This window comes from Streptomyces sp. NPDC026301 (assembly GCF_055567935.1).
Map to the genome: position 1 here is coordinate 113,728 of NZ_JBVHPN010000006.1, position 56,263 is coordinate 169,990.

Genomic DNA, 56,263 nt, shown 5'->3' on the forward strand with positions numbered 1-56,263 from the left:
GAGGGCAAGGCGATCGGTGTCACGGGCACGCCGACGTACGTCATCGGCGGCGAGCGGCTGGACGGCGGCAAGAGCCAGGAGGGGCTGCGCGCCCGCGTCGAGGAGATCGCCGACCGGCTGCTGGCCGCCGAGTGACTTCGGCTGCGGCTCACGGCCGAGCGGCCCGGCGGCCGCTCACAGCAGCGGCTTCGAGAGCCGGTGGTCAATGACGCGGTACCCGAGGGACTCGTACAGCCCGCGGGCTGTCGGGTTGTCGGCGTAGACGTTGAGGCCGAGGTGGCGGCTGCCCGCCGCCAGACACTCCCGCTCGGCGATGCCCATCAGGGTGCGCCCGTGGCCGCGGCCGCGGTGCTCGGGCGCGACCCGCACGTCGTACACGTAACCGCCCGGCTGCCCCGGTGCGTGCAGCACGGTCCAGACCGTGCCCACGTCCGTGCCCTCATGGCGCAGCACGCGCAGGCTCTGCCCCGGGGTGTGCGGGCCGTCGGGCAGCAGCAGCCGGTGGTCGGCGTCCGCCAGCTCCGCGGCGCGTTCGGCCGAAGCGCCCTGCCGGGTCATGGCCTGTACGTACTCGTCCTGGGCTGCCGCGAGCCAGGCCGGGTACTCCGCGTCGTCCAGCGGCCGGTCGACGCTGCCGGGAGGCAGTGCGGGCGGTGTCGTGAGCTCCTTGCGCATCCGGCGGGCGCGTTCGGTGTAGCCGAGCGCCGCGCTGAGCCGCAGCGCGGGCGTGGCGTCGGCGGGCACGACGAACTCGATGCGCCGGCAGCCCCAGCCTCGCAGCACTTCCTCCGCGGCCAGGGCGGCGACGGTGGCGCGGCCGCGCCGCCGGTCGGGCTCGTCGATCCACAGGTCGGCGAGGCGGCCGGTGGGCAGCGCGGCGCGCGGGTCGGTGGCGAGCCGGAGCCGCCCCACGGGGCGGCTGTTGACGCAGACGTCGTACGTACGGGCCCGGACGCCGCCCTCCTGGCGCTCTTCCGGTCCGGTGGGGCGCAGCGTTGTGGTCACGCTGTTGTTCTATCCCGCGGGCGGCCGCTCAGTCATCGGCCTGGTCAGCCGCCCTCGGCGCCCCGCTTGGTGACCTTACGCGGCGCGGGCCGGCCTTCCTCGGCTCCTTCCTCAGTGCGGGTCGACGTCCGCCGCGGACCGTTCGGCGAAGATCCGCATGGCCTTGGCGGTGACCGGCCCCGGGTCGGTGCCGAGCTGCCGGGCGTCGTTGCGGGTGACCGCCTGGACGTCGCGCAGCGTGGAGGTCAGGAAGATCTCCTCGGCCTGCTCCAGCGCGGCGAGCGGCAGGTCGGTCTCCTTGGCGCCGGTCCATTCGATGGTCAGCGCGCGGGTGATGCCGGCCAGGCAGCCGGACTCCAGCGGCGGGGTGTGCAGTTCGCCGTCGAGCACGACGAAGACGTTCGAGCCGGTGCCCTCGCAGAGCTGTCCCACGGTGTTGGCGAACAGCGCCTCGGAGGCGCCGTGCTGCCGGGCGCGGGCGAGCGCGACGACGTTCTCGGCGTACGAGGTGGTCTTCAGGCCGGTGAGCGCGCCGCGTTCGTTGCGGGTCCAGGGGACGGTGACCGTCGCCGTGGTGTCGGGCCTGCGGGCGGTCTCGCCGAGCGCGACGACGAGGGTGGGGCCCGCCTCGCCGCGGTCGGAGCCGAGCGGCGAGTGGCCGCCGGTGTAGGTGATCCGCAGCCGGCCGAGCGGCATGGGGTTGGCGGCGAGCACGGCGTCGCAGGCGCGGCGTACTTCGTCCAGGTCGGGGTCGGGCAGGCCGAGGCCCCGCGCCGACGAGGTCAGCCGGTGGAGGTGCCGGGTGAGCGCGAAGGCGCGGCCGTGCTCCGCCTTCAGGGTCTCGAAGACCCCGTCGCCGACCGTCAGTCCGTGGTCGAAGACGGAGACCCGGGCGCTGTCGGCATCCCGCAGCTCCCCGTCGAGCCAGATCTTCATCGCGTCGCTCCTCCAGTTGTCTCGTACGTCTCCGACGCTACCGCCAGCAGCCGTGCCGCCTTGAGTTCGGTCTCGTCCCATTCGCGGTCGGGGTCGGAGCCCCAGGTGATGCCGGCGCCGGTACCGAAGCGCAGGACGGGCCCGGCGGCGGCCTGCCGGTCGATCCAGAAGGTGCGGATGCCGACGGCCAGCTCGCCGGTGCCGCGGTCGGCGTCGACCCAGCCGACGCCGCCGCAATACGGGCCGCGCGGCGCGGTCTCCAGGGTCTCGATGATGTCCAGGGCGCTGCGCTTGGGCGCGCCGGTGACGGACCCGGGCGGGAAGGTGCCGATCAGCAGCTCGGGCCAGCCGGCGCCGGCGCGCAGTTCGCCGCGGACGGTGGAGACCAGGTGGACCAGGCCGGGATGGGCCTCGACGGCGCAGAGCGCGGGGACGGTCACCGAGCCGGTGGCGCAGACCCGTCCCATGTCGTTGCGGACCAGGTCGACGATCATCACGTTCTCGGCGTGATCCTTCTCCAGCAGGTCCGCCGCGGTGCGGCCGGTGCCCTTGATGGGCCCCGACTCGACGGTGCGGCCGGTGCGGCGCAGGTAGAGCTCGGGCGAGGCGGTGGCGACCTCGACGCCGTGCGCGGGGAGGCGGACCGTTCCCGCGTACGGCGCGGGGTTGCCGCGGGCCAGCAGCGCGGTCAGCGCGTCCACGTCCGCGCGCTCGGGGTCCGGCAGCGGCGCCGAGAGAATGCGGCAGAGGTTCGCCTGGTAGACCTCCCCGGCCGCGATGTGCTCGCGTATCCGGCGTACGCCCGCGGTGTAGGCGGCGCGGTCCAGGGAGCTGGTCCATGCCGCGCGCGCGGGCCCGCGCCACGCGCCGCGCGCGTGCCCTGTGGTGCCGCCCGGGAAGCCGGGGTCCTTCCGTACGTCGCCGAAGCGCGCGCACACGAGGCGGCCCTCGAAGTCGGCGACCACGGCCCACCAGCCCGTGGAGTCCAGAGCGGCGGGGTCGCTGGTGACGTCGCGCAGGTCGGAGGCGATCAGGCCGCCGAAGCGGGCCAGAGGAGGGAGGTCGGGCACGCCGTCGAGTCTAGGACGGCGCCCCCGGTGCCGCCCCGGCCGAGCGAGCACCGCAGCACGCTGCACAAACGCGTTTTTGTACTGGCCCAGGAATCCGCTAGAGTTCAACACGTCGCCGGGACGCGGAAGCGAAAAGCGGAAGCCGACCGAAGACAGCAGCTCTCAGGCGGTAGTCTGAGGGAGGCACCTGCGGACATAGCTCAGTTGGTAGAGCGCAACCTTGCCAAGGTTGAGGTCGCGAGTTCGAGCCTCGTTGTCCGCTCTGAGTGGGGGATCTTCCCGACCCCTGCACTCCAGGTGGAGTGGCCGAGAGGCGAGGCAACGGCCTGCAAAGCCGTCTACACGGGTTCAAATCCCGTCTCCACCTCCAAGGACGATTAGCTCAGCGGGAGAGCGCTTCCCTGACACGGAAGAGGTCACTGGTTCAATCCCAGTATCGTCCACTGGTCCGCAAGGACCACGATCCCCGAGGATCACGGTCCGCGAAGACCATGATCTAATACGGATCACCCCGCGCGATTAGCTCAGCGGGAGAGCGCTTCCCTGACACGGAAGAGGTCACTGGTTCAATCCCAGTATCGCGCACGCAGTGCCCATGGTCCGCTCCTCGGAGTGACCGTGGTCCCGAGGACGATTAGCTCAGCGGGAGAGCGCTTCCCTGACACGGAAGAGGTCACTGGTTCAATCCCAGTATCGTCCACACGGCAAGCAGAAGGGCCGGAGCATCCGCTCCGGCCCTTCTGCGTTCCTCAGGAGGAGAAGAGCATCCGGCCGAAGCTGCGGTGACCGTGGTGGCCGTGGTGGCCGTGGTGGCCGTGCTGTCCGTGGTGCGGGGCGCCCCAGGCCGGCGCGGCCGGGTACGCCTGCGGGGCGGCGGGCGGGGGCGGCGGGGCCTGCTGCGTCCACTGGGACTCCAGTCGGGTCAGCGATTCCAGCTCGCCGTAGTCCAGGAAGATCCCCCGGCAGCCCGCGCACTGCTCGATCTGGACCCCGTTGCGGTTGTACGTGTGCATCGGCGCATGGCACTTGGGACACTGCATGTCGGCTCAACTCCTACTGATCGCACGGCGGCGGCGCCGGAACCTCCGTCCGCCGTTGGTGTGTTCACCCTACGACTCGCATCGCGCCTCAACTGCCCCGGTGCGTAACAGCTTGTCACCAGTCCATTCGCGCGCAGGAGTCGACGAGCGCGGCCTCCACCTCGTCCAGCGGACGTCCCTCCGGGGCGGCCTTGGCGATGGCCAGGGCGGCGGTCTGGACCGTCAGGGCGCGGGCGGGGACGTCCAGTTCCGGCCAGGGATCGCCGTCGGGGCGTACGGCACGGCCGCCGGCGGCCCGGTACGCGCCGAGGAACCGCGTCCACACCTCGGGGGCGAGCAGGCCGCTCGCGAACCAGGCGGCGGGCCGGGCGAGATCCCAGCAGGCCTCCCCCACGCCCAGGTCGTCGACGTCGATGAGCAGCCAGCGCCCGTCCGGCACGGGGTGCCGCACCAGTTGGCCCAGGTGCAGGTCGCCGTGGCAGAGCAGGCCGGGGCCCGGCGCGGGCGCCTCGTCGCGCGCCCAGGGCGGCAGCGCGGCCCAGCCGCCCTCGACGGCGCGTACCGCGGCCGCCAGGGACGGCACGGCGGTGGTGGGCGCGGCCCGCATCCGGGCCAGCGCGCGGGCGGCCTTGGCGGGGCCGCGCATCGGCGGGACCGGCCCTGGCAGCGTGCGCGGGTCCACGGCGTGCAGCCGGGCAAGGAGCCGGGCCGCGTCCTCCCAGGGCGCGGCGTCCGGGTCGTCCGGCGCGACCGGCCGGCCGTACGGCCAGCGGGTGAGCGGGCGCCCGTCGTCGTACCGCACGAGGTAGCCGTCCGGCCCTGTGACGGGCAGCGGGGGCAGCAGCGTGCCGTGCAGGCGGGGGTGGGCGGCGATGCGCAGCCGGACGGCGAGCGCGGCGGCGTCGCAGTCGGGCGCGTGCGCCTTGGCGACGGTTCGCCCGCCGCTCACCACCGTCCCGTCGGACCGGTCGGCGAGGACGACGGGCTCCCCGGGCCCGGAGGCTCCGGAGAGCGCCGCGAGGCGGCGTATCAGGGCGCGGGACATCGTTCCCCCTCGGCGCGTGGACCGGTTCGTGCGAAGCACGCCGGTCGGCCCCGCCGCAGGGATCGTACGCAGCGCCACCTGGGCGTACGCCAGGGCCCCGGCACCCGGCGGTCTCCCGGGCCTACGCGGAGGAACCCTGGCGTCCAGCGGCCGGCCCCGGACGCGCGAAGGCCGGGCATCTCCCCAGATGCCCGGCCGTTCGTGCCGTCCGCCGCACCCCCGTCCCCACGGGGTCAATCGGCCGGAGTCTTGTCCCCGGAGCGCCGTACGCCTCCGGTCCCGGACCGCTCTTCCGGGACCGGCGCGTCAGCGCCCCAGCATTCCGGCCACGGACGACGCCTGTGTGACGACGGCGTCCCAGCCGCCGAAGACGACGGCCAGTAGCGCCGCCAGCGGCAGCACCATGGCCACCGCCACCAGCGGATGGCGGGTGCCGGACGGCTGCCGGACACCGAACGCGGCGGCCGTCCTGCGCCCCTGCGCCCGGAGAACCGTCTGCGCACGGAAAGCCGTCTGCGTACGGAGAACCGTCTGCGTACGGAAAACCGTGCGTCCCGCCGTGTCCGCCATCGCCCCGTCTCCCGTCGTTCTGGCAGCGGTGGGCGTCCAACCTCGGGGGACGAGTGCTCGCGCCCACCGCCTGACCTCCACACTAGGCAGCCGGCGACCCCCGGACGTCAGCCCGACGTACCGATCGGCGGGCCTCCGGGAGGATGACGGCGCGGCCCCGTATCTACTCCCGTGGGTGGAGATCCGGCACCGGCTTTCGGGGAGATCCCGGAGGGGGTGTCCGACTGCGCCCGGAGACGGCCCTTTCGCGTGACTTCGGTCACGCACCCGGCTCCCCCGCCGGCCGCCGTCCCGGTCCCCCGCCGGGCCGCCGCGCCGCACCGGGCCGCGCCGTCCCCGTACCCCCGCAGCGGCACCGCTGGCGGACCGCCACCTGTCCGTGCCTCAAACTCCGTGCCGTAGCCGACGCTTGGGAGCGCGGCGCGGAACTCGGCGCGTACGGACGCCGATTCCGGGTCCCGCGCGCACGCCGCCCGCCCGCCGCCGGCAATCCATGGCCGACGCATGCGCGGCCTGACAGCGCAGCGCCCCGTCAATCCGTAAGCTGTGGCACGTCAGACGGATGCAGCGGAGTGGGGCCTCCCCACCGCAGGTAGGGGACGGACATGGCGATGATGCGGCTCCGGCGCGAGGATCCGCGGGTCGTCGGCTCGTTCCGGCTGCACCGCCGGCTGGGCGCCGGCGGGATGGGCGTGGTCTACCTCGGGTCCGACAAGCGCGGCCAGCGGGTGGCCCTGAAGGTGATCCGCCCGGACCTGGCCGAGGACCACGAGTTCCGCTCCCGGTTCGCGCGCGAGGTGCAGGCCGCGCGGCGCATCCGGGGCGGCTGCACGGCGCGGCTGGTGGCGGCCGACCTGGACGCGGACCGGCCGTGGTTCGCGACCCAGTACGTCCCGGGCCCCTCGCTGCACGACAAGGTCAACGACGAGGGCCCGCTGCCGCCGGCGCAGGTCGCCACGATCGGCGCCGCGCTCTCCGAAGGGCTGCTCGCCGTCCACGACGCGGGCGTGGTCCACCGTGACTTGAAGCCGTCGAACATCCTGCTGTCCCCCAAGGGCCCCCGGATCATCGACTTCGGCATCGCCTGGGCGACCGGCGCGAGCACGCTCACGCACGTCGGCACCGCCGTCGGCTCGCCCGGCTTCCTCGCGCCCGAGCAGGTGCGCGGCGCGGCGGTCACGCCCGCCACGGACATCTTCGCGCTCGGGGCCACGCTGGCGTACGCCTGTACCGCGGACTCGCCCTTCGGACACGGCAGTTCCGAGGTCATGCTCTACCGCGTGGTGCACGAGGAGGCGCAGCTGGCCGGGGTGCCGGAGGCGCTGGCGCCGCTGGTGGCGGGCTGCCTGGCCAAGGACCCGGCCGAGCGGCCGAGCACCCTGACGCTGTCGCTGCGGCTGAAGGAGATCGCCGCGCGGGAGGCGCACGGGCTGTCCGACGGGCCGGTGGACGGGCTGCCCGGCGAGACGCTGCTCCGTACGGAGCGGGGCGGGCCCGAGCGGCCCGGCGGGCGCCGCGCTGAGGACTTCGTACGCCAGCGCGCGGACGAGCGGCACACGCCGGGCCACGGCACGGGCACGCCGCGCCCGCAGTCCTCCTCGCGCCCCTCGGTCTCCCGTCCGGCCGGTTCCCGGTCGGCGGCGGGCACGCACGACAGCTGGCCCCCGGCGCCGAGCGCGAACGGCGGACGGCCGGCGGCGGGCTCCAACGGCCGCTCGGCACCCGCGGGCTCCAACGGACGGTCGGCCTCCCCCGGCTCCAACGGCCGGACGGCGCCGCCCGCCGGCTCCAACGGGCGGTCCGCTTCCCCCGGCTCGAACGGCCGGTCGGCCCCCGCGGGCTCCAACGGACGCTCGGCCTCCCCCGGCTCCAACGGCAGGTCAGCGGCCCCCGGATCGAACGGCCGGTCCTCGGGCCCGCACTCGGGTCCGAACTCGGGTCAGCACTCCAACGGACGGTCCGGCGGCCGGGCATCGGGCCGGGTGCCCGGCGCGCGGTCGGCGGGGCGAAACGGTTCACGTCCGGCCAGGACGACCTCGGGCGGCCGCCGCCCGGCGGGCCCGGACCGCAGGCTGCTGCGCCAGCGGCTCATCGTGTTCGTCACGGTGACGCTGCTCGTGGCGCTGGGCATCGCGGCGGCCCAGGGCTGCCAGGGCCCGACTCGCGGCCTGGGCGTACTGGGCTCGGGCTCGGGCTCGGGCTCGGGCTGGGGCTCGGCACACAGCCAGGGCGCGCACGCGTCGGGCACGCCCTCGCCGGGCGCTCACACACCGCGTACGCACCCATAGAGCGCTCACACACCGGGAACACACCCGTCGGGCACACACCCGTCGGGCGCTCACGCACCGGGTACGTCGGACGGGCCCTGAGGGCCGCCCCCACCCGTAGTAACCGGACCGACCGGGCTCAGGTGGTGTCCGGCCGCCCCGTCGCCACCGCGTAGAAGGCGACCGCCGCGGCCGCGCCGACGTTCAGCGAGTCGACGCCGTGCGCCATCGGGATGCGGACCCATTCGTCCGCCGCGACCAGGGCCTGCCGGGACAGCCCGTCGCCCTCGGCCCCGAGCATCAGCGCGGCCCGCTCCAGGCTGTGCGGCGCGGCCTCGTCGATCGCGGTGGCCTTCTCGTCGGGCGTGAGCGCGAGCAGCTTGAAGCCCGCCTCCCGTACGGTCTCCAGGCTCCGCGGCCACTGCTCCAGGCGCGCGTACGGCACGGAGAACACCGCCCCCATGGACACCTTCACCGACCGCCGGTAGAGCGGGTCGGCGCAGTCCGGTGACAGCAGTACGGCGTCCATGCCGAGTGCCGCCGCGCTGCGGAAGATCGCGCCGATGTTGGTGTGGTCGTTGACGGCTTCCATGACGACGACGCGGCGCGCGGAGGCGAGCAGGTCGCTCGCCTCGGGGAGCGGCTTGCGCTGCATGGAGGCGAGCGCGCCCCGGTGTACGTGGTAGCCGGTCACCTGTTCGGCCAGCTTGGGGTCCACCGCGTACACCGGCGCCGGCACCTCGTCGATCACGTCCCGCATGACGTCGACCCACTTGGCCGAGAGCAGCATGGACCGCATCTCGTACCCGGCGTGCTTGGCGCGCCGGATCACCTTCTCGCCCTCGGCGATGAACAGGCCCTCGGCCGGTTCGCGGCGCCGCCGCAGCTCGACGTCGGTGAGGCCGGTGTAGTCGCGCAACCGGGGGTCGTCGGGGTCGTCGACGGTGATGATGTCTGCCACGGGTCGATCGTGCCTTGTCGTCGTCGCGGTTCCCATGCCGGGGACCGCATTTGTTACCAGCGGTTACAGGCAGCCGCCGGAACGGCTGCCGCACTAAGGCGGGCTGCCTTGCGGGCAAGCGAGGGCGGGCTGCGAGGGCTGCCCTCTGGGCAACCGGCGGCGGGCTGCCCCTGTGGACAACCGCTGCCCGCGCCCGCACCTCATGTATAACCCCAGTTAAAGGGGGGCCAGGTGGAGAACCGTCACTTCGGCTTCACGGGGCGAAGGCCCTCGCGTCGCTTCGGCCTCGGCGTCCGCTTGGGCTTCGGCTTCGGCGTCCGCTTCGGCCTCGGCGTTCGCTTCGGCGGGCGTCAGGGAGCGAAGGTCTTCGCGGCGTTCACCACGTCGCCGATGACGATGACGGCGGGCGGCCGGACGTCCTCCTCCTTGACCCGCGCCCCGACGGTCTCCAGCGTGGCGTCGACGCGGCGCTGGGTGGCCATCGTGCCCTCCTGGATCACGGCGACCGGGGTGTCGGCGGCGCGCCCGTGCCGCGTCAGCGTCGCGGCGATGGAGGCGATCTTGTCCACGCCCATCAGGATCACCAGCGTGCCGCGCAGCTTGGCCAGCGCCGCCCAGTCGACCAGCGAGCGCGCGTCGTCGGGCGCGACATGGCCGCTGACCACGGTGAACTCATGGGCCACTCCGCGGTGCGTGACGGGCACGCCGACCGCGCCGGGCACGCTGATGGAGCTGGAGATGCCCGGCACGACCGTACAGGTGATGCCGGCCTCGGCCAGCGCCTCGGCCTCCTCCATGCCGCGCCCGAAGACGAACGGGTCGCCGCCCTTGAGGCGGACCACGGCCTTGCCGGCCTGGGCGTGGTCGATGAGCGCCTGGTTGATGGCCTCCTGGGCCATGTACCGGCCGTACGGGATCTTCGCCGCGTCGATGACCTCGACGTGCGGCGGCAGCTCGTCCAGCAGGTCGCGCGGGCCGAGCCGGTCGGCGATCACCACGTCGGCCTCGGCGAGCAGCCGGCGGCCGCGCACCGTGATCAGGTCGGGGTCGCCGGGGCCGCCGCCGACCAGCGCGACGCCGGGAGTACGGCGGCGATGGTGCGGCGCTGCGATCGTGCCGTCCCGCAGGCCCTCGACGATGGCGTCGCGGACGGCGGCGGCGCGGCGCGGGTCGCGGCCCGCGGCGTCGGTGTTGAGGACGGCCACGGTGACGCCCTCGCTGCGGCCGGTGGCCGGCGTCCAGGCGGTGGCCGCCTCGGCGTCGTCGGACCGTACGGCCCAGACGCGGTGCTCCTCGGCCTCCTGGGAGGCGGCGGCGTTGGCCGCGTCGTCGTCGGTGGAGATCAGCGCGTACCAGGCGTCCGCGAGGTCGCCCGGCCGGTACCCGCGCCGCTCCCAGGTCAGCTCGCCGGCGTCCGCCATGGCCTCGACGGAGGGGGTGGCGGACGGCGAGATGAGCAGGATGTCGGCGCCGGCGGCGATCAGCGCGGGCAGCCGGCGCTGGGCGACCTGGCCGCCGCCCAGCACCACGACCCGGCGGCCGGTCAGGCGCAGGCCGACGGGATAGGCGGCGTGCTCGGAGGGAACGGCCATGGCGGTACGGCTCCTTGTGCGGGTGATGCGGGGCCGCTTCGGCGCTGGAGCGGCGTGAGGATGGTGGTGCGGCCGGTGCGGCGGCCACGCGTCCCGGCCCACAGCCTATTTGGCCGCGGGCCTGGGGTCATGCGCGGGCGGCGCCGATGCGGCCGGACGCCGGGATGCTCCCGGTTCTCGGGGGCACGTCACGCCCACGGCGTCCGGAATGACCGAGACGTCGGGACGGTCGGGATGACCGGGACGGACGGGATGTCCGGTGCGCGTGGCGCCCAGGGCGACCGGGTTACTCGCGCCCCGAGCGCCCCGGGCGTGCCGGGCATGCCGGGAGTCGCGGGCACGTGGCGGCCAGGCCATGCCGAAGGGGTGGCACGGCGTCGCCGGTGCGGGGGCGGTCCGGCGCTGCGGAGCGTCCCCCATGGGCGGTCAGCCCTTCTCGGTGACTCCGGCGGCGTCGAACGTCGCCACCTCGTGCATCGCGCGCGCCGCGCTCTGCACGATCGGCAGCGCGAGCAGCGCGCCGGTGCCCTCGCCGAGGCGCAGGTCGAGGTCGACCAGCGGGCGCAGGCCCAGCTTGGTCAGCGCCGCGACATGGCCGGGCTCGGCGCTGCGGTGGCCCGCGATGCAGGCGGCCAGCGCCTCGGGCGCGACGGCCCGCGCCACCAGCGCCGCCGCGCCGGCGCTCACGCCGTCCAGGATCACCGGCGTACGCAGCGACGCGCCGCCGAGGATCAGGCCGACCAGCGCGGCGTGCTCCAGGCCGCCGACGGCCGCCAGCACGCCGATCGGGTCGGACGGGTCCGGCTGGTGCAGTTCCAGGGCGCGGCGGACGACGTCGACCTTGCGGGCGTGCGTCTCGTCGTTGATGCCCGTGCCGCGGCCGGTGACCTCGGCGGGGTCGGTACCGGTGTACACGGAGATCAGCGCCGCCGAAGCGGTGGTGTTCGCGATCCCCATCTCGCCCGTGAGCAGCGCCTTGTTCCCGGCCGACACCAGGTCGCGGGCGGTCTCGATGCCGACCTCGATCGCCTTGAGCACCTCGTCACGGGACATCGCGGGCCCGGCGGTCATGTCGTCCGTACCGGGGCGCACCTTGCGCGGCAGCAGCCCGGGCGTGGCCGGCAGCTCGGACTTCACGCCGACGTCCACGACGCAGACCTCGGCGCCGACCTGGTTCGCGAAGGCGTTGCAGACCGCGCCGCCGCCGAGGAAGTTCGCGACCATCTGGCCGGTGACCTCCTGGGGCCAGGGGGTGACGCCCTGGGCGTGCACGCCGTGGTCGCCCGCGAAGATCGCCACCGCGGCGGGCTCCGGGACGGGCGGCGGGCACTTCCGCGACAGGCCGCACAGCTGCGCCGAGATGATCTCCAGCATGCCGAGCGCGCCGGCCGGCTTGGTCATCCGCTTCTGCCGCTCCCACGCGTCGCCGAGCGCCTTGGCGTCCAGCGGGCGGATGCCCTGCAGGGTCTCCTGGAGCAGGTCGTGCGGCTCGGCACCGGGCAGCGCGCGCCGCCCGTACGTCTCCTCGTGCACGACCCAGGACAGCGGGCGGCGCTTGGACCACCCGGCCTGCATCAGCTCGGGCTCTTCGGGGAACTCGTCGACGTACCCCACGCAGAGGTACGCGACGACCTCCAGGTGCTCGGGCAGGCCCAGCTCGCGGACCATCTCGCGCTCGTCGAAGAAGCTGACCCAGCCGACGCCGAGGCCCTCGGCGCGGGCGGCGAGCCAGAGGTTCTCGACGGCCAGCGCGGAGCTGTACGGGGCCATCTGCGGCTGGGTGTACCGGCCGAGGGTGTGGCGGCCGCCCCGGGTGGGGTCGGCCGTGACGACGATGTTGACCGGGGTGTCGAGGATCGCCTCGATCTTCAGCTCGCGGAACTGCTTGGCGCGCGCCTTGGGCAGCGACTGCGCGTACGCGTCGCGCTGCTGCATCGCCAGCTCGTGCATCCGCTCGCGCGTCTCGGCGGAGCGGATGACGACGAAGTCCCAGGGCTGGGAGTGCCCGACGCTGGGCGCGGTGTGCGCCGCCTCCAGGACGCGCAGCAGCACGTCGTTCGGGATCGGGTCGCTCCGGAAGCCGTTACGGATGTCCCGCCGCTCCCGCATCACACGGTGCACGGCGGCCCGCTCCTCGTCCCCGTAACCGGCAGCGGGGTCGGCGGGACGGGGGGCGGCCTCGGGCTCGGCCTCGGGGTCGGCTGCGGCTTCCGCTTCGGCTTCGGGGGCGGGCTCTTCGGCCTCGGGCTGGGGCTGGGGCTCGGGCTCCGCTTCGAGGGCCGGGACGGGCTCCGCCTCGGGCTCGGCCTCGGGCTCGGCTTCGGTGGCGGGCGCTTCGGCCTCGGGGGCCGGGGCCTGCTCGGCTTCGGGGACGGTCTCCAGGACCGGAGTGGACTCGGCCTCAGGGACGGGCTCGGCCTCGGGGGCCGGGGCCGACTCGGTCTCCGGTACCGGGGCGGGCTCGGCCTCAGGAACGGCCTCGGCTTCGGGCTCCTCCGCCGGGGCGGCCTCGGTCGGCTCCGCGGGGGCGGTGTCGGCCTCGGCCTCGGGGACGTCGGGGACCGGCGTGGTCTCCTCCGTCTCGCCCGTGGGAGCGGCCTCCTCGACGACGGCCTCGGGCACCGCTTCCGCCTCGGGCTCAGCGGTCTCGGGCTCGGCGGTCTCGGGGGCCGCGTCCGCGACGGGCTCGGCCTCCGTGGGAGCCGCCTCCGCGACGGGCGCTTCCTCGGGCTGCGCCGCCACCTCGGCCTCCGGGGCGGCCACAACGGCTGCCTCCGGGGCAGTCTCGACCGCGGCCTCCGGAGTGACCTCCGGGACGGTGTCCTCCGCGAAGGCCGCGTTGATCGCGGCCTTGGCGGCCTTCGCCTTGGCCGCCGACCGCGACGCCCGAGCCCGCGGCACCGTCGCCTCAGAAGGCTCGGCGGATTCGACGGACGCGACGGACTCGGCAGCTACAGGAGCGTCCTCAACGGACTCGACAGGCTCGACGGGCTCGACCGACTCGTCAGCCGCAGAAGCACCATCGGCGCCCTCCGCGTCCTCGGCACCTTCCGTGCCCTCCGCGCTCGTCGCGCCCTCCGGAACCTCGTCACCCAGCTGCAGCAGCTCGGCGGCGTCCTGCGCCTCGGCGGGCGCGGCGGCCTGGACCGGCTGTGCCTCGGCGACGGGCGCCTGGGGCTCGGTCACGGCCTGCTCTTCGTTGTGCACGTGTTCCTCTGCTGCGGGCTCCGCGGCGAGCTGCTCCGCACCGGCAGGCGCGGCCTCGACGGGGCCCTGCTCGCCCTCGGTGGTGTTCTGCTGTACGTCGGCGTCGGCATCGGCGTCGGCGTCGGTGTCGGCATCGGTGTCGGCGTCCGCCTCGGCAGCGGCCTCCGCGGCCGGCACCGGCGCCGCGGGCGTCTCGTCCGGTACGGCCTCGGCCTGGCCCGGCGCGTCGTGCCCCGCGGCGTCCGTCTCGGCGAGCGGTGCCGCGACGCCGTGCTCGACGGGCTCCTGCTCGCCCGGCACCGCGGCATCCGCCGGTGCCTGCTCCGCCGCCTCCGCGAACTGCGGCCCGCTCTCGGGCTGCGCCACCGGGGCTTGCGCCACCGCCGCTTCGGACTGCTCCGCGCCGGTCGGCGCCTCGACCGCCTCAGCAGTCACAGACATGTCGGCCGCCGCAGCGACCTCAGCCGTACCGGCCTCCGTACCGGCCTGCGTACCGCCCACCGGCGCCGCCCCCCAAGCCGGCATCTGCGCCGGAATGGCCGCGCCACCCGGCTGCGCCGGCTCGGGCTGCGGTTCCGGCAGCGGCAGCGGGCCGGCCTGCTGAGCGCCTTCCTCGGGGAGCGGCCCCGGGGCCGCCTCCGGCAGCGCGCCCGGCTCCTCGCGCGGTACGTCCAAGTACTCGGGTCCCACGGTCGGCGGGCCCGCGTGCCGCGCGGGCGGCTGCGGGGTCCCGGCCGGGCCGCGGTCGGCGAGCGAGCGCACGACGCCACCGGTGTGCGCCTCCGGGACGGGCGGTCCCATGTGCAGCGGCCGGCGTGCGGGCGTGCTCTGCTTCGGGAGGGCGCCCTGCCCGGGCATGGCTCCGGGCGGCGTCGCGCCCGGCTGCGGCGCACTGGCCACCGGCTGGGGCGCGGCGGCCTGCGGCTGCGCCGCCTCCGGGCGGCCCGCGGCCTGCTCCTCGCCGTACGTCACCGTTTCGTACGGGGTCGGGTCGTACGCCGCCACCGGGTCGTACACCGCACCCCGTCCCGGGGTGTAGTCGGCGTGCTCCTCCGGCTGGTGCGCGGGCTGTCCGGGCGCGTAGTGGCCCTGCTGCTCGCCGTGCGCCTGCGGCTCGCTGCCCCAGGCGCCCTGGGCGCCCGGCATCAGCAGGTCGTCGTCCTCGGCCGGCTCGGCGGTGTCGAGGTACGCGTACGCGTCGTGCGGCTGCTGCGGGCCGGCGTCGGCAGGGGCGGGAGCGGCCGCCGGGAGCGGCCCTCCGGGATGTCCGCCTGCGTTCTCCGGCAGTCCCTCGCCCGGGACCTGGCCGGTGTCGGTCATGCGTACCCCTCGCCCATCGGTAGTGCTCCTTCCAACCGCTCGTCCGACGCGCTCGACCGCGGCACGCGCCGACCGCCCCCATAGCTAGAACGAGCGAGCGCGCCTCGCGGCACGTCCGCCCTCAAGAGCATCTTGTGCGGTCAAAACCTCGGACTTTTCCGGATATTGACCCACGACTCCGATCGCGGAACGGCGGCGCAACGATCCGCCAGCCTACCTCGCGCAGGTGACCGATCCGGTCAGGGGTGATGCACGCGGTAACCGCACACGAGGAAGACGACCGCCCGCTCCCGCTCCACCCATACGGAGGTGTCCAGCTCGACGGACTGCAGGAGCGCGCACTCGACTTCATAGCCGCCGTCGGCCAGCGCGCGGCCGAGCGCCTCCGCTTCGTCGCGGGTCGAGGCGTGGGTGACGATGCGTTCGGGGCGGCGGGCCGCGCAGGCGGTGACCACGGCCGTGCCGCCGGCCCCGATGCGGACGACGTCCGGCTCCGGGAGGTCTTCGAGTACCTGGGGCGCGCGGCCGTGCACGACCTGGAGCTGTACGCCGTACCGGCGGCTCACGGCTGTCGTGCGGGCGCAGGCGTCCTCGTCGGCGTCGACGGCGATGACGGCCGCGCCGAAGCGGGCGGCCTCGACGGCTGCCGCGCCGGAGCCCGCGCCGATGTCCCAGACCAGGTCGCCGACGGCGGGCCCGAGGCGGGCGAGCTGGGCGGTGCGCAGCTGGCCGGACTCACCCTCCGTCAGGCCGCCTCCGTACGCGCTGTCGGAGAGCCCCCAGCCGCGCGGCCCGGAGGGGTAGCCGACCTCGCGGCCGGCGAGCCAGCCGGTGCCCTGGGTGGCGGCGCTGCCGGCGGGACCGCCCACCACGATGACGACGTTGGGGTCGCGCCACACGTGGTCGGCGGCCTTGTCGGAGGTGAGGACCGTCACCTGTTCCTGGGTGGTGCCCAGCGCCTCGCAGATGACGAAGGTGCGGTGCACGCCGCGCAGCAGGAGGGCGAGTTCGGCGGGTCCGGCCCCGGGCGAGGTGAGGACGGCGACCTTGGTGTGGGCGCGGCAGACGTTGACGGCGCGGCGCAGGTCGCGGCTGTGCGCGACGACGATCTGGGCGTCGTCCCAGGGCATCCCGGCCCGGGCGAAGGCGGCGGCGACGGAGGAGACGGCCGGTACGACCTCGACTTCGAGGCCGTGTTCGGGTGCGCGCAGGGTGCGGACGACGCCGAAGAAGCCGGGGTCGCCGTCGGCGAGTACGACGGCGGTGCCGCGGTGCTGGGCGATCCGGCGCGCCGCGAGGCCAACGCTGCCGAGCCTGATCCGCTCGGCGGCGGGCGGTACTTCCTTGAGCGCCAGGTGGTGGGCGGCGCCGGCCACCAGGGTCGCCGCGCCCAGTGCGGAGCGCGCGGCGGCGGTCAGAGGCGAGCCGTCCCACCCGATCACGGTGACGCGGTCGGCCATCTGCGGATGTCTCCTGGTCTCGTCGTGCGGTCGGTCCGTTGTGCGGGCGTGGATCAGGTGAGGGTACCCCGGGTGCCCCGTCCCCCCGCGGCGCCCTTCTCCCCCACTGCTCCACCGTCCTTCAGCGCCAGTCCGGATACGCGAAGCCGTCCGCGTCCTCGGTCCGGTCCGGGAGGCCGTCGAAGTCCTCGGGCAGCAGGCTCCACACGATGAGGTCGGTACGCATGTCGGTCCAGCCGCTCTCGGTGCGGGAGCGGGCTATCCAGGCGTTGCGGAGCACGCCTTCGCTGATGCAGCCGAGCTTCTGGGCGACCTGCTGCGCTGCGGTGTTGTCGGCGGCCGTCCGCAGCTCCAGGCGTTCGAACTTCTGGTCGCGGAAGAGCCACTGGGCGACGGCGAGCGAGGACTCGCAGGCGTAGCCCTCGCCGCGGGCCCAGGGGGCGGTGATGTAGGAGAGCTCGGCGCCGCGTATCCGCCAGTCGGTGTGGTCGATGCGGACCGCGCCGACCAGGCGCTGGGTGAGGAATTCGGTGACGGCGAAGGCGAGTCCGCGGCCCGAGGTGCGCACGGCCGGGGCGCCGCTGGTGACCCACTCCCGGGCGTGTGCCGTGGTGTACGGGAAGGGGTGGGCGGTCCAGGCGGCGACCGCTTCGTCGTTCATCATGTCGCCGAGCGCGGGGATGTCCGTGTCGTCGAAGGGCCGCAGTACCAGACGCTCCGTGCTGATGGAGATGTCCGGAAAGGTGGATGTCATGCAGCTGCTCCCACGCCGTGGACCGTAAAGCTCCGTAAAGCTCCGCGAATACGTTCGGGCGCTCCCGCCCGTCTTGAGTGCACAAGCATGCAGCATCTGCCTGCGAATGTGCCAAGTATGACGGCCCGCACCTGCCGCGATAAGGCAGGTACGGGCCGTCGTACGGGCGCCTGGCGGAGTCAGCTCGCCTTGCCGGCGGGGGTCAGCTCGCCTTGCCGAAGGAGGGCAGCACGGAGCCGTCCTTGTAGTGCGTCTCGATGAACTTCTTGACCTGGTCGGAGTTGAGCAGCTTCGCGAGCTTCTGCACGCGCGCGTCGTTCTTCTTGCTCTTGTCGACGGCGAGGAAGTTCGCGTAGGGGCTGTTCTTGGCCGACTCGATGGCCAGGGAGTCCGTCTTGGGGCTGAGCTTGGCGGCGATGGCGTAGTTGCCGTTGATGACCGCGGCGTCGTAGTCGCTCAGCTGCGGGGCCAGGAGTTCCGCCTTGGACTCCTTGATGGTCAGGCCCTTCTTGTCCGCGATGTCGTTCAGGCCGGGGATCGCGGGGGCGTCGGCCTTGAGCTCGATGGCGCCGGCCTTGTCGAGCAGCTTCAGGGCACGGGCCTCGTTGCTGGCGTCGTTGGGCACGCCGACGGTGTCGCCGGACTTCAGCTCGGAGAGCTTGTCGTACTTCTTGGAGTAGACGCCCATCGGCTCGACGTGGACGTTGACGACGGGCTCGATGTCCCCGTCGTTCTTCTTGTTCCAGTCGTCCAGGAATTCCTTGGTCTCGAAGTAGTTGGCGTCCAGGCTGCCGTCCTTGGTCGCCGGGTTGATCAGCTGGTAGTCGTCGAAGGTCTTGACCTGGATCTTGAGGCCCTCCTTGGGCGCCAGGTCCTTCTTGACGTACTCCAGGATCTCGGCGTGCGGGACGGAGGTGGCGCCGACGACGAGCGGGGAGCTCGCGTCGTCCTTCTTCTCCGTGTCCGGGTCCGAGGGGGCGCTGCAGGCGCCGAGGGCGAGGGTGAGCGCGGCGGCGGCCGCGACGGCGCCGGTGAGCTTGACGGTGTTACGCACGAAGAGTGCCTTTCTGACAGGTGGTGTACCGCCCGGCAAAGGGTCCGGGCTCCGGGGTGGTGGCTCAGAGCCCGTGTCAGGCCGCCTCGTCCGCGGTCTCGCGGGCCTTGGGCAGCTTCAGCAGGCGTACGGGGGCGGTGGCGCGGGAGCCGCGGCGGGAGAGCCGCCGGATCACCAGGTCACCGATGAGCTGGATGACGGTCACGATCAGGATGATCAGTACCACGGTGACGAGCATGAAGCGCGTGTCGTACCGCTGCTGGCCGTAGGTGATGGCCACGCTGCCCAGACCGCCGGCGCCGAGCGCGCCGGCCATCGCGGAGTAGCCGATGATCGTGATGACGGTGTTGGTCAGGCTGGCGACCAGCGAGGGCAGGGCCTGCGGGAGCAGCACCTTGAAGACGATGGTCCAGGTGCCGCCGCCCATGGACTGGGCGGCCTCGACGAGCCCGCCGTCCACCTCGCGCAGGGAGGTCTCCACCAGGCGCGCGAAGAAGGGGACGGCGCCGACGGCGAGCGGCACGACCGCGGCCGAGGGGCCGATGGACGTACCGGCGACGAGCCGGGTGAACGGGATGATCGCGATCATCAGGATGATGAAGGGCAGCGACCGGCCGATGTTCACGACGACGCTGACGACCTTGTTCACCACGGTGTTCTGCAGCTGTCCGCCGCGGTCGGTGAGGACCAGCAGGACGCCGAGGATGAGGCCGCCGACGACGGTGTAGACGGTTGCCCACCACACCATGAAGAGGGTGTCGAGGATGCCGTCGTAGAGCACCGGCTGCATGTCGTTCCAGTTCACTTCGCGACCTCCTTGGTCAGCACGGCGGCGTCCGTCTGCGGCGCTGTGCGCCCCACGACGTCGACCTGGAGGCCCTGCTCGCGCAGGAAGCCGATGGGTACGACGTTGTCCTCGAAGCGTCCGGGCAGCTCGATGCGCATCCGGCCGACCTGCTTGCCGCCGACGGTGTCCATGGCGGCGCCGAGGATCGACACGTCGACGTTGTAGGTCCGCGAGAGGGTGGAGATGACCGGCTCGGTGGCCGCCTCGCCGTGGAAGGTGACGTCCACGACCGTGCGGTCCTCGGCCGTGGCCTCGCCGGTGACCGGGAACAGCTCCGTGGCCAGCTCCGCGCCGGGCGTGGCCAGCAGCTCGGAGACGGTGCCCTGCTCGACGATCCGGCCGCCCTTCATCAGGGCAGCGGAGTCGCAGATGGTCTTGACGACGTCCATCTCGTGGGTGATGAGCAGGACGGTCAGGCCCAGCTGGCGGTTGAGGTCGCGCAGCAGCTGGAGGATGGAGCGGGTGGTCTCCGGGTCCAGCGCGCTGGTGGCCTCGTCGGAGAGCAGCACCTTCGGGTCGCCGGCCAGCGCGCGGGCGATGCCGACGCGCTGCTTCTGGCCGCCGGAGAGCTGGGCGGGGTACGCCTTGGCCTTGTCGGCGAGGCCGACCAGGTCCAGCAGCTCCAGCGCCTTGCGGGCGCGGTCGCGGCGGCCGACCTTGAGGATCTCCAGCGGCAGCTCGATGTTGTCCTGGACGGTGCGCGAGGACAGCAGGTTGAAGTGCTGGAAGACCATGCCGATGTGGCTGCGCGCGGCGCGCAGCGCGGGGTTCGCCCGCTGGCCGCGTCCGGCGAGCTCGGTGAGGTCCTGGCCGGCCACGGTGACCGTGCCCGAGGTGGGGCGCTCCAGGAGGTTCACGCAGCGGATGAGCGTCGACTTGCCGGCGCCGCTCTGGCCGATGACGCCGTACACCTCGCCCTCGCGGACGTGCAGGTCGACGCCGTCCAGCGCGGTGACCTCGCGGTCGCCTGAGCGGTAGACCTTGGTGAGGCCCGTAGTGGTGATCACAGGGATATCCGTCATGGTCGAGTGCTCGGCGGCTCGTCCGCCGGGCACGGGGCATTCATTGCGGAGTGCGGCATGGGGATCGCGGAGGCATGCGGGCGGCGGGCGCCCGGCTCCGGGGTCCGGTGACGCGGGGCGGCCGGGAGTGCGTACGGAGCGCGTGCGTACGGGAGGTACGGGGCGCTTCTGTACGCGTCGTCCGGCACATGGCAGCGGGTCTCGCTTCGGGGCGCGAGGCTCAGGCGGGGGCCCTCAGCGGTCACACATTCGACACAGGCAACGAGCACCGGGCGTCAGGTGCGCCTCGGTCGCGGGGGTGCGGCAGCTCGTCGTGGTCATGCTGGCCAGTAAACCAGACAGGCGTACGGACCGATCAAGCCAGTCCGGATGACGGACTCGGGTGACCGGTCCGTGGACACCGGCTCAGTCCGCCGTCGTGATCTCCACGCCGTCCGCCGTGGCCTGCGCGGACACCGCGGACAGGTCCGGTACGACCACGTCGGCCACCAGCTCCTCCGGGCCGGTCGTTGTGGTCAACGCCACGGTCTTCGCGCCCGCCGCGCGGCCCGCCGCGAGTCCGGCCGGCGCGTCCTCGAAGACCGCGCAGCGGGCCGGGTCGACGCCCAGGTGCCGGGCGGCGAGCAGGAACGGCTCGGGGTCGGGCTTGCCGCGGGTGATGTCGTCCGCGGTGATCAGGTGCTTGGGACGGATGCCGACGGCGGCGAGCCGGGCCTCGGCGAGCTTCCGGGTGGCGGAGGTGACCACGGCCCAGCGGTCGGCGGGGAGCGAGTCCAGCAGGGCGCGGGTGCCGGGCAGCAGCACCACGCCGTCCACGTCCGCGGTCTCCAGCTCCTCGATGCGGGCCAGCGCCTCGGGGGCGCGCTCGCCGGGCAGCAGGTCGGCGACGATGTCGGCGGCGGGCCGGCCGTGCAGCTCGACCCGGGCGAACTCCCCCGTGACGCCGTACTCCCGTGCCCACCGCGTCCAGCAGCGGCGCACCGAGTCCATGGAGGAGACGAGCGTGCCGTCGTTGTCGAACAGGAGGGCGTCAACCGAGAGCTTCATGGTCGCCGAGGGTACGTGGTGCGCGGGGCCGGGCGCCGGGCCGGGGCCGCGCGCCGGCGGGCGGCGGGCGCCGATTAAAGTCGGGGGCATGCCCCACAGCCCCACTGCGCGCAGCCGCGCCGCCGCGCGGAGGTCCCGGTGATCGACGCGCTGACGGTCGCGGTCGGCGTGACCGCCCTCGTACTGGCCGCCTGGTGCGGCTTCGCCGCGTACCGCGACGAACCGACCAAGGACTGGCACTTCATCGGGATGGCCGTCGTCTCGCTGCTCGCGCTCGTGCAGCTGGTGACCGGCATCGTGAAGCTGGCGGGCGGCGAGAAGCCGGACGACGGTACGGCGATCTTCCTGGCGTATCTGATCGGTGCCGCCGCGTGCGTGCCCGCCGCCGGGTTCCTGTCGCTGTCGGAGCGGACCCGCTGGGGTTCGGTGACCGTCGCGGCGGGCGCCGTGGTGCTGGCCGTGCTGGAAGTACGGCTGTACGACATCTGGGGAGGCGGCCATGGCTGAGCCCGCGACGACCACCACTGAGAGCGCCGGGACGCCCGCCGAGGGGGGCCGCCGCTCGCTGGGCACGGGCCCCGGCCGGCTGCTGGTCTGGCTGTACGGCGTCTTCACCGTCGGCGCCGGCTCGCGGGCCGTGTACCAGCTGATCGCCCAGTACGACCGGGCGCCGCTGTCGTACGTCCTGTCGGCCGGCTCCGCCGTGGTGTACGCGGTCATCCTGTTCTCGCTGGTACGCGGCGGGGAGACGGCGCGCAGGGTGGGCCTGGCCTGCTGCTGCCTGGAGCTGCTGGGCGTGCTCGGCGTCGGCACCTGGACGCTGCTGGAGCCGTCCGCCTTCCCCGACACCACGGTCTGGTCGGGGTACGGCTACGGCTACCTCTTCATTCCGGTCTTCCTGCCGGTCACCGGGCTGCTCTGGCTGCGCCGCGGCCGCCGCGCCGGCTGACCACTCGCTCGTACCGCCGCGGGCCCGCACGTGCGACTGCACGTACGGGCCCGCGGCGTCGGTACGGGGAGGCTCAGGCGCTCGCCACGTAGGCCTGCGCCGACGCGTCCTTCTCCAGCGTGATCAGGCTGAGCCGGCGGCTGACCTCTTCGGTGCCGACCTGGGCGTAGCCCCGGCTGCGGTACAGCCGGAGGTTGCCCTCGCTGCGGTGGCCGGTCAGCAGCCGGAAGCGGGTGACCGCGTGCTCGGTGGCCAGCCGCTCCTCGACGGCGGCCAGCAGCCGGCTGCCGAGTCCGTGCCGCTGCATCCGCGGATGCACGATCAGCTTGTCGATGGCGCCCACGCCGTCGGCGTCGACCGCACCGCGCACCGATCCGACGACCTCGTCGCCGAGGCGGGCGACCACCACGCACCCGTCGCGCATCTCCGCACGCAACTCATCGAACGTCTGCGTGAGCGGCTCGATCGAGTAGTCGTCGTACAGCGCGGCTTCGGACTGGTAGCACAGGTACTGCAGCTTGAGGATCTGCTCGGCGTCCTTGTCGGTCGCCGCAGAGATGGTCACGCTCATGCCCATGCGTGCTGGCCTCCCCTTTTCGGTTCGGTGAGCCCGGGCGCCATGAGGGTGTGGTGCGGCGCCCGGACGGATCTGCCCTGACTTGATGGCACCACGGGATGCGCGGCGCCGCCATGGCGGGGTCAACGCTCCTTTCCCCGGAGTTCAGGAACCCCAACCTCCGCCGTCAGCATTCTGCGCAGACATGCCAGACAACGGGAACGGAGCGGCCCCATGCTCCCCTGTGACATTCCCAACTCAGATGAGATCTCACGGTAGGTCGGATCGCTGCCCGACAACAGGGCGCGTACCAACTCCGGGCAGCGGCCCGGCAGTTGTCCGGCGACGGCGAGCAGTGCGCGGCGTCGCTCGGCATCCAGGGCCAGCGGCTCGGCGACCGCGCCGACGCTCGGCTGGGCGCTGATCGGGTCGTACGGGATCTCGCGGCGGGCGCGCCGCCGGGCGCCGCGCGCCTCGGCCCGTACCGCCCGGCGCAGCCAGCGCGCGGGCTCGGCCGGCGGACCGGCCATTCGGGTGTACCGCAGCAGGCGCGCCCACACGTCCTGCTCGATGTCCTCGGCCTCGGCCCCGGCGCCCGGCGCCTCGGCCGCCACCTCCGCGGCGAGGAGCGGGCGCAGCGCGGCGATCAGTTCACGGTCGCGGTCCGTCATGTCCGGGCGGACAGCGCCGGACGGCCCCGCGGTTGCCCCGCGTCAACGCTGTCCCGTCACGCGTGGGAGTACTGCGCCGGCCGGGCGACGCGCGGGCCGGGGTCACCACCCCGCGCCCGCCGTCGCCACCACACGCGCGGTCGGCGGTCAGCCCTTGCGGAACTCCGCGGCCACCAGCAGCGCCGTGTCCGGGTTGTCGGAGAACAGCCCGTCGATGCCGGTCGCGAAGAGCGCCTTGAAGTAGGCGAGGGAGTTGCCGTAGGCGTTCGGGTCGCTGCCCTTGCGCAGGTCCACGGGCAGGAAGGTGTTCTCGTTGCGGACCGTGTACGGGTGCAGGACCAGGCCCGCGTCGTGCGCGTCCTTGACCACCGAGGAGGGCGTGCCGAGCTTGCCGTCGGCGGTGCGCGGGATGATCACGGTGAGGTCCGGGCCGATGCCCTGCGCGAAGGAGGCGATCCAGCGCAGCCCTTCCGGCTTGACCAGGTCGGCGACGGTGCGCTTGTCACCGGCCTGCTTGAGGTCCCACGGCTGGTCCTTGAGCGTGCCGAGCAGCACGACCTTGGGACAGTCGACCAGCTTGTCCAGCCGCTGGATGCTGGTGGGCTCGAAGGACTGCAGGAAGTTCGGGGAGTCCTTCTTGTGGCGGCCGTACTGGCGCAGCAGCTTGGCCACCCGCTCCTCCAGGCCGAGCCCGATCCCCCGGAAGTACGTGGGGTGCTTGGTCTCGATGTGCAGCCAGATGCGGCGGCCGCGCTTGCGGCCCTCGCGCTCGGCCCACTGCAGTACTTCCTCGAACTCCGGCACCTGCCAGCGGCCGTCGTAGAGGGTGTTGTGCTGCCGGGTCTGCGGGATGCGCTCCTTGGCGCGCAGCGTCTTCAGCTCGGCGAGCGTGAAGTCCTCGGTGAACCAGCCGGTGAGCTTCACCCCGTCCACCGTCTTCGTCGTCTTGCGGCCCGCGAACTCCGGGTGGTCGGCGACGTCGGTGGTGGCGGTGATGTCGTTCTCGTGCCGGCAGACCAGGCGGCCGTCCTTGGTGGGGACGAGGTCCTGCTCGATCACGTCGGCGCCCATGTCCAGGGCGAGCTGGTAGGAGCCGAAGGTGTGCTCGGGGCGGTAGCCGCTCGCGCCGCGGTGGCCGACGACCAGGGGGACGGGCAGTTCACCGCCGCCGTGAGCGCCGTGCCCGCGCCCGGCCGCGGCCGCCGTTCCGGCCCCGCCGCCCAGCACCGCCGCTCCGGCGCCGAGCGCCGCAACGCTCAGTACGGTCCGCCGCCCGGGTCGCTGCGCCTTGTCCATATGTCCCCGACTCCTTGTGGTTCTGTGATGTGCCGCACCTGCCGGTGCGGGGCCGATCGTAGGCCCGTACAGCTTTACGGTGGGAGACATCCGACCGAACACGCGGGTGAACCTGTGTGACGTATGGGGGATTTTGGGGTCGCCCGGACGGGGCACGGGCGCCCGTCGTGCTCTGTGCGGTGTGCGGCATTCCACAGGTCAGCGGCGATCTCTTCCGGCCACTTACGAACATTCGTACGCATCATCGGTCCCGCAGGCGGTGTAGCCGCGGCCCCTGCGTTCTTCGCATGACGGCCCGGTTAACCACCCGTGACGCAGCGAAAGGGCGTGTCAACTCTGCGTATCGGCCCCATGAACCCGATGTGCGATCGAGGTTGAGCCGCGAGTATCGTCCTCACCTGCAGACTCCTGCAATGACCAGCCAAACCGGAGGGCCCGTTGTCCCGCATTCTGCTGAAGGCGACTCTCGGATTCGTCATGCGTGTCCTGTTCCGCCCGAAGGTCGAGGGCGTGGAGGGCATCCCAGGCAGCGGACCGGTGATCCTCGCCGGTAACCACGTGACGTTCATCGACTCGCTGTTCCTGTCGCTGATCGTGGAGCGGCAGATCAAGCGCCAGGTGTACTTCATCGCCAAGGACGACTACGTCAAGGGCAAGGGCGTCAAGGGACGCCTGATGGCCTGGTTCTTCACCACCGCCGGCATGATCCCGGTCGACCGGGACGGCGGGCACGGCGGCGTCGCCGCGCTGATGACCGGCCGCCGCGTGCTGGAGGAGGGCAAGGTCTTCGGCATCTACCCGGAGGGCACCCGCTCCCCCGACGGCCGTCTGTACCGGGGCCGTACCGGCATCGCCCGACTGACGCTGATGACCGGCGCGCCGGTCGTCCCCTTCGCACTGGTCGGTACCGACAAGGTGCAGCCCGGCGGCAAGGGCATGCCCCGCGTCGCGCCGGTGACCTGCCGCTTCGGTGCGCCGCTGGACTTCAGCCGGTACGACGGCATGGACCGCGACCGCTACGTCCTGCGCGCGGTCACCGACGAGGTCATGAGCGACGTGATGCGGCTGTCCGGCCAGGAGTACGTCGACGTGTACGCCACGAAGGCCAAGGCCGCCTGACGCAGCGTCACTTTCCGGAGCCCCCTGTCGCCGTCGGCGGCAGGGGGCCCGTTGTTTCGTGCTTCGGTGTCAGCGGCCGCTTGTTCCGTTGCCAGCGGCCGCTGTTCCGGTGTCAGCGGCCGCCCAGCGGGGCGCGGCGCGCGAGGACCTTGCGGTGGCTGATGCGCCAGCCGTCGGCGGACCGTACGACGGTGTCCTCGTACGTGACCGTCCCGCACGTGCCGTCCGCGTTGACGCCGATGCCCTTGGAGCGGGCGAGCACCCCGCCGTCCGCCGGCAGCTCGGCGAGGACGATGTTCGTGACGTGGTGGCCCACCGGAATGGCCTCGCCCAGCGCGAGCGCCGCCTCGCGAATGGCCCGCACGCCCTTCAGCGGCGGCTGCCCGAAGTCGCTGACGTCGTAGACGACGTCGGCGGTGAACAGCTCGTCCAGCCGGTGCAGCTCGCCCTCGTCGAACAGGTGCCCGTGCAGCGCGAGCAGCTCGGCGATGGCGGTGCGGTCCTCGGCGGCCAGTGCCATGACGGTCCTCCTCCGGAAGCGCGAAGTCCTGGCACGGCGCAGGCTACCGGCGCGGACGCGCACCCGGCCGTGGGGCACGCGCCGCGCTCTTCCGCGGCATCCGGACGGACCGCGTCAGTCGCCGCCCTCCAGCGTCCGGCCGCGCAGCAGTACCCACGCGGCGGCCGCTGCGGCCAGCGAGATGACGCCGCCGGCCACCGCCGCGGCCTCCATGCCGTCGGTGAACGCCCGCTGCGCGGCGTGCAGCAGCGCCTCGCCCGTACGGTGCGGCAGGTCGCCCGCCGTCTCGAACGCGCCGCCCAGTGACTCGCGCGCCTCGGTCACCGCGCCGGCCGGCACCCCTTCCGGCGCCGTGAAGTTGCGGTAGACGCCGGTGACCACCGAGCCGAGCAGCGCGATGCCCAGCGCGGAGCCCAGTTCGTACGCCGTCTCCGAGACCGCCGAGGCGGCGCCCGCCTGCTCCTTGGGCACGCTGGAGAGGATCACGTCGGCGGTGACGGTGAAGGAGAAGCCCGCGCCGACACCGACCACGAAGAGGATCGCGCCCAGCACCGGCGTCGCGGTGTCGGCGCTCACCCCGGCGCACGCACCGAGTCCGAGCCCCACCAGCACCAGCCCGCCGGACACCACCATCCGCACCGACAGCCGGCGCGCGACGGGGCCGGCCGCCAGCCCCGCGCCCATCGCGCCGACGGCGGCGGGCAGTTCGACCAGCCCCGCGTTGAGCGGCGAGCGCCCCTGCACCATCTGCAGGAACTGGGAGAAGAAGAACAGCAGCCCGGCCAGGCCCAGGATGGTCAGCAGGTCGGCGAGCACGGCGCCGGAGAAGCCCCGGTTGCTGAAGAGCTTCATGTCCAGTAGCGGCGTGGGCAGCCGCAGTTGGCGGCGTACGAAGCCGACGAGCGCGAGCACACCGATGACGCCCGCGACGACGACCCCGATCCCGACGCCGTGCGCCGCGGCCTCCTTGATCGCGTAGACCACGCCGACCATGCCGATCAGCGACAGCGCGACGCTGGTCAGGTCCCACGGCCCCGGCTCCGGATTGCGGGACTCCGGCAGCACCTTGATGCCGACGGCGACCAGGATCACCATCACCGGCAGGTTGATCAGGAAGACCGAGCCCCACCAGAAGTGGCCCAGCAGGAAGCCGCCGAGCACCGGCCCTACCGCGGTGCCCGCGGAGGCCGCCGCGCCCCAGACGCCGACGGCCAGGCTGCGCTCGCGGGGGTCGTGGAAGAGGTTGCGGATCAGCGCGAGGGTGGACGGCATCAACGTCGCACCGGCCACGCCCTGCAGCGCCCGCGCCGCGATCATCATCTCCGGCGTCGTCGCGTACGCCGCCAGCGCCGACATCGCGCCGAACGCCACCGACCCGGTCAGCAGCAGCTTCTTGCGCCCGATCCGGTCGCCCAGGCTGCCCATCGAGACCAGCAGGCCGGCGATGACGAACGAGTACACATCGCCGATCCACAGCAGCTCGGTGCCCGACGGGCGCAGGTCCTCACTGAGGAACGGCGCGGCCAGGCCCAGCACCGTGGCGTCGACGCCGACCAGCAGCACCGCGAGCACCAGCACGGCGAGCGCGAGCCAGCGCCCCGGACGCGGCGCTTCCACTGTCGTCCCCCCTGCCGCTCCCGCGGCCACGGCCCCGCTCATCGTGTGCTTTCCCTTCGTACGCCGCCGAGCAGCAGCTCGGCGATGGAGTGGTTGCGGTCGGCGCGGGCCAGCCGGCCCTCGTGCACCGACCAGGCGCCCGCACAGATCAGTCCGTACAGCGCCTCGGTCAGCCAGGCCGGGGTCAGGTCGATGCGGAAGGTCCCCTCTTCCTGCCCCCGCCGGAAGAGCGCGTGTATCCGGGCGTCGAGCGCCAGCCAGCCTTCGTTGATCTCCTCGCCCTCGAAGAGCTGGTTCTCGGTGTACAGGAAGGCCAGTACCCCGGCGACCGGCTCGAGCTCGCCGATCAGCCGGCGCAGCGCGGCCTCCGCGCCGCCCTCCTCCAGCCGGGCGTCGTCCAGCGCCCGCGCGGACTCCTCGATGCCCAGCTCCTCCAGCGCCCGGATCAACGCGTCCCGCCCCGCAAAGTGCCGGTGCAGCGTCGCCCGGCTGATCCCGGCGGCCCGCGCGATGTCATCCATCGAGGCGGTACTCCTCCGGGTGAGCAGCGCTGCGGCGTCCTTCAGTACGCGTTCTCTGTCCACGGCCATGAGACAGATGGTACGCGAATGAGACATCAATGTCTCACGGAAATGAGACGTCACTGTCTCAGCGACCCCATACCCGTCTCATCACCACCCACCATAAGCACACGAAAGCGGCCGCCGCCCGGTCGAGGAGACCGGACGGCGGCCGCTGCCGCGTACCGCGTGTTTACTTCTGCTTGGCCGTGGCCCACGCCTGCTGCGCAGCCAGGTCGGCCTTGACCTCGGCGAGCTGGACGGCGACCGCCGAGGGGGCCGTGCCGCCGCGGCCGCTGCGCGAGGCGAGTGCGCCGGGGACGTTGAGGACGGTCCGCACCTCGGGCGTCAGGTGCTCGGAGATCTTCGCGAACTGCTCGTCGGTGAGCTGGTCCAGCTCGATGCCCTGCGCCTCGCACTCCTTCACGCACTCGCCCGCGACCTCGTGCGCGACGCGGAACGGCACGCCCTGCTTGACCAGCCACTCCGCGATGTCGGTGGCGAGCGAGAAGCCGGCCGGGGCCAGCTCCGCCATCCGCTCGCGGTTGACGGTCAGCGTGGCCATCATGCCGGTGAAGGCCGGGAGCAGGATCTCCAGCTGGTCGCAGGAGTCGAAGACCGGCTCCTTGTCCTCCTGCAGGTCGCGGTTGTACGCGAGCGGGAGGGCCTTGAGCGTGGCCATCAGGCCGGTCAGGTTGCCGATGAGGCGGCCGGACTTGCCGCGCGCCAGCTCCGCGATGTCCGGGTTCTTCTTCTGCGGCATGATCGAGGAGCCGGTGGAGAAGGCGTCGTGCAGGGTCACGAAGGAGAACTCCTTCGTGTTCCAGATGATGACCTCCTCGGCGATCCGCGACAGGTCCACGCCGATCATGGCCGTGATGAAGGCGAACTCGGCGACGAAGTCACGCGACGCCGTGCCGTCGATGGAGTTGCCCACGCTGCCGTGCTCGAAGCCCAGGTCCTTGGCGACCGCTTCCGGGTCCAGGCCGAGCGAGGAGCCGGCCAGCGCGCCGGAGCCGTACGGCGAGACGGCCGTGCGGTCGTCCCACTGACGCAGCCGCTCGGCGTTCCGGGACAGCGCCTGGACGTGCGCGAGCACGTGGTGCGCGAAGAGGACGGGCTGGGCGTGCTGGAGGTGGGTACGGCCGGGCATCGCGACGTCCGGGTGCGCCTCGGCCAGTCCGATCAGCGCCTCCTGGAGCTCGCCGAGCAGCCCGCCGAGGATCCGCGCGTGGTCCCGCAGATACATCCGGAAGAGGGTCGCGACCTGGTCGTTGCGGGACCGGCCGGCCCGCAGCTTGCCGCCGAGGTCCGGGCCGAGGCGCTCCAGCAGGCCGCGCTCCAGCGCGGTGTGCACGTCCTCGTCGGCGATGGTGCCGGTGAACGAGCCGTCGGCGACGTCCCCTTCGAGCTGGTCGAGGCCGGCGATCATCCGCTCCAGCTCGTCGGCCGTGAGCAGGCCCGCCTTGTGGAGCACGCGGGCGTGCGCACGGGACCCGGCGATGTCGTACGGGGCCAGCCGCCAGTCGAAGTGGACCGAAGCGGACAGCTTGGCCAGGGCCTCGGCCGGGCCGTCGGCGAAACGGCCGCCCCAGAGCCGGACGTCGCCGCTGCCGCTGTTCCCGTTGCTCACTGCTCTGCTCCTCGTGGGTGGTCGATCAAGAAGGAAGAGAAAATCACGCCAGGTCCCGCTTCGCGGCGATCTTGCTCGACATGCCGAAGAGCTCGATGAAGCCCTTCGAGAGCGACTGGTCGAACGTGTCGCCGGTGTCGTACGTCGCCAGGTTGAAGTCGTACAGCGACTGGTCGGACTTCCGGCCGGTCACGACGGCGCGGCCGCCGTGCAGGGTCATCCGGATGTCGCCGGAGACGGCCTGGTTCGCCTCGGCGATGAAGCCGTCCAGGGCGCGCTTGAGCGGCGAGAACCACAGGCCGTCGTAGACCAGCTCGCCCCAGCGCTGCTCGACCTGCCGCTTGTAGCGGGCCAGCTCGCGCTCGACGGTGACGTTCTCCAGCTCCTGGTGGGCGGTGATCAGGGCGATCGCGCCGGGGGCCTCGTAGACCTCGCGGCTCTTGATGCCGACCAGCCGGTCCTCGACCATGTCGATCCGGCCGATGCCCTGGGCGCCGGCCCGCTCGTTGAGCTGCTGGATCGCCTGGAGGACGGTGACGGGCCTGCCGTCGATCGCGACCGGCACGCCCTCCTTGAAGCTGATGACGACCTCGTCGGCCTCGCGCGGGGTGGCCGGGTTCGCGGTGTACTCGTACACGTCCTCGATCGGCGCGTTCCAGATGTCCTCCAGGAAGCCGGTCTCCACGGCCCGCCCGAAGACGTTCTGGTCGATCGAGTACGGCGACTTCTTGGTCGTCGCGATCGGGAGGTTCTTCTCCTCGCAGAAGGCGATCGCCTTGTCGCGGGTCATCGCGTAGTCGCGGACCGGGGCGATGCAGGTCAGGTCGGGGGCGAGGGAGGAGATGCCGGCCTCGAAGCGGACCTGGTCGTTGCCCTTGCCGGTGCAGCCGTGCGCGACGGTCGTGGCGCCGTGCTTCTTCGCGGCGGCGACCAGGTGCTTGACGATGGCCGGCCGGGAGAGCGCGGAGACCAGCGGGTACTTGTCCATGTACAGCGCATTGGCCTTGATCGCCGGGAGGCAGTACTCGTCGGCGAACTCGTCCTTGGCGTCGGCGACCTCGGCCTCGACCGCACCGCAGGCGAGCGCGCGCTTGCGGATGACGTCCAGGTCCTCGCCGCCCTGGCCGACGTCCACCGCGACGGCGATGACCTCGGCGCCCGTCTCCTCGGCGATCCAGCCGATGCAGACAGAGGTGTCAAGGCCGCCCGAGTAGGCGAGTACGACGCGCTCGGTCACGGGTTTCTCCTTACGGTGCATACGCTGATAGGTATAAGTATGCAGTACACCGTATGTTTCGTCAAACGTGCTGTTCAGAGGCGCGAGCCCCCTCAGGCGCCCTCGCGCAGCAGATTCAGCAGCACCGCCGCATGACTGAGCTCCAGCTCTTTGGTCGCCGTCAGCAGGGTGACCGGCCCGTCCGCCGCCAGCCCCCGCAGCCGCTCCAGCGCGCCGCGCCCCGGCTCCTCCGCCAGCTCGGCGCGGTACCGCTCGGCGAACTCCTCGTACGCCTCCGCGCGGTGTCCGTACCACTTGCGCAGCTCGCTCGACGGCGACACGTCCTTGCACCACTCGTCCAGCCGCGCCGCGTCCTTCGCGAGCCCGCGCGGCCAGAGCCGGTCGACGAGCACCCGCGCCCCGTCATCAGGGTCCACGGTGTCGTACACGCGCCGCATTCGTACCGTTACGTCCTTGCCCATGGCGGCATTGAAGCACCGCTCGCGGCGCCGCGCCCGCAGCTCGGACCGACCCTCGTCCGGGCCCCGTTTTGGATTCCGGGCCGCGGACAGGTATTTTTCTTCTGCACGCACCGACCGGGCCCGCCCGGGAACGGTGCAGAGCACCGGGACGTGGCGCAGCTTGGTAGCGCACTTGACTGGGGGTCAAGGGGTCGCAGGTTCAAATCCTGTCGTCCCGACGGTGTTTTTGCAGCTCAGGGGCCTTCTTCGGAAGGCCCCTGAGCTTTTTGGCGGCTGCCTTCAGTCCGCGTGCGCCCGCCGGGGCGGCGCGCGCAGGGTGAACCAGACGCTCTTGCCGTCCTCGGCGGGGCGGGTGCCCCAGGAATCCGCGAGCGCGTCCACGAGCGTGAGGCCGCGGCCGGACTCGTCGCCGGCCCCTGCGGTCCGCCGGCGCGGCAGGTGCGGGCTGCGGTCGGTCACCTCGACGGTGAGTCCCGACTCGGTGCGGCACAGCCGCAGCCGAACCGGGCCCCTGGCGTGCTGGACGGCGTTGGTGAGCAGCTCGGACGTCAGCAGCTGGGCGTCGTCGGTGAGAGCGGCCAGCTGCCAGGCGTCCAGGGTGGCGGCGAGGAACGCGCGGCCCGCGGGCACCGCGGCCGGTACGGCGTCCAGTTCGCGCCCCGTGGTCGGCAACGGGACGCTCGGCATGTGGGCGAGGAGCAGGGTGACGTCGTCGTCGCAGCCGTCGGGGTCGGGCAGCAGGCCGGCCAGTACTCCGTCGGCCGCCTCCTCCAGCCCGGGCGCCGTGGCGAACACGCCGCCCAGGGCCCGGGCGAGGACGTCGATCCGGGCCTCGATGTCGCAGCCGGGGGTCTCGACCAGGCCGTCGGTGTACAGCGCCAGCGTGGAGCCGGGCGGCAGCGGGACGGTGACCTGCTCGTGGCGGGTCATCCCTACCCCGAGCGGCATGTTCACCGGCACCGGCAGGGCGCTGACCTCGGTGTCGGGGGTGATCAGCAGGACGGGGAGGTGCCCGGCGGAGCAGATGTCCGCCTGCCCCGCTTCCGGGTCGATCTCCAGGTAGCAGCAGGTGACGAACTGGTCGGGCAGGTCGGCCACGACCGCCTCCAGGGTCTGCATCAGCTGCCGCGGCGCCATTCCGCTCTTGGCCAGCGCGTGCGCGGCGGCGCGCAGCTGTCCCATGACGGCGGCCGCCTCCAGCCCGCGGCCCATGACGTCGCCGATCAGGACGCCGACCCGGCCCGCGTCCTGCGGGACCAGGTCGAACCAGTCGCCGCCGACGCCCGCGCCCTGGGTGGCGGGCAGATAGCGGTGGGCGGTGTGCAGCCCTGCCACCTCGGGCGGGGTACCCATGAGGCTGCGCTGCAGGGTCAGCGCGACGTGCCGCTGCTGCTCGTACAGGGCGGTGAGTTCGGCCGTGGCCCGATTCTGCTCGGTCACGTCGCGGGCGATGGCGCAGGCGCCGGTGATCCTGCCGTCGAGGGAACGGGTCGGCCAGAGGGTGAGGTCCACGTCGATCCGCCGGCCCGCCCTGGTGACCCGCAGGGTCTCGAAGTGCTCGATCTTCTCGCCGCGGCGGAGCCGCCCGAGCAGCTCGTCGATCTCGCCGGCGCGGTCGAGCGGCGCGAGCATCGAGACGTGGGCGCCGATCGCCTCCTCGGGCGTGTAGCCGTACAGCCGCTGGGCCGCGGCGTTCCAGTACGTGATCCGGCCGTCCAGGGTCTTGGCGAGGATCGCGTCGTGCGAGGACTCGACCAGGTCGGCGAGGCTGACGATCCGCTCCTCTGCCGACTTGCGGTCGGTGACGTCCCGCACGGCGACGGACACCAGGGTGCCGTCGGCGGTCTCGATCGGGCTGAGGCTGATCTCGGCGGGGAATTCCGTGCCGTCCCTGCGCAGTCCGTACAGGTCCAGCCCGGCCCCCACCGGGCAGACCTGCCGGTTATGGGCGTAGCCGTGCCGGTGCAGGACGTGCAGGCTGTGGAAGCGCTCCGGTACCAGGATCTCCACCGGCCGGCCGAGGAGCTCCGCGCGCTGGTATCCGAACAGGATCTCGGCCTGGGCGTTGACCAGCTGGATGGCGCCGGTCACGTCGACGATCACCGTGGCGTCCGGCGCCGTTTTCAGCAGGGTACGGAACCAGCCGTCCCTGCCCTCGTGGGGTGCGGCGCCCGGGGGCGAGTTGGGCCGCGGCCGGGCCGCCGCGGATCCGTTCCCTCCAGCGGTGCCGGTGGGCTGGCACAGCATCAGGGACAGGCCGGCATCGGGCTGCTGTCCGGTGTGCAGGAGCAGGCGGGTGCACAGGGAGTCGAGGGCCTCCTCGGGGGACGGCACGCCCAGGGCGGCCGTCGCCTCGCTGAGCACGGGGAAGGGCGCGCCCCGCGGGTCGCGCGCCTCGGCCAGGCCGGCGCTGTAGAACAGCAGCCGCTCGCCGGTCCGCAGGCGGCAGCGGTACTGCCGGGGGTCCGGCTGCCGCCCCAAGGGGCGCGAGGCCACCGCGGGTTCCAGGGGATCGACGCCGTGCCCCGAGCGCAGCGGAGCCGGATGACCGCAGTTGACCAGCCGTACCTCGCCCGGCGCGAACTCGGCGAGCACCGCGGTGACGCAGCCCTCCGGGCCGAGCTGCGGGGAGAGCTGCGCGTCCAGCGCGGAGGCGAGTCCGGGCAGGTCCTTCGTGGTGTGGGCCAGCTCGCGGAAGCCGGCCCCCGCGGCCGCGGTCAGCCGCATCGCGTCCGGGCCGTCCCCATGGACATCGCCGACGATGATCCGCAGTCCGAACGGCGTCCGCGCGACATCGCACAGCCCGCCGCCGACTCGGGGCTGCTGTGCGAGGCAGCGGTAGCGGACGGCGCACACGTCCGTGCCGTCGAGGTGCAGCGAGACGGGGCGGAGCCCCCTCTCCCGGGCGACCCGGACGGCCTTGTGGGCCAGCGTTTTCAGTGCCCTCTCCGACGTGGTCCGGTACCAGGCCACGTACACGGTGAGGGCGCAGCCCGCCAGCAGGCCGCACCACCGGAGGACGAACGAGCCCGTCAGCAAAGCGCCGCCGGCCAGGCCCGCCGCCACGCCGAGCGGCAACGCCCAGCAGCAGACGAGCACGGTGTGCCGCACGCTGAGCCGCGTGCAGGCCAGCAGCGGGCCGATGACCAGCAGCGCGACGAGTCGCACGCCGATCACTGCGTCCAGTACGGCGATCAGCAGGCAGACGCCCGCCGATACCGGCAAGAGGGGAGGCGGTGGTTGCCGCCGCCCCGGCACACAGGTAGCCGTCATGCTCTGCTCCCCCCGAACGAGCGGTGCAGCGATCAGCCGTCCCGCCCTCGGTCGAGCGCAGGGGAACGGTCTGGTCCGATCCACCTTTGCCACGATCGAGCCGCTCGACAGCACCTTGACCGCAACACGGCGGAATCTGCCCGGATGTAATCGGAGCGATGCGGAATCTGCCACCGGGGGCCGGGCCGCGCAGGCGCCGCGGCCTTCCGGGGAGGGCGCCTCAGTCGCCCGGCTCCTCGTCCGTGCGGTGCCGGGGCGTGACGTGGGCCGCGCCCGGGATGCCGGCGGCTACGGGGTCGCGGCGGCCGACCGTGCCGTGGCCGAGTACGCCGTGGTCGTAGGCGGTTTCGGCGTGGACGGTGAGGTCGAGGCCGGCCCGTTCGTGGTCGGGGTCCGCGCGGAAGCCCATCAGCTTGTCGATGATCTTGCCGAGGGCGTAGCTGACGAGGAAGGCGTACGCGCCGGTGGCGAGGACCGCGACGAGCTGCTTGAGGAGCTGGCCCGCGCCGCCGCCGGAGAGCAGGCCGGCCGGGCCGTCCGTCATGGCCGAGGTCGCGAAGAAGCCGATGAGCAGGGTGCCGATGACGCCGGCCACGAGGTGGACGCCCACCACGTCCAGGGAGTCGTCGTAGCCGAAGCGGAACTTCCAGTTGACGGCGTAGGAGCAGACCACGCCGGCGACCAGGCCGATGGCCAGCGCGCCCCAGATGCCGACCGAACCGCAGGACGGGGTGATCGCGACCAGCCCTGCGACCGCGCCGGAGGCCGCGCCGAGCGTGGTGGCGTGCGCGTCCCGGCGCTTCTCCACCAGCAGCCAGCCGAGCAGGCCGGTGCAGCCCGCCGCCTGGGTGTTGATCAGCACCATGGCGGCGGTGCCGTCGGCGGCGACCGCGGACCCGGCGTTGAAGCCGAACCAGCCGAACCAGAGGAGACCGGCGCCGAGGATCACCAGCGGCAGGCTGTGCGGCCGCATGGCCTCCTTGCCGAAGCCGAGCCGCGGCCCCAGTACGAGCGCGAGGGCCAGCCCCGACGCGCCGCAGTTGACCTCGACGACGGTGCCACCCGCGAAGTCCAGCGCGCCCAGCTGGTCCAGGATCCAGCCGCCGGGCGCGAAGACCCAGTGCGCGATCGGTACGTAGACCAGGAGCGTCCAGGCGGCGGTGAAGGCCACCCATGCGCCGAAGCGGGCGCGGTCCGCGATGGCGCCGCTGATCAGCGAGACGGTGAGGATCGCGAAGGTGAGCTGGAAGGCGGCGAAGAGGGCGGTCGGGATGTGCCCGGTGACGCTCTTCGGGCCGATGCCGTGCATTCCGAGGTGGTCCAGGCCGCCGATCAGGCCGAGGCCGGTGTCCGGGGCGAAGACCAGGCTGTATCCGATCGCGAGCCAGACAACGGTGACGACGGCGATCGCCACGAAGCTCATCATGAGCATGTTCAGCACGCTCTTGGAACGCACCATGCCGCCGTAGAAGAGCGCCAGGCCCGGCGTCATCAGCAGGACCAGGGCGGTGGCGGCCAGCAGCCAGGCGGTGTCCCCGGAGTCGATTCCGGCAGGCATGTGTGTCAACCTTCCCGCCCGGCGGGGGTGACAGGGGGCGACGCCGGGCCAGGGAAGAGAGTGACCCGTCGCAATTTCCGGTGTCGAACATCGACGTTTCGGCGACGTTTCGCGTTACCCCGGCGTTTCCCGCAGTTCCCGGCGCAGGATCTTCCCCGTGGCCGTTTTCGGCAGATCATCCAGGAAGGATATGGAACGCGGGTATTTGTAGGCCGCCATCTGCTCCTTGCAGTACCCGATCAGCTCCTCCTCCGTGACGGACGCACCCCGTTTGACGGACACGAACGCCTTCACCGTCTCGCCCCGGTACGCGTCCGGCACGCCGACCACCGCCGCCTCGCGCACCGCCGGATGGCCGTACAGCACGTCCTCCACCTCGCGCGGCCACACCTTGTACCCGGCCGCGTTGATCATGTCCTTCTTACGGTCCACCAGGTAGAACCAGCCCTCGGCGTCCATGAAGCCGACGTCGCCGGTGCGCAGCTCACCGCCAGGCAGCGCCGCGGCGCTGGCCTCGGGCTTGTTCCAGTACCCGGGCACGACCTGCGGCCCCGACGTGGCGATCTCGCCGGTCTCCCCGACCGGCACCTCCGCCCCGTCCTCGTCGAGGATGCGCACGACCGTGTTGAACACCGGCACGCCCACGGACAGCGCGCCGGAGACCGGGTCGACGGGCGCCTGCGCGCCGAGCGGAACGGCGTGCGAGGGCGAGTTCGTCTCCGTCAGCCCGTAGATGTTGTGGATGTACCGCCCGGTCGCCTTCTCGAACCGCTCGTTGACGGCCGGGGCGATGGGCGCGCCGCCGGAGTAGACGACGCGCAGCGAGGAGAAGTCGTCCCGGCTCGCCTCCGGGGCGCCGGCCAGGCTGATGAAGACGGTGATGGCGCCGACCGTGAAGGTCGGCCGGTGCTCGCGCAGCGCGTCCAGGACGACGCCCGGGTGGAAGCGGTGCGCGAGGACCAGCGGGCAGGGCAGCAGCAGGGCGAGCGCGAGATGTCCGATGAGCCCGGTGATGTGAAAGAGCGGCGCGACGCCGAGAATGCTGTCCGCGTCCGTCAGCCGCATCCAGTCCCGATACGTACAGGCGTTGAACAGCATCGTGCCGTGCGTGTTCAGCGCGCCCTTGGGCTCTCCGGTGGTGCCGGAGGTGTAAGTGAGGACGGCGATGTCGGCCGGGGCGGGCGACGCGGGGGCCGGGGTGCGGCCCGCGTAACGGTCGACGAGGGTACGGAGGTCGAGCGTGCCCCGGGGGCGGGCCCGCCGCGCACCGTCGAACAACCGCGGGTCGTCCCGGGTCTGCCAGTCCAGCGGCGAACAGGTGACGACGGTGGCGACCTGCGTGGCACCGCCGCCGATGACGTCCCTGGCCACGCCCTCGTACAGCTCGTCCAGGCACAGCAGCGCGCTCGCGCCGGAGTCGACGAGCAGGTACCGCAGCTCGCGCGTCTTGTTCATCGGGTTGACGGCGACCGCGGCGCCGCCGGCCTTCCAGGCGGCGAGCAGCCCGATGACGAAGGCCGGGCCGTTCTGGAGGTACAGCGCGAGCCGGTCGCCGGGCGCGAAACCGTGCTCGGCCAGGGCGACGGCGAGCGCGTCGGAGGCGGCGTCGAGGTCCGCGAGAGTGAGCACGCCGTCGAAGTACCGGATCGCCTCGGCACCGGGGGCACGGGCGACGGAGGCCCGGAAGGCGTGCAGGAGGGTGGGGTGTTCGGGAGTGATGTCGGCCGGGGTCCCCTCGGCGTACCGCGCCAGCCACGGGCGCTCCCTGTACCCACTCACTTGATCACCACGGGGTTGACGGGGGCGCCGGTGGCACGGTGCACCTTCAGCGGCGCCGCGGTGTAGAGGAAGGTGTACCGGCCGTCCTCCGCACAGCTCGCGGCGAGTTTCTCCAGGTCGCAGATCTCGGTGAGGGTGATACCGAGGTTGCGCATCAGGGCGCAGTGCAGGGGCAGCGCGAAGCCGGTCTCGGGCTCGACGGTCCGCTCGTTCGCGATGGTGTCCGTGACGAGGTTGGGGATTTCCTTCTCCTGGAACCACCGCACCAGCTCGGGGCTGTACGTCAGCCCCGGCTCGCAGAAGTCCTCGTAGAACGCATCCCCCTGCTCATGGAACAGCTCCAGGAAGTTCGTACGGATCAGGAGGATGTCGCGCGGCTCGATGGCGGCGCCTTGCGCCTCGGCGCAGGCTTCCAGGTCCTCATGGGTGAAGGACTCGCCCTTCTCCAGGTTCTTCTTGCCGCGGAAGCGCGCCATGTCCAGGAGGATGCCGCGACCGGCCACACCGCGCTCGGCGATCGGCTCGACGCTGGCCTTGTCCAACCCGCCGACCGTCGTCCGGGCGTCGTAGCCGTTCCAGATCTGGCCGCCGTACCAGACATGACCGAGCGCGTCGTACTGCGTGGACCCCTGCAGAAAGGCGTCGATCTTGTCGTCGGCGTAGTGCAGGCCGCCGGGGGCGGCGGGGGCGTCGGCGCCGTCCCAGCTCGACTCGTCCATGATCATGGTGCGCTCGGCGGGCGACCGGCCCGGCCACACGGGGTCGCCCTTCGGGTCCCCGATCAGCCGCTGCAGGGTGAAGACCTGCCCGGAGCGGATGTGCGCCGCACCGCGCAGCACCTCGGCCGCGTCGAGGTAGTTCAGCGCGCCCACTTCGTCGTCCGGGCCCCACTTGCCCCAGTTGGTGGGGGCGTCGCGGAGGAGTTCTTCCATGGTCGTGATGTCGGTCGTCATCGCTCACGCCTTCCTCAGGCACACAGGTACCGACCAACCGCCCGGTTTGACAGTGTGCTGGATACTGTGGATCAGCTTTCAACTACCCGTCAACGGGTCCTGACTATACGAAAACCGATCAAGGTGAGCGGCGACATGTTCGACTCCGAACTTGCCAGTGACAATTGACGACTTCGGAGAGTAAGCGTCACGCTGCGTGTCTAGCCTGGTCAGGTCGGCGCACTTCCGTGTTGCGCCAGTCCACCGGGGGTGCGTGGGAATGGGAAATGACAACGGCGAGCGGCCCGCCATCTGGGTCGGCTACGGAAAGTTGCTGAAGCTCTTCCGCGAGCGGGCCTGTCTGACTCAGCAGCAACTCGCCGAAGCGGTGGACTACTCGCACGAGCACGTGGCATCCGTGGAGCAGGGCAGACGTCCGGCGAAAGCCGTATTCACGGAGGCGTTGGAGGGCGTGCTGGACGCGGGCGGAACGCTGTGGGCGTTGCAGGAGCAGGTGGAGCTGGCGAAATTCCCCGCGTTCTTCCAGAACTTCGCCCGGCTGGAGGCGGAGGCGGTGAGCCGGTTCTCGTACGACCCGATCGTTGTGCCCGGCCTGCTCCAGACCGAGGCGTACGCACAGAGCCTGCTCTACGCGCAGTATCCGCCGCTGGACGACGAGACTGTGGAGCAGCGCGCTTCCGCCCGCCTCGCCCGGCAGTCCCTGCTCACGCGCAAGAAGCCGCCGCTGGCGCTGTCGTTCATCATCGAGGAGGCCGTGCTGCGCCGCACGGTGGGAGGCGCGGCGGTCATGAAAGCCCAGCTCGAAAAGTTGCTGGAGTGCGGGCAGCTTCGCAACGTCGACATCCAGATCCTGCTGACGTCCGTCACCGAGCACAGCGGGCTCAACGGAGGGCCCATGGTCCTCGTCGAGACCTCGGACCACAGGCAGGCCGTCTACCTGGAATCCCATGGCGTCAGCACGACGGTTTTCGACCGCGCGCGGGTCAGTGAACTGTGGATGAGCTATGGCATGCTGCGCTCGCAGGCTCTGGATCCTGAAAAGTCTGCGCGACTCATCGAACGCGTGGCAGGGGAACTATGAACACCAACCTCGTTTGGTTCAAGAGCAGTTACAGCGGCCCCAACGGGGGCGACTGCGTCGAGGTCGCGGGGGCGCCCGGCACGGATATCGTTCACGTACGCGACTCGAAGGCTATACCGGGGCCCGAGCTGCGCGTTACGCACGCGTCGTGGGCCGCGTTCATCGCGTACGCGAAGGAAGCTTCCGGCTGACGGTCGCCTGGACGCCCGTGGCCAGGGCGAGCGCGGCGATGTCCGGGCCCGTGCAGCCGCGTGAGAGGTCGTGCAGGGGGGCCGCCAGGCCCTGGAGGAGCGGGCCGATGGCGGTCGCGCCGCCGAGCCGTTGGGCGATCTTGTACCCGATGTTGCCGGCGGCCAGCCCCGGGAAGATGAAGGTGTTGGCCTGCCCCGCGACCGGTGAGGCGGGGGCCTTGGCGCGGCCGATCGCGGGCACGGCGGCGGCGTCGTACTGCAGGTCGCCGTCCACCTCCAGCTCCGGATCGGCGGTGCGGAGCTGGAGTACCGCCTCGCGTACCCGGTCGACCTGCGGGTGCTGGGCGCTGCCCTTAGTACTGAAGGAGAGCAGCGCCAACCGCGGCCGGTCGCCGGTCAGTTCCTGGTACGTGGTGGCCGTGGCCCGGGCGATGTCGGCGAGCTCTCTGGCGGTGGGATCCACCACGACGGCGCAGTCGCCGTACCCGAGGGTGCGGCCGTCGGGCAGCACCATCAGGAAGCTGCTGGAGAGGGTGCGGATGCCGGGGGCGAGGCCGACGACGTAGAGGCCGGCGCGCAGCACATCGGCGGTGGGCCGGTCGCTGCCCGCCACGCAGCCGTCCACGTCGCCGAGGCGGAGCGCGGTGGCGGCGAGGAAGAGGGGGTCGGCGGCCAGTTCGCGGCGGTCGCGCGAGGAGAGGCGGCGGCGTGCGTTCAGCGCCTCGGCGAGCGCGTCGGCGCAGCGGGGGTCGGCGGCGAGTCGGGCCGGGTCGAGGATGTCGAGCCGGTCGGGGTCCTCGGGGAGCTTGAGGTCGAGGTCGGCGGCGAGTTCGCGGATGCGGGCGGGGTCGCCGGTGAGGACCGGGGTGACGGCTCGTTGTTCCGCGAGGCGGGCGGCGGCCCAGAGGACGCGGGGGTCGGTGGCTTCGGGGAGGGCGATGCGAGGTTTGTTGGTCGCGGCCGTGCGGAGGCGGTCGGCCCAGGAGTCGATCAGTGCCTGGGCGGGGCCGCGCTCCTCCGCTGGGGCGAGGGGGTCGATGAGCATGTGCGGCTCCTTCGGTGGCTGGGGGGAGGTAGAGGCGGGGCTGCCCACGGCGGGCCAGGGGCGCGGGGAACTGCGCGAACGGCCACGACGGTGGCGCACCCGCCAACGGCGAACCCGGGGCACCCCGGACGGCGATCGCCGGAACCCCCGGGCCGCAGGCCCACCCGGCGCCGCGCGCGTTGAGGGTCACGCGCGGCACCGGAGCGATAGAGGTACGGCCACCGCCGCCCGATCAGGGCAGCCGGGCGGCGGCAGCCGCACCCGGTGGACGCCGTCCGCACGGCGTCCACCAGCACGTACCGGCGGAGGCGGGCCGTCGCAAACCCGGCCCCTCACCGGCCCCCGTCAGACGTAGTCCTGGTACTTCTCCAGGTACCGGACCGGCTTCTGCAGCGCGTCGCGGCGGAACGGGTCGCCGAGTTCACGCGTGCACATGATCTCGATGACCGTGGTCTTACCCTCGTTCATCTGCGCGTCGATGGCCTGCTTCAGGGCCGGGCCGACGTCGTCCAGCTTCTCCACGACGATGCCCTCGGCGCCCATCGCCTGCGCGATGCCGGCGAAGGACTCGCTCTCCAGCTCGCCCGCGACGAACCGGCGGTTGTAGAAGTCGACCTGGTTCTTCTTCTCGGCGCCCCACTGGCGGTTGTGGAAGACCACCGCGGTGACCGGGATGTCATGGCGTACGGCGGTCATGATCTCGACCATGCTCATGCCCCAGGCGCCGTCACCCGCGTACGCGATGGCGGGCCGGTCCATCGCGGCGGCCTTGGCGCCGATGATGGTGGGCAGCGCGTAACCGCAGTTGCCGAAGGACATCGGCGCGAAGAAGGAGCGCGGCTCCTCGAAGCGCAGGTAGCTGTGGGCGACGGAGTTGATGTTGCCGATGTCGGTGGAGACCATCACCCGCGGCGGCATGGCCTTCTCCAGCTCGCGCAGGACCTGGCGCGGGTGCAGCCACTCGCCGTCCTCCTGCTCCTGCTCGGCGATCATGTCGAGGCTGTACTGGTCGGTCTCGTGGGTCCAGTCGGAGAGCTCCTGCTCCCACTCGTCCTTCTCCGCCTTGGTCTTCGCGGCACGCTCCTCGCGGGTGGCGTCGCAGGCGAGGGTGCGGTCCGCCAGCCGGTCGGTCAGCGCCGCGGCAGCGGCCTTCGCGTCGCCGCAGATGCCGACGGTGATCTTCTTGACCAGGCCGAGCATCTTGTGGTCGGCGTCGATCTGGATGATCTTCGCGTTCTTGGGCCAGTAGTCCATGCCGTGCTGCGGCAGGGTGCCGAAGGGGCCGAGGCGGGTGCCGAGCGCGACCACCACGTCCGCCTGCGAGATCAGCTTCATCGCGGCCTTGGAGCCCTGGTAACCGAGCGGGCCGCACCACTGCGGGTGGCTCGCGGGGAAGCTGTCGTTGTGCTGGTAGCTGTTGACGACCGGCGCGCCGAGCCGCTCGGCGAGCGCCTTGCACTCCTCCACGCCGTCGGCCATGACCACGCCGCCGCCGGAGATGATCACCGGGAATTCGGCGGTGGCGAGCAGCTCGGCGGCCTCGGCCAGGCTCTTCTCGCCGCCGGGGCCGCGGTCCAGCTTCTGCGGTTCGGGGATCTCGGTCTCGATCTCGCCGTAGAAGTGGTCGCGCGGGATGTTCAGCTGGGTCGGGCCGATCTCGGAGTGGGCCCGGTCGAAGGCGCGCGCGGTGTACTCCGCCATCCGCTTGGGGTTGTTCACGTGCGCCTGGTACTTGGTGAACTCCTGGAACATCGGGAGCTGGTTGGCTTCCTGGAAGCCGCCCAGGCCGGTGCCCATGGTCCCCGCCTCGGGGGTGATCATCACGACCGGGCTGTGCGCCCAGTACGCGGCGGCGATCGCGGTGACGCAGTTGCTGATGCCGGGGCCGTTCTGGCCGATGACGACGCCGTGCCGGCCGCTGACCCGGGCGTAGCCGTCGGCCATGTGGGCCGCGCCCTGCTCGTGGACCACCGGGACCAGGCGGATGCCGGCCGGCGCGAAGATGTCCATGGCGTCCATGAAGGCCGAGCCCATGATGCCGAAGATGTCGGTCACCCCGTTGGACACGAGGGTCTCGACGAAAGCCTCCGAGGGCGTCATCTTCTGCTGCCCGCTGACGACGGTACGGCCGTCACCCGTCTGCTTCTCGCTCATCGTTCCACTCCTTCGACACGCCGGGAGGCAGGGGAGGCGCGACGTGCAACCCCGCATGGGGCCACCTGCGCCAATAATCGGTACGTGGCGTTCCTGAAATCAGGATCTGGCTGGACCATAAGCGGGCTCGTCGCGGCCGTCAACGATCCGTTCAGGAAAACGAGACGGTGGTAGCTTGTTTCTGGAATCCGACCCGGATTACGACTGGTACACGTACAGCCCTGGAGGTACCGTGGTCCCGCCACGCGAGTCCGATCCCGGCGCGGTGAACGGCGACACGCCGACCATGCGCCTCTTCTCCCTGCTCGAACTGATCGCCGCCAAGGACCAGTTGGTCTCGTTGCAGGGGCTGGTCGAGGAGACCGGGCTGCCCAAGCCCACGCTGCACCGGATGCTCCAGCAGCTGGAGAGCGCGGGCCTGCTGATCCGGCAGAGCGACGGGCGGCACTACGGCACCGGCCACCGGCTGCGCCGGCTCGCCGAGAACCTCCTCCTCAACGCCACCCACCACGGCGCGCGCCACACCGTCCTGCGCCGCCTGGTCGAGGAGCTGGGCGAGAGCTGCAACATCACCACGCTCTCCGGCAACGAGGTGGTCTACCTCGACCGCGTGGAGACCCCGGAGCCGCTCCGCTTCTACCTCCGGCCCGGCTCCCGGGTGCCCACGCACTGCTCGGCCAGCGGCAAGATGATCATGTCCCAGATGAGCCCGGCACAGCGCCGCAAGCTGCTCGCACACGCCCCGCTCAAGCCGTACACGGCGAAGACGATCACCGACCTGGACGCCATGGAGGAGGAGTTCAAGCGCATCCGGCGGGACGGCTTCGCGCTGGACGACGAGGAGTTCCTGCCGGGTCTGGTGTGTGTGGCGGTGCTGGTACCGGCGGTGGGCGGCGGGCGCTCCAACATGTGCGTCGCGGTCCAGGCGCCGGTCATGCGGCTGACCGCCGACAAGGCGCTGTCACTGCTGCCCGCGCTGCAGCGCGCCGCGGACGCGATCGGCCGCATCGAGGCGGAGGGCACACCGGAGGACGCCGCCGAGGACTTCTCCGAGGGGAGTGCCGCCTCCTGACACCGGCCGCTGACACCGGCCGCCTCCTGAAAGGGGGCTCACCGCCCCACCCGTCACGCAAAGGAGCCCCCGCACATGACGACCGGTCCTGGTACTCCCCCGGCCCCGGACGGGCCCGACACCACCGTCGCCGTCAAGGACGTCTTCGGCATCGACTCCCCGCTCACCGTCCCCGCGTACCGCGAGCCCACCGCGTACGTGCCCGAGGTGGACACCGCGTACCGCTTCCAGCCCGATGTCACCCTGGCGCTGCTCGCCGGGTTCGCACGCAACCGCCGCGTGCTGGTCCAGGGCCTGCACGGGACCGGTAAGTCCAGCCACATCGAGCAGGTGGCCGCGCGGCTCAACTGGCCCTGCGTACGCGTCAACCTCGACGGCCACCTCAGCCGCCCGGACCTGATCGGCAGGGACGCGGTGGTGCTGCGCGACGGGCAGCAGGTGACGGAGTTCCAGGAGGGCATCGTGCCCTGGGCGCTGCAGCGGCCGATGGCGCTGATCCTGGACGAGTACGACGCGGGGCGCCCGGACGTGATGTTCGTTCTGCAGCGGATGCTGGAGAGCGACGGGAAGCTGACCCTGCTGGACCGGAACAGCGTCCTCGCGCCGCACCCCGCCTTCCGGCTCTTCGCCACCGCCAACACGGTCGGCCTCGGCAACCTCAACGGCCTCTACCACGGCGCCCAGCGGCTGAACCACGCGCAGATCGACCGCTGGCACGTCGTCGCCGCGCTCGACCACCTCCCCGCCGAGGAGGAGGCCGCGATCGTCCGCTCCCGCGTCCCCTCCCTCGCCGACGAGAACGGCCGCGCGCTGGTCGCGGCCATGGTGGCCGTCGCGGGCCTGACCCGCCATGGCTTCCGGGCCGGCGACCTGTCCACGCTGATGTCCCCCCGTACGGTCATCACCTGGGCCGAGAACACCGAGATATTCGGCGACCCGGCGCCCGCCTTCCGGCTGTCCTTCCTCAACAAGTGCGACGAGGCCGAACGCCCGCTGGTGGCCGAGTACTTCCAGCGCTGCTTCGACCGCGAGCTGCCCGAGTCCTACGCGTTGGCGGCGACATGACGGGGACGGGACCGCAGGCCGCGGTGCGCCGCCGGCAGCAGGCGGAGGAGCTGTGCGCGGCAGCCGTACGGGCGCTGAGCGCGGACCCCGAGGTGCACTACCGCGGCGGGCGGCCCTACCGCGGCCTGCGCCCGGTCCCGGTCCACGCGCCACACGCCCGGCCCTCCCCCGACGACCCCGACTTCGCCTCCCGGCGCGGCGCCGCCGACGGCCTGGCGCTGCGGCTGCGCGGCTCCGACCCCCGCCTGCACGCCGAACTGTGCCCGGCGGACCCGGCCGCGCGCCTGGTCTTCGAGCTGCTGGAACAGTTCCGTACGGAGTCGATGGCGCCGCCCCCGCTGTCCGGCGTACGCACCAACCTCCGCCACCGCTTCACCCGCTGGTCCCGCGCGTGCGAGGAGTCCGGCCTCACCGAGACCGCCCGCGGCCTGCTGCTCTTCACGGTCGCGCACGTCGCGCGCTCCCGGATCACCGGCGAGCCGGTCCCGGCGCACGCGGAGGACCCCATCGAGGCCACCCGCGCCGCGCTCGCCCCGCTGACCGGCCACGACCTGGCCGCGCTGCGCCGGTACCGCGCCGACCAGCCCGCCTTCGCACCGCACGCGCTGTCCCTGGCCCGCACGATCGCCGACCTGCTGGCGACAACCGACGGCCCGGGCCCCAAGGACGACGCGGAGGACGCTCCCGAGGAGGAGGACGACCTCTCCCCCTTCACCGCCCTCCTCGACCTCGACTCCGACGCCGAATCCGGCGAGGAGACCGCCACCGCCGCGTCAGGACGCAGCCGGGTCCTGGCCGACGACCCCGGCGGCTACCGCGTCTTCACCACCGCCTACGACCGCGAGGCACCCGCCGCCACGCTCGTCCGCCCCGAACTGCTGCGCGAGTACCGGGACCGCCTGGACCGCCGCATCGCCGCTCAGGGCGTCAACGTCCCCCGCCTCGCCCGCGCGCTGCAACTGCTGCTCGCCACCCGCGCGCCGGACGGCTGGGACGGCGGCCAGGAGTCCGGCCACATCGACGGCGGCCGCCTCACTCAGCTGATCACTTCCCCCACCGAGCGCCGGCTCTTCCGTACCGAACGCACGGCCCCGGTGGCCGACGCGCTGGTCACCTTCCTCATCGACTGCTCGGGCTCGATGAAGGAGCACGCCGAGTCCGTGGCGATGCTGGTGGACGTGTTCGCCCGGGCCCTGGACCAGGCCGGCGCGGCCTGCGAGATCCTCGGCTTCACGACCGGCGCCTGGAACGGCGGCCGGGCCCGCCGCGACTGGCTGCGGGCCGGCCGCCCGCCCCACCCCGGCCGCCTCAACGAACGCTCCCACCTGGTCTTCAAGGACGCCGCCACCCCCTGGCGCCGCGCCCGCCGCGACATCGCGGCCCTCCTCAAGCCCGACCTCTTCCGCGAGGGCATCGACGGCGAGGCGGTCGCCTGGGCCTGCGACCGCGCCCTGGCCGCCCGCCCCGACAGCCGCCGCCTGCTCCTCGTCCTCTCCGACGGCAGCCCCATGGACACCGCCACGAACCTCGCCAACGACCGTCACTACCTCGACCATCACCTCCGCGACACCGTGGCCGCCCTGGACCACTCCGCCGCCGCGGAAATCGCCGGCATAGGCGTCGGCCTCGACCTCAGCCCGTACTACCGCCACTCCCGCGTCCTCGACCTCGCCACGGACACGGGCAACGGCGCCTTCCACGAGGTCCTGAGCCTGATCGGCTGAGCCGTCAGCTCCCCATCGCCCGGTCCACCAACTCCCCCAATATCCGAATCCCCGGGTCGATGGCGCTCAGCTGAGGGGCCGCGAAGCCGATGCGGAAGTGGTGGAGGGGTGGGGTGTCGGAGAGGAAGTAGATGTCGCCCGGTTCGATGAGGACGCCGTGGCGTTGGGCGAGGTCGACCAGGCGGCGGCAGTCGAGGTGTTCGGGGCCGGTCATCCAGAGGCTGACGCCGCCCTGGGAGGGGGTGGTGTGCCAGGGCAGGTGGGTGTTGACGGCCGTGCAGGCGGCTTCCCACTTGCGCATGAGCTGGCCGCGGTAGCGGCGGACCGCGCGGTGGTACTCGCCGGACTGGATCAGGAGGGCCAGCGCACGCTGGGTGTGGCCCGAGGGGTGGCGGACCGAGTAGCGGCGCAGGTCGCGGAGTTCGCGGACGAGTTCCTTGGCGCCGACGAGGTAGCCCATGCGCAGGCCCGGGGCCAGAAACTTGGAGAAGGTGCCCAGGTAGACGACCTGGTCGGTGGTGTCCAGGCCCTTCAGGGCCGGCGTCGGGCTGCCCTGGTAGCGGAACTCGCTGTCGTAGTCGTCCTCGACGATGACCGTGCCGCTCTCGCGGACGAGGGAGAGCAGGTCGCGCCGGCGGCCGATGCCGAGCGTGACGTTGGTGGGGTGATGGTGACTGGGCGTGACGTGCAGCAGGTCGACGCCGGCGAGGGTGGGCGGCGGGGTGAGCCCGGCGGCGGTCACGGGGAGCGGCATCAGGCGGGCGCCGGCGCGCACGAAGATGTGGCGCGCGTCGAGGTATCCGGGGTCCTCGACGGCGACGACGGAGCCGGTGCCGAGGAGGGCGCGGGTGAGGAGGTCCAGGCCCTGCTGGGAGCCGACGGTGACGAGGACCTCCTCGGGGGTGGCCTCGACGCCGCGGGCCGGGAGCAGGCGGCTGCAGACCATCTCGACCAGCAGCGGGTCGTCGAAGGCGATGCTGTCCTGGAGGCTGTAGCGGGCGTGCGGGTGGTAGAGCGCTTCGTTGAGCGCGCGGGACCAGTCGCGGGCGGGGAAGGCCCGCAGGTCGACCTGGCCTGCGAGGAAGGGGTACGGATACTCCGCCCAGTCGGCGCGCTTCTCGATGTGCGGGAGGGTGTCCTCGGGGTGGCCGCGCAGCCGTGCGCGCCAGTCGAAGGGCTCGTGCACGGGGCGCTGCTCGGCGGCGCAGTACGGCCGCATGTCGCGGTTGACGAAGATGCCCTGCCGCACCCGGCTCTCGACGAAGCCCTCGGCGACCAGCTCCTGGTAGGCGGCGTTCACGGTGTTCCGGGAAAGGCCCAGCTCACGGGCCAGTTCGCGGGACGAGGGCAGCCGGTTGCTGGCGTCGATGGTGCCGACGGCGATGCCGTGCTCGATGGCCTTGCGGATCTGGCGGTACAGCGGCTCGGCGGAGTCCCGGTCGATCTCGATCAGTGTGCGTGGAATGCCTGCCTCCTGCGATGGCGGATGGCGGGGGACGTGCTGCACCGGCGCGTGCGGGCGGGCGGGGAGGACCGGCGTGCGGAGGCGGCACTGCCCCCATCGGATTGACCGGATTCGCCTTGTCGTGGGGTGCCAGCTGACGGGATCGTAACCGCGTCCGGGCCACCGCCCAAGGGGGCGGACGGGAGAAATTGCCCGGCCCGGCCGGTATCGGGGTTCCCGGCCCTGGACCCATCAGAAGCCGGAGAACTGGCGCTTACGCCCGGACCAGTTGGCCCCCCACGCTAGCGCCAACGGAGCGCCGCGCCACGAACGTCGCATGCCGAACGCCGAATGCCGCCGGGTGCCCTTCCGCGCCCGCACTACCCGATGGGAGTTCTTCGTGAAGATCGGAATCCCGCGCGAGATCAAGAACCACGAGTACCGGGTGGCCATCACCCCCTCGGGCGTCCACGAGCTGGTCCGCCACGGCCACTCCGTGTACATCGAGGAGGGTGCCGGCACCGGCTCCTCGATCCCGGACGCCGAGTACGCCGCCGCCGGTGCCACCCTCCTGCGGGACGCCGACCAGGTCTGGGCCACCGCCGACATGATCCTGAAGGTCAAGGAGCCCATCGCCGAGGAGTACCACCGGATGCGCGAGGGGCAGCTGCTCTTCACGTACCTGCACCTCGCGGCCTCCAAGGAGTGCACGCAGGCGATGCTGGAGTCCGGGATCACCGGCGTCGCGTACGAGACCGTGCAGCCCGCCGACGGCTCGCTGCCGCTGCTCTTCCCGATGTCGGAGGTGGCCGGGCGGCTCGCGCCGCAGGTCGGCGCGTACCACCTGATGCGCGCGGCGGGCGGCCGCGGCGTCCTGATGGGCGGGGTGTCCGGCACCTCCCCCGCCAAGGTCGTGGTCGTCGGCGCCGGCGTCTCCGGCATGAACGCCGTGGCCGTGGCCACCGGCATGTGGGCCGACGTCACGCTGCTCGACCTGAACATCGAGAAGCTGCGCGCCGCCGACCGGATGTACCAGGGCCGGATCAGGACCGTCGCGTCCAACGCCTTCGAGCTGGAGCGCGCCGTCCTGGAGGCCGACCTGGTGATCGGCGCGGTGCTGGTGCCCGGCGCCAAGGCCCCCAAGCTGATCAGCAACGACCTGGTCTCCCGGATGAAGGAGGGCTCGGTACTGGTCGACATCGCCATCGACCAGGGCGGCTGCTTCGAGGACTCCCACCCGACCACGCACGCCGACCCGACGTACCAGGTCCACGACTCGGTCTTCTACTGCGTCGCGAACATGCCGGGCGCGGTGCCGAACACCTCCACGTACGCGCTGACCAACGTGACCCTGCCGTACGTCCTGGCGATCGCCGACAACGGCCTGGCCGCCGCGGCCGACGCCGACCCCGCGGTCAAGCGCGGCATCAACGTGGTGGGCGGCCAGCTCACCTACCGGCCGGTGGCCGAGGCGCACGACCTGAAGTACGTCGACGTCGACGAGGTCCTCGTCTGAGGCACGCGCCGGGCCCGTCCGCCCGCGGCGCGGGCCCGGACCGTACCGCCACCCCACCCGCTCCCCTTTCCGGAAGGATCACCGTGAGCACCGACTCCTCCCTCCGCGCCAAGGCGCAGGCCCACCTCGGCCAGCACTTCACCCGTAACGACGTCTGGCAGGACGAGGGCCTGCCGGTCTTCGTCCGCAGCGAGGGCTGCTACCTCTACGACGAGCAGGGCCGCCGCTTCCTGGACGGCCTGGCCGGGCTCTTCTGCGTCAACATGGGCCACGGCCGCGGCGACATCGTGGCCGCCGCTTCCAAGCAGATGGAGACGCTGCCGTACTCCACGAACTGGGGCGCGGCGCACCCGCCGGCCGTCGAGGCGGCGAGCCTGATAGCCGACCTGGCGCCCGGCGACCTCAGCGTCACCTGGTTCGTCAACTCCGGTTCGGAGGCCGTGGAGACGGCGATCAAGTTCGCCCGGCAGTACCACCGGAGCCAGGGCGCGCCGGAACGTACGAAGATCATCAGCCGCAGCATGGCGTACCACGGCGTGACGCTCGGCGCCCTGTCGGTGACCGGGCTGCCCAAGATCCGCGACCCCTTCGGGCCGCTGCTGCCGGGCATCCGGCACGTCCCCCACACCCTCGGCTTCACCGGTGACTGCGGCCCGGCGGACCAGCTGGACTGCGTACGGGCCATCGAGCAGGCGATCGTGGAGGAGGGCCCGGAGACGGTCGCGGCGGTCTTCGCCGAGCCGGTGCAGAACGGGCGGGGTGCGCTGGTGCCGCCGGACGGTTACTGGCGCGAGCTGCGCCGGATCTGCGACAAGTACGGCGTGCTGCTGGTCGCCGACGAGGTGATCTGCTCGTTCGGGCGGCTGGGCGAGTGGTTCGGCAGCGGGTACTTCGGCGTCGTGCCCGACATGATCACCTTCGCCAAGGGGTCCACGTCCGGGTACGCGCCGCTGGGCGGCATGATCGCCCGGGAGCCGCTGGTGCGCGGCCTGTTCGAGTCGCCGAAGGGCGGCACGTTCACGCACGGCGCGACCTGGGGTGGCCACCCGGTCTCCACCGCGGTCGCGGTCGCCAACATCACCGCCATGCGGGACGAGAACGTCCTCGGCAACGTCCGCACCCTCGGCCCCGGGCTGCGCGCCGGGCTGGAGGCCCTCAAGGACCGCTACCGCGTCGTGAAGGACGTGCGCGGCATGGGCTTCTTCTACGCGGTGGAGCTGATGGCCGACAGCGAGACCGGCCGCGAGCTGACCGAGGAGGAGTCGACGAAGGTGCTGCGCGAGGTGCTGCCGAGCGCCTTCAAGCGCACCGGCGTCATCCTGCGCCCCGACGACCGGGGCGCGACGATGCTGATGATCTCGCCGCCGCTGGTGGCCGACCGCGAGGTGCTGGGCGAGCTGCTCTCCGGCGTGGACGTGATGATCGCGGACGTGCAGCGGAGCGTGCTGGGCTGAGCCGGCGGGCCGTGCGGCCCCTCCTTTGTACCGGTGCAGGCAGGCGGCGACGTCTGCCTGCACCGGCGCACCCGTTTGCGCCGCATAACGCGTCCGATATACGGCGCCGCAATCCTGGGAAATGCCGCCGCAACACGGCCGCAACAGATTGCGCAGTCATTTTCCCCTGGTACCCAGAAACGGCTACGCTCTGGCGCTTTCCCTGGCGTTCACCGGGCAGCCATGATCCCGGACACTGCTGAATTTTCCGAAGGCTGGGCTTTCCGAGAGGAATGGGGTCCCTGTGCAAGAGAGAAATACGGCCGACCACGAAGGCGGCGACGGCGCCACGGAGACCGAGGGCGCCGGACTGCGGGGCGAACTCAAACAGCGCCATATGCGGCTCATCGCCCTCGGCGGGGTCATCGGCGCGGGGCTCTTCGTCGGCAGCGGCGTGGTCATCGAGGACGCCGGACCGGCCGCCATCATCTCGTTCCTGCTGGCCGGCGGGCTGGTCATCCTGGTGATGCGGATGCTGGGCGAAATGGCGGTGGCCCGCCCCTCGGTGGGCTCCTTCTACGCGTACGCACGCCTCGCCCTGGGCAATTGGGGCGGATTCACCATCGGCTGGCTCTACTGGTATTTCTGGGTGAATGTCGTGGCACTGGAGGCGGTGGCCGGCGCGAGCCAGCTGCACGTCTGGCTGCCCGGTATTCCGCTGTGGGTCATCAGCCTCTGCCTGATGGTCATCCTCACCGCGGTCAACATGTTCTCGGTGAAGTCCTTCGGGGAGTTCGAGTACTGGTTCTCCTCCATCAAGGTCGCCGCCATCACCGTATTTCTCGTCCTCGGCCTGGTATTCGTCCTCGGGCTGTGGCCGGGGGCCCACCACGCGGACGTCTCGAACCTGACCGCGCACCACGGTTTCGCGCCGCACGGCATCGGCCCGGTGCTCGCCGCCGTCATTCCGGCCGTCGGCTTCTTCACCGGCGCCGAGATCGCCGCGCTGGCCGCCTCGGAGTCCAGCGAGCCGCGCCGCAACGTCGCCAAGGCCACCAACTCCGTCGTGCTGCGCGTGCTGCTCTTCTACGTCGGCTCGATCTTCCTGGTCATCGCGATCGTGCCGTGGAACAAGCCGGACGTGGCGGACGGCCCGTACGTCGCCGCGCTCCAGCAGATCGGCATCCCCGCCGCCGGCACCCTGATGCGGCTCCTGGTCCTGGTCGCCGTGCTCTCCTCGCTCAACGCCGGGCTCTACAGCGCCTCCCGCATCGTCTTCGCGCTGACCAGGCACGGCGACGCGCCGCGCGGCCTGACCAAGCTCAGCAAGCGGGGTGTGCCGCGCCGCGCGATCCTCCTCGCGACCACCCTCGGCTATGTCTCGGTGATCATCGCGTATGTCTCGCCGGACGCGGTCTTCTCCTTCATCGTGCACTCCTACGGCGCGGTGGCCCTCTTCGTGTACCTGCTCGTCGCCCTCTCCCAGTTGCGGCTGCGCCGCCGCCTGGAGCGTGAGGACCCGGGCTCCCTCCAGCTGAAGATGTGGTGGTACCCGTACCTGAGCTGGTTCACGGTGGCCGCGATGGGGGTCGTGATCGTCACGATGGCCGTACTGCCCTCCACCCGCAAGGACTTCGCGGCCAGCGCGGTCACGCTCGTGGTGGTGCTCGCGGCGTACGGCGTGCGCGCCTACCGGAAGCGGGGGCCGGGCGGGGCCGCCGCCGAGGCGCCGCAAGAGGCGCCCGTCGGCCTGCCGAGTACGGGAGCAACGGCGGTGTCGGCTTCGGAGGCGAAGGCTCCACGCGCCTGACCGGGGTGCGTGCGGGCCGTACCGGATACGGCCCGCACCCCCAGGTGTCCGTCCGTCAGACCACAGCCCCCGAGTCGTCGGCGCGCCGTGCGCCCGCGCGGCGGCGGGCTCCGGTCGTCGACGGTGCGGACTTGGCCCGTCCGGCCGGCCGGGGCGGCGGCGCCGTACTGCGTGCCTCCAGCGAGATCGCCAGCGGCATCGCCGTGAACAGCGACGAGTACGTGCCGACGCCGATGCCGATCAGCAGCGCCACCGCGAAGTCGGTGAGCGTGTCACCGCCCAGGAACGCCAGCGCGGCCAGGATCAGGACGGCGCCGATGCCGGTGTTCACCGTGCGCGGCAGGGTCTGCAGGATCGCGGAGTTGGCGATCCGGTCGAACGGCGCCTTGCGGTTCGCGCCCCACAGCTCGCGCACCCGGTCGAAGACGACGACGGAGTCGTTGACGGAGTACCCGATGACGGTGAGCAGCGCCGCCAGGAACACCCCGTCCACCGGCTTGCCCAGCCAGGCGAAGACGCCGACCAGGATCAGCACGTCGTGCGCCATCGCGGCGACCGCCGAGGCCCCGAAGGTCCAGCGGAAGCGGGCCGCCAGGTACGCGAGCTGGGCGAGCAGCGCCACGCCGAGGGCGATCAGCGCGTTGCGGCGCAGCTCGTCCCCCAAGCTCGGCCCGATCAGCTCGTCCCGTACCTTCTCCGTCTTCCCGCCCAGCCCGGCGACGGTCCTGCGGACCTCGCTCTCCTGGGCGGCGGTCAGCTTCTCGGTGCGTACGGTGAGGTCGCCGTCGCCGGAGGCGTTCACCACGGCGCGCGGGAACCCGGCGTCGGCGAGCGCCTTCCGGGCCGCGCCGGGGTCCACCTCGGTGGCGGTGGCGTACTCGACCATCCGCCCGCCGGTGAACTCCACGCCGAAGTCCAGGCCGCGCAGCCCGATCCCGCCGACGGCCAGCACCAGCGCGAGCGCGGAGGCGGCGAGCCAGCGGCGCCGGTGGCGCATCAGATCGGGGCCGCGGCGGGCCAGCCAGGTGCGGACCCGGCCCTCGTCGGCCAGCCCGGTGAGGCGCGGCGCCGCCCGTACGAGGTCCCGCCCGAGGGCGAATTCGGCGAGCACCCGGGTGACGACCAGGGCACTGATCATCGAGGCGAGGACGCCGATGGAGAGGGTGACGCCGAAGCCGCGTACCGGCCCGGAGGCGAAGAAGAACAGCAGTCCGGCGGCGAGCAGGGTGGTGATGTTGGAGTCCGCGACGGCGCTGAAGGCGTTGCGGAAGCCGGCGGTCAGGGCAGTGCGGATGTCCGTGCGCGCGCCGTTGTCCGCGCCGCCGCGCCGCTTCTTCCTCCGCCCCGCCGCGTACTCCTCCCTGGCGCGTTCAAACACCAGGACGTTGGCGTCCACCGCCATCCCGATGGCCAGCACGAAGCCGGCCAGGCCCGGGAGGGTGAGGGTGGCGCCGAGCGCGAGCAGCGCGGCGTAGGAGATCAGCGCGTAACAGGCCAGGGCCAGCGCGGCGAGGACGCCGAGCAGCCGGTAGACGACGGTGATGAAGAGCGCGGTGAGCCCGATGCCGATGACCGCGGCTCCGGCGCTGGCCTCGATGGCGTCGGCGCCCAGCGTCGGCCCGACGGTCCGCTGCTCGACCAGCTCGACCGGTACGGGCAGCGCGCCGCCCTTGATGAGCAGCGCGAGGTCCTGGGCCTCCTGCTGGGTGAAGCTGCCGGTGATCTGGGTGGAGCCGCCGGTGATGCCGGTGCCGCAGGCCACCGACTCGTTGACCTGCGGGGAGGAGATGACCTTGTCGTCGAGGACGATGGCGGCCCGGCGGGCCGGGTCGCCGACGGGCTTGCAGGCGGCCTCGCCGGTGAGCTTCGCCCACTGCTTCTCGCCGCTGCCGCGCAGGTCGACGGCGACGTACCAGCCGCTGCCGCGCTCGGCGTCGAAGCCGGCCTCGGCGCCGTCGACCTGCTCGCCGGTGAGCGCGGCCGGGCCGACGCGCAGCGGCTGCCCGGACTCGTCGCGCAGGGTGCGCTCGTTCCCGGGCCCGGGCCGGCCGTCGCCGGACGGGCCGGTGCCGTGTACGGGGTGGAAGGTGAGCTGGGCGGTGCGGCCGAGGACCTCGGCGGCCTCGCGGGGGTCCTGGACGCCGGGGAGTTCGACGACGATGCGGTGCTCGCCGGAGCGGGCGAGGGTCGGTTCGGAGACGCCGAGGCCGTCGACGCGGCGGCGCAGCACCTCCAGCGTGCGTTCGGTGGCAGCGCGGTCGGCCTTGGCGGTGGGCGAGTCCCGGGTCTCCAGGACGAGTTGCGTACCGCCGCGCAGGTCGAGCCCGAGGCGGGGGGACTGGGTGAGGG

The 56,263-nt window shown here is 72.5% G+C and carries 45 protein-coding genes and 6 tRNA genes (2 of these 51 running past the window's edge); 19 read left to right on the forward strand and 32 right to left on the reverse strand.

All coding sequences use genetic code 11. The features are described 5' to 3' along the window. Nucleotides 1–135, forward strand: the end of a protein-coding gene (locus ACZ4MH_RS12160; RefSeq protein WP_351592764.1) for a DsbA family protein. It extends 387 nt beyond the left edge of the window; only the last 135 of its 522 coding nucleotides appear in the window; its start codon lies off the left edge, out of view; its stop codon occupies nt 133–135. 39 nt (nt 136–174) lie between these two features. Here the strand turns inward: ACZ4MH_RS12160 and ACZ4MH_RS12165 are convergent, their stop codons facing one another. The 3 genes from ACZ4MH_RS12165 to ACZ4MH_RS12175 all read right to left on the reverse strand — a co-directional run bounded on the left by ACZ4MH_RS12165 (nt 175) and on the right by ACZ4MH_RS12175 (nt 3,011). Continuing rightward, nucleotides 175–1,005: a GNAT family N-acetyltransferase gene (locus tag ACZ4MH_RS12165; protein WP_467754483.1), complete on the reverse strand. Its 831-nt coding sequence runs from the start codon at nt 1,003–1,005 to the stop codon at nt 175–177. Nucleotides 1,006–1,116: 111 nt separating this feature from the next. Next, nucleotides 1,117–1,941, reverse strand: coding sequence for an aminotransferase class IV (locus ACZ4MH_RS12170; protein WP_351600351.1), 825 nt, complete (start codon nt 1,939–1,941; stop codon nt 1,117–1,119). Next, nucleotides 1,938–3,011 carry a chorismate-binding protein gene (locus tag ACZ4MH_RS12175; protein WP_351600349.1) on the reverse strand — a complete coding sequence of 358 codons (1,074 nt, stop codon included), beginning with the start codon at nt 3,009–3,011 and terminating at the stop codon, nt 1,938–1,940. Before ACZ4MH_RS12175 ends, ACZ4MH_RS12170 begins: the two co-directional genes overlap by 4 nt. 189 nt (nt 3,012–3,200) lie before the next feature. Here ACZ4MH_RS12175 and ACZ4MH_RS12180 point away from each other — a divergent pair. The 5 genes from ACZ4MH_RS12180 to ACZ4MH_RS12200 all read left to right on the forward strand — a co-directional run bounded on the left by ACZ4MH_RS12180 (nt 3,201) and on the right by ACZ4MH_RS12200 (nt 3,711). After that, nucleotides 3,201–3,273: transfer RNA gene (locus ACZ4MH_RS12180), tRNA-Gly, on the forward strand. 34 nt (nt 3,274–3,307) lie between these two features. Continuing rightward, a tRNA-Cys gene (locus ACZ4MH_RS12185) sits at nt 3,308–3,381 on the forward strand. Between the two features lies 1 nt (nt 3,382). Then, nucleotides 3,383–3,454 (forward strand) — tRNA-Val (locus ACZ4MH_RS12190). 70 nt (nt 3,455–3,524) lie between these two features. Next, a tRNA-Val gene (locus ACZ4MH_RS12195) sits at nt 3,525–3,596 on the forward strand. Between the two features lie 43 nt (nt 3,597–3,639). After that, a tRNA-Val gene (locus ACZ4MH_RS12200) sits at nt 3,640–3,711 on the forward strand. A gap of 49 nt (nt 3,712–3,760) precedes the next feature. Here ACZ4MH_RS12200 and ACZ4MH_RS12205 read toward each other — a convergent pair. The 3 genes from ACZ4MH_RS12205 to ACZ4MH_RS12215 form a co-directional block, all read right to left on the reverse strand. Next, nucleotides 3,761–4,051, reverse strand: coding sequence for a TFIIB-type zinc ribbon-containing protein (locus ACZ4MH_RS12205; RefSeq protein ID WP_351600347.1), 291 nt, complete (start codon nt 4,049–4,051; stop codon nt 3,761–3,763). A gap of 115 nt (nt 4,052–4,166) precedes the next feature. Next, on the reverse strand, nt 4,167–5,096 hold the full coding sequence (locus ACZ4MH_RS12210; RefSeq protein ID WP_351600345.1) for a phosphotransferase family protein: 930 nt from the start codon (nt 5,094–5,096) through the stop codon (nt 4,167–4,169). A 306-nt stretch (nt 5,097–5,402) separates the two neighbouring features. Next, complete coding sequence (locus tag ACZ4MH_RS12215) at nt 5,403–5,666, reverse strand: hypothetical protein (RefSeq protein WP_351600343.1); 264 nt, start codon at nt 5,664–5,666, stop codon at nt 5,403–5,405. 605 nt (nt 5,667–6,271) lie between these two features. On the opposite strand from ACZ4MH_RS12215, the gene ACZ4MH_RS12220 reads away from it, so the two are divergent. Further along, nucleotides 6,272–7,954: a protein kinase domain-containing protein gene (locus tag ACZ4MH_RS12220; RefSeq protein ID WP_351600341.1), complete on the forward strand. Its 1,683-nt coding sequence runs from the start codon at nt 6,272–6,274 to the stop codon at nt 7,952–7,954. A 118-nt stretch (nt 7,955–8,072) separates the two neighbouring features. Here the strand turns inward: ACZ4MH_RS12220 and ACZ4MH_RS12225 are convergent, their stop codons facing one another. The 9 genes from ACZ4MH_RS12225 to ACZ4MH_RS12265 form a co-directional block, all read right to left on the reverse strand. Next, complete coding sequence (locus ACZ4MH_RS12225) at nt 8,073–8,894, reverse strand: TrmH family RNA methyltransferase (protein ID WP_351600338.1); 822 nt, start codon at nt 8,892–8,894, stop codon at nt 8,073–8,075. A gap of 350 nt (nt 8,895–9,244) precedes the next feature. Next, on the reverse strand, nt 9,245–10,486 hold the full coding sequence (gene cobA, locus ACZ4MH_RS12230; protein WP_351600336.1) for a uroporphyrinogen-III C-methyltransferase: 1,242 nt from the start codon (nt 10,484–10,486) through the stop codon (nt 9,245–9,247). Between the two features lie 426 nt (nt 10,487–10,912). After that, nucleotides 10,913–15,013 carry a nicotinate-nucleotide--dimethylbenzimidazole phosphoribosyltransferase gene (gene cobT / locus ACZ4MH_RS12235; RefSeq protein WP_467754484.1) on the reverse strand — a complete coding sequence of 1,367 codons (4,101 nt, stop codon included), beginning with the start codon at nt 15,011–15,013 and terminating at the stop codon, nt 10,913–10,915. Between the two features lie 239 nt (nt 15,014–15,252). Next, nucleotides 15,253–16,473, reverse strand: coding sequence for a precorrin-6y C5,15-methyltransferase (decarboxylating) subunit CbiE (gene cbiE, locus ACZ4MH_RS12240; protein WP_351601578.1), 1,221 nt, complete (start codon nt 16,471–16,473; stop codon nt 15,253–15,255). A gap of 121 nt (nt 16,474–16,594) precedes the next feature. Further along, entirely contained in the window at nt 16,595–17,227 is a 633-nt protein-coding gene (locus tag ACZ4MH_RS12245; protein ID WP_351601581.1) for a GNAT family N-acetyltransferase, read from the reverse strand. A 202-nt stretch (nt 17,228–17,429) separates the two neighbouring features. Beyond that, nucleotides 17,430–18,281 (reverse strand): MetQ/NlpA family ABC transporter substrate-binding protein, encoded by an 852-nt coding sequence (locus ACZ4MH_RS12250; protein WP_351601584.1) that lies wholly within the window; start codon nt 18,279–18,281, stop codon nt 17,430–17,432. Between the two features lie 76 nt (nt 18,282–18,357). Next, nucleotides 18,358–19,086, reverse strand: coding sequence for a methionine ABC transporter permease (locus ACZ4MH_RS12255; RefSeq protein ID WP_351601588.1), 729 nt, complete (start codon nt 19,084–19,086; stop codon nt 18,358–18,360). Beyond that, nucleotides 19,083–20,135 carry a methionine ABC transporter ATP-binding protein gene (locus ACZ4MH_RS12260; protein ID WP_351601591.1) on the reverse strand — a complete coding sequence of 351 codons (1,053 nt, stop codon included), beginning with the start codon at nt 20,133–20,135 and terminating at the stop codon, nt 19,083–19,085. Before ACZ4MH_RS12260 ends, ACZ4MH_RS12255 begins: the two co-directional genes overlap by 4 nt. Nucleotides 20,136–20,555: 420 nt before the next feature. Next, complete coding sequence (locus ACZ4MH_RS12265; RefSeq protein WP_351601594.1) at nt 20,556–21,197, reverse strand: HAD-IA family hydrolase; 642 nt, start codon at nt 21,195–21,197, stop codon at nt 20,556–20,558. 138 nt (nt 21,198–21,335) lie between these two features. Between ACZ4MH_RS12265 and ACZ4MH_RS12270 the strand changes: the two genes are divergently transcribed. Continuing rightward, nucleotides 21,336–21,704, forward strand: a complete 369-nt coding sequence (locus tag ACZ4MH_RS12270; RefSeq protein ID WP_030251770.1) for a hypothetical protein — start codon at nt 21,336–21,338, stop codon at nt 21,702–21,704. Beyond that, the gene (locus ACZ4MH_RS12275) at nt 21,697–22,146 is read left to right on the forward strand and encodes a hypothetical protein (RefSeq protein WP_351590979.1); all 450 of its coding nucleotides are present in this window, start codon (nt 21,697–21,699) and stop codon (nt 22,144–22,146) included. The genes ACZ4MH_RS12270 and ACZ4MH_RS12275 overlap by 8 nt, the downstream gene beginning before the upstream one ends. Before the next feature lie 73 nt (nt 22,147–22,219). Here the strand turns inward: ACZ4MH_RS12275 and ACZ4MH_RS12280 are convergent, their stop codons facing one another. The 3 genes from ACZ4MH_RS12280 to ACZ4MH_RS12290 all read right to left on the reverse strand — a co-directional run bounded on the left by ACZ4MH_RS12280 (nt 22,220) and on the right by ACZ4MH_RS12290 (nt 24,669). Then, nucleotides 22,220–22,723 (reverse strand): GNAT family N-acetyltransferase, encoded by a 504-nt coding sequence (locus tag ACZ4MH_RS12280; RefSeq protein WP_351590982.1) that lies wholly within the window; start codon nt 22,721–22,723, stop codon nt 22,220–22,222. A gap of 122 nt (nt 22,724–22,845) precedes the next feature. Then, nucleotides 22,846–23,373 carry a sigma-70 RNA polymerase sigma factor region 4 domain-containing protein gene (locus ACZ4MH_RS12285; protein ID WP_351590985.1) on the reverse strand — a complete coding sequence of 176 codons (528 nt, stop codon included), beginning with the start codon at nt 23,371–23,373 and terminating at the stop codon, nt 22,846–22,848. 147 nt (nt 23,374–23,520) lie between these two features. Further along, a complete protein-coding gene (locus ACZ4MH_RS12290; RefSeq protein ID WP_351590988.1) occupies nt 23,521–24,669 on the reverse strand; it encodes a glycerophosphodiester phosphodiesterase in 1,149 nt (382 codons plus the stop codon). Nucleotides 24,670–25,107: 438 nt separating this feature from the next. Between ACZ4MH_RS12290 and ACZ4MH_RS12295 the strand changes: the two genes are divergently transcribed. Then, entirely contained in the window at nt 25,108–25,788 is a 681-nt protein-coding gene (locus ACZ4MH_RS12295; protein WP_351590991.1) for a lysophospholipid acyltransferase family protein, read from the forward strand. Nucleotides 25,789–25,900: 112 nt separating this feature from the next. Here the strand turns inward: ACZ4MH_RS12295 and ACZ4MH_RS12300 are convergent, their stop codons facing one another. The 6 genes from ACZ4MH_RS12300 to ACZ4MH_RS12325 form a co-directional block, all read right to left on the reverse strand. Next, a complete protein-coding gene (locus tag ACZ4MH_RS12300; protein ID WP_351590993.1) occupies nt 25,901–26,308 on the reverse strand; it encodes a nuclear transport factor 2 family protein in 408 nt (135 codons plus the stop codon). A 114-nt stretch (nt 26,309–26,422) separates the two neighbouring features. Further along, entirely contained in the window at nt 26,423–27,967 is a 1,545-nt protein-coding gene (locus ACZ4MH_RS12305) for an MFS transporter (protein WP_351590996.1), read from the reverse strand. Further along, nucleotides 27,964–28,515 (reverse strand): TetR/AcrR family transcriptional regulator, encoded by a 552-nt coding sequence (locus ACZ4MH_RS12310; RefSeq protein WP_351590999.1) that lies wholly within the window; start codon nt 28,513–28,515, stop codon nt 27,964–27,966. The genes ACZ4MH_RS12305 and ACZ4MH_RS12310 overlap by 4 nt, the downstream gene beginning before the upstream one ends. A 163-nt stretch (nt 28,516–28,678) precedes the next feature. Beyond that, complete coding sequence (gene argH, locus ACZ4MH_RS12315) at nt 28,679–30,118, reverse strand: argininosuccinate lyase (protein ID WP_351591002.1); 1,440 nt, start codon at nt 30,116–30,118, stop codon at nt 28,679–28,681. Between the two features lie 43 nt (nt 30,119–30,161). After that, complete coding sequence (locus ACZ4MH_RS12320; RefSeq protein WP_351591005.1) at nt 30,162–31,355, reverse strand: argininosuccinate synthase; 1,194 nt, start codon at nt 31,353–31,355, stop codon at nt 30,162–30,164. Between the two features lie 92 nt (nt 31,356–31,447). Next, entirely contained in the window at nt 31,448–31,816 is a 369-nt protein-coding gene (locus ACZ4MH_RS12325) for a DUF488 domain-containing protein (protein WP_351591008.1), read from the reverse strand. Nucleotides 31,817–31,960: 144 nt separating this feature from the next. On the opposite strand from ACZ4MH_RS12325, the gene ACZ4MH_RS12330 reads away from it, so the two are divergent. Then, a tRNA-Pro gene (locus tag ACZ4MH_RS12330) sits at nt 31,961–32,034 on the forward strand. A 61-nt stretch (nt 32,035–32,095) separates the two neighbouring features. Here the strand turns inward: ACZ4MH_RS12330 and ACZ4MH_RS12335 are convergent. From ACZ4MH_RS12335 to ACZ4MH_RS12350, 4 genes are all read right to left on the reverse strand, one after another. Continuing rightward, nucleotides 32,096–35,089 (reverse strand): SpoIIE family protein phosphatase, encoded by a 2,994-nt coding sequence (locus tag ACZ4MH_RS12335; protein WP_351591011.1) that lies wholly within the window; start codon nt 35,087–35,089, stop codon nt 32,096–32,098. 220 nt (nt 35,090–35,309) lie between these two features. Continuing rightward, on the reverse strand, nt 35,310–36,647 hold the full coding sequence (locus ACZ4MH_RS12340) for an ammonium transporter (protein WP_351591014.1): 1,338 nt from the start codon (nt 36,645–36,647) through the stop codon (nt 35,310–35,312). 114 nt (nt 36,648–36,761) lie between these two features. Then, nucleotides 36,762–38,426, reverse strand: a complete 1,665-nt coding sequence (locus ACZ4MH_RS12345; RefSeq protein WP_351591017.1) for a class I adenylate-forming enzyme family protein — start codon at nt 38,424–38,426, stop codon at nt 36,762–36,764. After that, on the reverse strand, nt 38,423–39,379 hold the full coding sequence (locus tag ACZ4MH_RS12350; protein WP_351591020.1) for a cyclase family protein: 957 nt from the start codon (nt 39,377–39,379) through the stop codon (nt 38,423–38,425). Before ACZ4MH_RS12350 ends, ACZ4MH_RS12345 begins: the two co-directional genes overlap by 4 nt. A gap of 259 nt (nt 39,380–39,638) precedes the next feature. Here ACZ4MH_RS12350 and ACZ4MH_RS12355 point away from each other — a divergent pair, with 259 nt between their 5' ends. Then, nucleotides 39,639–40,460 (forward strand): helix-turn-helix domain-containing protein, encoded by an 822-nt coding sequence (locus ACZ4MH_RS12355; RefSeq protein ID WP_351591023.1) that lies wholly within the window; start codon nt 39,639–39,641, stop codon nt 40,458–40,460. Then, entirely contained in the window at nt 40,457–40,651 is a 195-nt protein-coding gene (locus tag ACZ4MH_RS12360) for a DUF397 domain-containing protein (RefSeq protein WP_351591026.1), read from the forward strand. Before ACZ4MH_RS12355 ends, ACZ4MH_RS12360 begins: the two co-directional genes overlap by 4 nt. On the opposite strand, the gene ACZ4MH_RS12365 is transcribed toward ACZ4MH_RS12360, so the two are convergent. Together ACZ4MH_RS12365 and xsc are read right to left on the reverse strand one after the other, a co-directional pair. After that, the gene (locus tag ACZ4MH_RS12365) at nt 40,620–41,696 is read right to left on the reverse strand and encodes a phosphotransacetylase (protein WP_351591029.1); all 1,077 of its coding nucleotides are present in this window, start codon (nt 41,694–41,696) and stop codon (nt 40,620–40,622) included. The genes ACZ4MH_RS12360 and ACZ4MH_RS12365 overlap by 32 nt on opposite strands. Nucleotides 41,697–42,041: 345 nt before the next feature. Next, on the reverse strand, nt 42,042–43,850 hold the full coding sequence (xsc, locus tag ACZ4MH_RS12370; protein WP_351591032.1) for a sulfoacetaldehyde acetyltransferase: 1,809 nt from the start codon (nt 43,848–43,850) through the stop codon (nt 42,042–42,044). Between the two features lie 175 nt (nt 43,851–44,025). Between xsc and ACZ4MH_RS12375 the strand changes: the two genes are divergently transcribed. From ACZ4MH_RS12375 to ACZ4MH_RS12385, 3 genes are all read left to right on the forward strand, one after another. Beyond that, complete coding sequence (locus ACZ4MH_RS12375; protein WP_351591035.1) at nt 44,026–44,922, forward strand: IclR family transcriptional regulator; 897 nt, start codon at nt 44,026–44,028, stop codon at nt 44,920–44,922. A 75-nt stretch (nt 44,923–44,997) separates the two neighbouring features. Further along, nucleotides 44,998–45,987, forward strand: coding sequence for an AAA family ATPase (locus ACZ4MH_RS12380; RefSeq protein WP_351591038.1), 990 nt, complete (start codon nt 44,998–45,000; stop codon nt 45,985–45,987). After that, nucleotides 45,984–47,711, forward strand: coding sequence for a cobaltochelatase CobT-related protein (locus tag ACZ4MH_RS12385; RefSeq protein WP_351591041.1), 1,728 nt, complete (start codon nt 45,984–45,986; stop codon nt 47,709–47,711). The genes ACZ4MH_RS12380 and ACZ4MH_RS12385 overlap by 4 nt, the downstream gene beginning before the upstream one ends. A 4-nt stretch (nt 47,712–47,715) precedes the next feature. Here the strand turns inward: ACZ4MH_RS12385 and pdxR are convergent, their stop codons facing one another. Next, nucleotides 47,716–49,218, reverse strand: a complete 1,503-nt coding sequence (pdxR, locus tag ACZ4MH_RS12390; protein WP_351591044.1) for a MocR-like pyridoxine biosynthesis transcription factor PdxR — start codon at nt 49,216–49,218, stop codon at nt 47,716–47,718. 337 nt (nt 49,219–49,555) lie between these two features. Here pdxR and ald point away from each other — a divergent pair, with 337 nt between their 5' ends. From ald to ACZ4MH_RS12405, 3 genes are all read left to right on the forward strand, one after another. Continuing rightward, nucleotides 49,556–50,671 (forward strand): alanine dehydrogenase, encoded by a 1,116-nt coding sequence (gene ald, locus ACZ4MH_RS12395; RefSeq protein WP_351591047.1) that lies wholly within the window; start codon nt 49,556–49,558, stop codon nt 50,669–50,671. 83 nt (nt 50,672–50,754) lie between these two features. Further along, nucleotides 50,755–52,125 (forward strand): aspartate aminotransferase family protein, encoded by a 1,371-nt coding sequence (locus ACZ4MH_RS12400; protein ID WP_351591050.1) that lies wholly within the window; start codon nt 50,755–50,757, stop codon nt 52,123–52,125. A 283-nt stretch (nt 52,126–52,408) separates the two neighbouring features. Next, a complete protein-coding gene (locus tag ACZ4MH_RS12405; RefSeq protein ID WP_351591052.1) occupies nt 52,409–53,914 on the forward strand; it encodes an amino acid permease in 1,506 nt (501 codons plus the stop codon). A 55-nt stretch (nt 53,915–53,969) separates the two neighbouring features. Here ACZ4MH_RS12405 and secD read toward each other — a convergent pair whose 3' ends face one another. Beyond that, nucleotides 53,970–56,263, reverse strand: the 3' portion of a protein-coding gene (gene secD, locus ACZ4MH_RS12410) for a protein translocase subunit SecD (RefSeq protein ID WP_351591055.1). 67 nt of this gene lie beyond the right edge of the window; only the last 2,294 of its 2,361 coding nucleotides appear in the window; its start codon lies off the right edge, out of view; it ends in the stop codon at nt 53,970–53,972.

What these genes read in the sequence shown, in the direction of transcription:
- ACZ4MH_RS12170 (WP_351600351.1), bottom strand. Translation starts at nt 1,941, where the DNA reads ATGAAGATCTGGCTCGACGGGGAGCTGCGGGATGCCGACAGCGCCCGG.
- ACZ4MH_RS12205 (WP_351600347.1), bottom strand. Translation starts at nt 4,051, where the DNA reads ATGCAGTGTCCCAAGTGCCATGCGCCGATGCACACGTACAACCGCAAC.
- ACZ4MH_RS12210 (WP_351600345.1), bottom strand. Translation starts at nt 5,096, where the DNA reads ATGTCCCGCGCCCTGATACGCCGCCTCGCGGCGCTCTCCGGAGCCTCC.
- ACZ4MH_RS12215 (WP_351600343.1), bottom strand. Translation starts at nt 5,666, where the DNA reads ATGGCGGACACGGCGGGACGCACGGTTTTCCGTACGCAGACGGTTCTC.
- ACZ4MH_RS12220 (WP_351600341.1), top strand. Translation starts at nt 6,272, where the DNA reads ATGGCGATGATGCGGCTCCGGCGCGAGGATCCGCGGGTCGTCGGCTCG.
- cobA (WP_351600336.1), bottom strand. Translation starts at nt 10,486, where the DNA reads ATGGCCGTTCCCTCCGAGCACGCCGCCTATCCCGTCGGCCTGCGCCTG.
- cobT (WP_467754484.1), bottom strand. Translation starts at nt 15,013, where the DNA reads ATGACCGACACCGGCCAGGTCCCGGGCGAGGGACTGCCGGAGAACGCA.
- cbiE (WP_351601578.1), bottom strand. Translation starts at nt 16,473, where the DNA reads ATGGCCGACCGCGTCACCGTGATCGGGTGGGACGGCTCGCCTCTGACC.
- ACZ4MH_RS12245 (WP_351601581.1), bottom strand. Translation starts at nt 17,227, where the DNA reads ATGACATCCACCTTTCCGGACATCTCCATCAGCACGGAGCGTCTGGTA.
- ACZ4MH_RS12265 (WP_351601594.1), bottom strand. Translation starts at nt 21,197, where the DNA reads ATGAAGCTCTCGGTTGACGCCCTCCTGTTCGACAACGACGGCACGCTC.
- ACZ4MH_RS12275 (WP_351590979.1), top strand. Translation starts at nt 21,697, where the DNA reads ATGGCTGAGCCCGCGACGACCACCACTGAGAGCGCCGGGACGCCCGCC.
- ACZ4MH_RS12280 (WP_351590982.1), bottom strand. Translation starts at nt 22,723, where the DNA reads ATGGGCATGAGCGTGACCATCTCTGCGGCGACCGACAAGGACGCCGAG.
- ACZ4MH_RS12285 (WP_351590985.1), bottom strand. Translation starts at nt 23,373, where the DNA reads ATGACGGACCGCGACCGTGAACTGATCGCCGCGCTGCGCCCGCTCCTC.
- ACZ4MH_RS12290 (WP_351590988.1), bottom strand. Translation starts at nt 24,669, where the DNA reads ATGGACAAGGCGCAGCGACCCGGGCGGCGGACCGTACTGAGCGTTGCG.
- ACZ4MH_RS12300 (WP_351590993.1), bottom strand. Translation starts at nt 26,308, where the DNA reads ATGGCACTGGCCGCCGAGGACCGCACCGCCATCGCCGAGCTGCTCGCG.
- ACZ4MH_RS12305 (WP_351590996.1), bottom strand. Translation starts at nt 27,967, where the DNA reads ATGAGCGGGGCCGTGGCCGCGGGAGCGGCAGGGGGGACGACAGTGGAA.
- ACZ4MH_RS12310 (WP_351590999.1), bottom strand. Translation starts at nt 28,515, where the DNA reads ATGGCCGTGGACAGAGAACGCGTACTGAAGGACGCCGCAGCGCTGCTC.
- ACZ4MH_RS12325 (WP_351591008.1), bottom strand. Translation starts at nt 31,816, where the DNA reads ATGGGCAAGGACGTAACGGTACGAATGCGGCGCGTGTACGACACCGTG.
- ACZ4MH_RS12335 (WP_351591011.1), bottom strand. Translation starts at nt 35,089, where the DNA reads ATGACGGCTACCTGTGTGCCGGGGCGGCGGCAACCACCGCCTCCCCTC.
- ACZ4MH_RS12340 (WP_351591014.1), bottom strand. Translation starts at nt 36,647, where the DNA reads ATGCCTGCCGGAATCGACTCCGGGGACACCGCCTGGCTGCTGGCCGCC.
- ACZ4MH_RS12350 (WP_351591020.1), bottom strand. Translation starts at nt 39,379, where the DNA reads ATGACGACCGACATCACGACCATGGAAGAACTCCTCCGCGACGCCCCC.
- ACZ4MH_RS12355 (WP_351591023.1), top strand. Translation starts at nt 39,639, where the DNA reads ATGGGAAATGACAACGGCGAGCGGCCCGCCATCTGGGTCGGCTACGGA.
- ACZ4MH_RS12360 (WP_351591026.1), top strand. Translation starts at nt 40,457, where the DNA reads ATGAACACCAACCTCGTTTGGTTCAAGAGCAGTTACAGCGGCCCCAAC.
- ACZ4MH_RS12365 (WP_351591029.1), bottom strand. Translation starts at nt 41,696, where the DNA reads ATGCTCATCGACCCCCTCGCCCCAGCGGAGGAGCGCGGCCCCGCCCAG.
- xsc (WP_351591032.1), bottom strand. Translation starts at nt 43,850, where the DNA reads ATGAGCGAGAAGCAGACGGGTGACGGCCGTACCGTCGTCAGCGGGCAG.
- ACZ4MH_RS12380 (WP_351591038.1), top strand. Translation starts at nt 44,998, where the DNA reads ATGACGACCGGTCCTGGTACTCCCCCGGCCCCGGACGGGCCCGACACC.
- ACZ4MH_RS12385 (WP_351591041.1), top strand. Translation starts at nt 45,984, where the DNA reads ATGACGGGGACGGGACCGCAGGCCGCGGTGCGCCGCCGGCAGCAGGCG.